Annotated in this window: 53 protein-coding genes (1 of these 53 only partly in view); 32 read left to right on the top strand and 21 right to left on the bottom strand. The window is 72.3% G+C overall.

Translation table 11 applies throughout. The features are described from left to right. The 5 genes in view from rfbD to ssb are tightly spaced (at most 56 nt apart) and all read right to left on the bottom strand, a layout consistent with a single transcriptional unit that may run on beyond the window. Nucleotides 1-639 carry the 5' portion of a dTDP-4-dehydrorhamnose reductase gene (rfbD, locus tag H9645_RS13270; RefSeq protein WP_191730165.1) on the bottom strand. The gene continues 261 nt to the left of window position 1, outside the view, so 639 of the gene's 900 nt are visible here — the first part of the coding sequence; its start codon is at nucleotides 637-639; the stop codon falls past the left edge of the window. Further along, nucleotides 636-1,193, bottom strand: a complete 558-nt coding sequence (gene rfbC, locus H9645_RS13265) for a dTDP-4-dehydrorhamnose 3,5-epimerase (protein ID WP_191730164.1) — start codon at nucleotides 1,191-1,193, stop codon at nucleotides 636-638. The genes rfbD and rfbC overlap by 4 nt, the downstream gene beginning before the upstream one ends. Continuing rightward, nucleotides 1,190-2,077 (bottom strand): glucose-1-phosphate thymidylyltransferase RfbA, encoded by an 888-nt coding sequence (gene rfbA, locus H9645_RS13260; RefSeq protein WP_191730163.1) that lies wholly within the window; start codon nucleotides 2,075-2,077, stop codon nucleotides 1,190-1,192. Before rfbA ends, rfbC begins: the two co-directional genes overlap by 4 nt. Further along, nucleotides 2,074-3,129 carry a dTDP-glucose 4,6-dehydratase gene (gene rfbB, locus H9645_RS13255; RefSeq protein WP_191730162.1) on the bottom strand — a complete coding sequence of 352 codons (1,056 nt, stop codon included), beginning with the start codon at nucleotides 3,127-3,129 and terminating at the stop codon, nucleotides 2,074-2,076. The genes rfbA and rfbB overlap by 4 nt, the downstream gene beginning before the upstream one ends. Before the next feature lie 56 nt (nucleotides 3,130-3,185). Then, a complete protein-coding gene (gene ssb / locus H9645_RS13250; RefSeq protein ID WP_191730161.1) occupies nucleotides 3,186-3,713 on the bottom strand; it encodes a single-stranded DNA-binding protein in 528 nt (175 codons plus the stop codon). Between the two features lie 171 nt (nucleotides 3,714-3,884). Here ssb and H9645_RS13245 point away from each other — a divergent pair, with 171 nt between their 5' ends. Then, nucleotides 3,885-4,892 (top strand): polyprenyl synthetase family protein, encoded by a 1,008-nt coding sequence (locus H9645_RS13245; protein WP_191730160.1) that lies wholly within the window; start codon nucleotides 3,885-3,887, stop codon nucleotides 4,890-4,892. A 211-nt stretch (nucleotides 4,893-5,103) separates the two neighbouring features. Here the strand turns inward: H9645_RS13245 and murD are convergent, their stop codons facing one another. From murD to H9645_RS13230, 3 genes are read right to left on the bottom strand one after another with little or no spacing between them, the layout of a single operon-like run. Next, nucleotides 5,104-6,561: a UDP-N-acetylmuramoyl-L-alanine--D-glutamate ligase gene (murD, locus tag H9645_RS13240; protein WP_191730159.1), complete on the bottom strand. Its 1,458-nt coding sequence runs from the start codon at nucleotides 6,559-6,561 to the stop codon at nucleotides 5,104-5,106. After that, nucleotides 6,542-7,909 carry a UDP-N-acetyl-alpha-D-muramoyl-L-alanyl-L-glutamate epimerase gene (murL, locus tag H9645_RS13235; RefSeq protein WP_191730158.1) on the bottom strand — a complete coding sequence of 456 codons (1,368 nt, stop codon included), beginning with the start codon at nucleotides 7,907-7,909 and terminating at the stop codon, nucleotides 6,542-6,544. Before murL ends, murD begins: the two co-directional genes overlap by 20 nt. After that, on the bottom strand, nucleotides 7,906-10,506 hold the full coding sequence (locus H9645_RS13230; RefSeq protein WP_191730157.1) for a bifunctional aspartate kinase/diaminopimelate decarboxylase: 2,601 nt from the start codon (nucleotides 10,504-10,506) through the stop codon (nucleotides 7,906-7,908). Before H9645_RS13230 ends, murL begins: the two co-directional genes overlap by 4 nt. A 111-nt stretch (nucleotides 10,507-10,617) precedes the next feature. Here H9645_RS13230 and H9645_RS13225 point away from each other — a divergent pair, with 111 nt between their 5' ends. Further along, nucleotides 10,618-11,493, top strand: coding sequence for a PhzF family phenazine biosynthesis protein (locus tag H9645_RS13225; protein ID WP_191730156.1), 876 nt, complete (start codon nucleotides 10,618-10,620; stop codon nucleotides 11,491-11,493). A gap of 135 nt (nucleotides 11,494-11,628) precedes the next feature. Here H9645_RS13225 and H9645_RS13220 read toward each other — a convergent pair whose 3' ends face one another. The 3 genes from H9645_RS13220 to H9645_RS13210 form a co-directional block, all read right to left on the bottom strand. Then, nucleotides 11,629-13,272, bottom strand: a complete 1,644-nt coding sequence (locus H9645_RS13220; RefSeq protein ID WP_318240550.1) for an amidohydrolase — start codon at nucleotides 13,270-13,272, stop codon at nucleotides 11,629-11,631. Nucleotides 13,273-13,392: 120 nt separating this feature from the next. Continuing rightward, entirely contained in the window at nucleotides 13,393-14,067 is a 675-nt protein-coding gene (locus tag H9645_RS13215; RefSeq protein ID WP_191730154.1) for a glycine zipper 2TM domain-containing protein, read from the bottom strand. A gap of 131 nt (nucleotides 14,068-14,198) precedes the next feature. Continuing rightward, entirely contained in the window at nucleotides 14,199-14,633 is a 435-nt protein-coding gene (locus tag H9645_RS13210; protein WP_191730153.1) for an OsmC family protein, read from the bottom strand. Between the two features lie 223 nt (nucleotides 14,634-14,856). Here H9645_RS13210 and fusA point away from each other — a divergent pair, with 223 nt between their 5' ends. The 6 genes from fusA (at nucleotide 14,857) to H9645_RS13180 (ending at nucleotide 20,200) form a co-directional block, all read left to right on the top strand. Next, nucleotides 14,857-16,920, top strand: coding sequence for an elongation factor G (fusA, locus tag H9645_RS13205; RefSeq protein ID WP_191730152.1), 2,064 nt, complete (start codon nucleotides 14,857-14,859; stop codon nucleotides 16,918-16,920). Nucleotides 16,921-17,062: 142 nt separating this feature from the next. Then, nucleotides 17,063-17,458, top strand: coding sequence for an HU family DNA-binding protein (locus H9645_RS13200; RefSeq protein WP_189496963.1), 396 nt, complete (start codon nucleotides 17,063-17,065; stop codon nucleotides 17,456-17,458). 146 nt (nucleotides 17,459-17,604) lie between these two features. After that, on the top strand, nucleotides 17,605-18,252 hold the full coding sequence (locus H9645_RS13195) for a tellurite resistance TerB family protein (RefSeq protein ID WP_191730151.1): 648 nt from the start codon (nucleotides 17,605-17,607) through the stop codon (nucleotides 18,250-18,252). A gap of 2 nt (nucleotides 18,253-18,254) precedes the next feature. Then, nucleotides 18,255-18,830, top strand: coding sequence for a M23 family metallopeptidase (locus H9645_RS13190; RefSeq protein ID WP_191730150.1), 576 nt, complete (start codon nucleotides 18,255-18,257; stop codon nucleotides 18,828-18,830). A gap of 64 nt (nucleotides 18,831-18,894) precedes the next feature. Further along, entirely contained in the window at nucleotides 18,895-19,326 is a 432-nt protein-coding gene (locus H9645_RS13185) for a hypothetical protein (protein ID WP_191730149.1), read from the top strand. A gap of 70 nt (nucleotides 19,327-19,396) precedes the next feature. Continuing rightward, nucleotides 19,397-20,200, top strand: coding sequence for a hypothetical protein (locus H9645_RS13180; RefSeq protein WP_191730148.1), 804 nt, complete (start codon nucleotides 19,397-19,399; stop codon nucleotides 20,198-20,200). Between the two features lie 6 nt (nucleotides 20,201-20,206). On the opposite strand, the gene H9645_RS13175 is transcribed toward H9645_RS13180, so the two are convergent. Both H9645_RS13175 and H9645_RS13170 read right to left on the bottom strand, forming a co-directional pair. Further along, on the bottom strand, nucleotides 20,207-22,447 hold the full coding sequence (locus H9645_RS13175) for a DUF5916 domain-containing protein (RefSeq protein ID WP_191730147.1): 2,241 nt from the start codon (nucleotides 22,445-22,447) through the stop codon (nucleotides 20,207-20,209). Between the two features lie 130 nt (nucleotides 22,448-22,577). Continuing rightward, nucleotides 22,578-23,090 (bottom strand): SET domain-containing protein, encoded by a 513-nt coding sequence (locus H9645_RS13170; RefSeq protein WP_191730146.1) that lies wholly within the window; start codon nucleotides 23,088-23,090, stop codon nucleotides 22,578-22,580. A gap of 178 nt (nucleotides 23,091-23,268) precedes the next feature. On the opposite strand from H9645_RS13170, the gene H9645_RS13165 reads away from it, so the two are divergent. The 13 genes from H9645_RS13165 (at nucleotide 23,269) to H9645_RS13105 (ending at nucleotide 36,990) form a co-directional block, all read left to right on the top strand. Next, nucleotides 23,269-23,733, top strand: a complete 465-nt coding sequence (locus H9645_RS13165; protein ID WP_191730145.1) for an SUF system Fe-S cluster assembly regulator — start codon at nucleotides 23,269-23,271, stop codon at nucleotides 23,731-23,733. Nucleotides 23,734-23,750: 17 nt separating this feature from the next. Further along, a complete protein-coding gene (sufB, locus tag H9645_RS13160) occupies nucleotides 23,751-25,223 on the top strand; it encodes a Fe-S cluster assembly protein SufB (protein WP_191730144.1) in 1,473 nt (490 codons plus the stop codon). 113 nt (nucleotides 25,224-25,336) lie between these two features. Next, complete coding sequence (gene sufC / locus H9645_RS13155; protein WP_191730143.1) at nucleotides 25,337-26,104, top strand: Fe-S cluster assembly ATPase SufC; 768 nt, start codon at nucleotides 25,337-25,339, stop codon at nucleotides 26,102-26,104. Beyond that, nucleotides 26,104-27,375, top strand: coding sequence for a Fe-S cluster assembly protein SufD (sufD, locus tag H9645_RS13150; protein ID WP_191730142.1), 1,272 nt, complete (start codon nucleotides 26,104-26,106; stop codon nucleotides 27,373-27,375). Before sufC ends, sufD begins: the two co-directional genes overlap by 1 nt. Nucleotides 27,376-27,446: 71 nt before the next feature. Next, nucleotides 27,447-28,661, top strand: a complete 1,215-nt coding sequence (locus H9645_RS13145; protein WP_318240549.1) for a cysteine desulfurase — start codon at nucleotides 27,447-27,449, stop codon at nucleotides 28,659-28,661. Between the two features lie 28 nt (nucleotides 28,662-28,689). Then, on the top strand, nucleotides 28,690-29,214 hold the full coding sequence (locus tag H9645_RS13140; RefSeq protein WP_191730140.1) for a GNAT family N-acetyltransferase: 525 nt from the start codon (nucleotides 28,690-28,692) through the stop codon (nucleotides 29,212-29,214). After that, complete coding sequence (locus H9645_RS13135) at nucleotides 29,211-29,543, top strand: non-heme iron oxygenase ferredoxin subunit (RefSeq protein ID WP_191730139.1); 333 nt, start codon at nucleotides 29,211-29,213, stop codon at nucleotides 29,541-29,543. The genes H9645_RS13140 and H9645_RS13135 overlap by 4 nt, the downstream gene beginning before the upstream one ends. A 198-nt stretch (nucleotides 29,544-29,741) precedes the next feature. After that, the gene (locus tag H9645_RS13130; RefSeq protein WP_191730138.1) at nucleotides 29,742-32,120 is read left to right on the top strand and encodes a TonB-dependent receptor domain-containing protein; all 2,379 of its coding nucleotides are present in this window, start codon (nucleotides 29,742-29,744) and stop codon (nucleotides 32,118-32,120) included. Nucleotides 32,121-32,139: 19 nt separating this feature from the next. Further along, a complete protein-coding gene (locus H9645_RS13125; RefSeq protein WP_191730137.1) occupies nucleotides 32,140-32,781 on the top strand; it encodes a PepSY-associated TM helix domain-containing protein in 642 nt (213 codons plus the stop codon). Between the two features lie 25 nt (nucleotides 32,782-32,806). Then, the gene (locus H9645_RS13120; RefSeq protein WP_191730136.1) at nucleotides 32,807-33,322 is read left to right on the top strand and encodes a DUF2271 domain-containing protein; all 516 of its coding nucleotides are present in this window, start codon (nucleotides 32,807-32,809) and stop codon (nucleotides 33,320-33,322) included. Between the two features lie 73 nt (nucleotides 33,323-33,395). Continuing rightward, entirely contained in the window at nucleotides 33,396-34,262 is an 867-nt protein-coding gene (locus H9645_RS13115; protein ID WP_191730135.1) for a DUF4198 domain-containing protein, read from the top strand. Next, a complete protein-coding gene (locus H9645_RS13110) occupies nucleotides 34,262-35,299 on the top strand; it encodes an FAD:protein FMN transferase (RefSeq protein WP_191730134.1) in 1,038 nt (345 codons plus the stop codon). The genes H9645_RS13115 and H9645_RS13110 overlap by 1 nt, the downstream gene beginning before the upstream one ends. Next, entirely contained in the window at nucleotides 35,296-36,990 is a 1,695-nt protein-coding gene (locus tag H9645_RS13105) for a sulfite reductase subunit alpha (RefSeq protein ID WP_191730133.1), read from the top strand. The genes H9645_RS13110 and H9645_RS13105 overlap by 4 nt, the downstream gene beginning before the upstream one ends. Before the next feature lie 21 nt (nucleotides 36,991-37,011). Here the strand turns inward: H9645_RS13105 and H9645_RS13100 are convergent, their stop codons facing one another. After that, on the bottom strand, nucleotides 37,012-37,644 hold the full coding sequence (locus H9645_RS13100; RefSeq protein ID WP_191730132.1) for a HutD/Ves family protein: 633 nt from the start codon (nucleotides 37,642-37,644) through the stop codon (nucleotides 37,012-37,014). A gap of 140 nt (nucleotides 37,645-37,784) precedes the next feature. Further along, nucleotides 37,785-38,132, bottom strand: a complete 348-nt coding sequence (locus H9645_RS13095) for a ComEA family DNA-binding protein (protein WP_191730131.1) — start codon at nucleotides 38,130-38,132, stop codon at nucleotides 37,785-37,787. A gap of 201 nt (nucleotides 38,133-38,333) precedes the next feature. Here H9645_RS13095 and H9645_RS13090 point away from each other — a divergent pair, with 201 nt between their 5' ends. Together H9645_RS13090 and H9645_RS13085 are read left to right on the top strand one after the other, a co-directional pair. Next, on the top strand, nucleotides 38,334-39,842 hold the full coding sequence (locus H9645_RS13090; protein WP_191730130.1) for a M20 family metallopeptidase: 1,509 nt from the start codon (nucleotides 38,334-38,336) through the stop codon (nucleotides 39,840-39,842). 81 nt (nucleotides 39,843-39,923) lie between these two features. After that, nucleotides 39,924-40,202, top strand: a complete 279-nt coding sequence (locus H9645_RS13085; protein WP_191730129.1) for a GlsB/YeaQ/YmgE family stress response membrane protein — start codon at nucleotides 39,924-39,926, stop codon at nucleotides 40,200-40,202. An 88-nt stretch (nucleotides 40,203-40,290) separates the two neighbouring features. Here H9645_RS13085 and cysC read toward each other — a convergent pair whose 3' ends face one another. From cysC to H9645_RS13070, 3 genes are read right to left on the bottom strand one after another with little or no spacing between them, the layout of a single operon-like run. Then, nucleotides 40,291-42,123 (bottom strand): adenylyl-sulfate kinase, encoded by a 1,833-nt coding sequence (gene cysC / locus H9645_RS13080; protein ID WP_191730128.1) that lies wholly within the window; start codon nucleotides 42,121-42,123, stop codon nucleotides 40,291-40,293. Beyond that, nucleotides 42,123-43,037, bottom strand: coding sequence for a sulfate adenylyltransferase subunit CysD (cysD, locus tag H9645_RS13075; RefSeq protein ID WP_229823257.1), 915 nt, complete (start codon nucleotides 43,035-43,037; stop codon nucleotides 42,123-42,125). The genes cysC and cysD overlap by 1 nt, the downstream gene beginning before the upstream one ends. After that, nucleotides 43,034-44,461, bottom strand: coding sequence for a mannose-1-phosphate guanylyltransferase/mannose-6-phosphate isomerase (locus H9645_RS13070; RefSeq protein WP_191730127.1), 1,428 nt, complete (start codon nucleotides 44,459-44,461; stop codon nucleotides 43,034-43,036). The genes cysD and H9645_RS13070 overlap by 4 nt, the downstream gene beginning before the upstream one ends. An 81-nt stretch (nucleotides 44,462-44,542) precedes the next feature. On the opposite strand from H9645_RS13070, the gene H9645_RS13065 reads away from it, so the two are divergent. The 5 genes from H9645_RS13065 (at nucleotide 44,543) to aqpZ (ending at nucleotide 48,300) form a co-directional block, all read left to right on the top strand. Further along, complete coding sequence (locus H9645_RS13065) at nucleotides 44,543-45,571, top strand: aminoglycoside phosphotransferase family protein (RefSeq protein ID WP_191730126.1); 1,029 nt, start codon at nucleotides 44,543-44,545, stop codon at nucleotides 45,569-45,571. Then, nucleotides 45,568-46,287: an N-acetylmuramate alpha-1-phosphate uridylyltransferase MurU gene (gene murU, locus H9645_RS13060; protein WP_191730125.1), complete on the top strand. Its 720-nt coding sequence runs from the start codon at nucleotides 45,568-45,570 to the stop codon at nucleotides 46,285-46,287. Before H9645_RS13065 ends, murU begins: the two co-directional genes overlap by 4 nt. A gap of 23 nt (nucleotides 46,288-46,310) precedes the next feature. Then, nucleotides 46,311-46,847: a SixA phosphatase family protein gene (locus tag H9645_RS13055; protein ID WP_191730124.1), complete on the top strand. Its 537-nt coding sequence runs from the start codon at nucleotides 46,311-46,313 to the stop codon at nucleotides 46,845-46,847. 171 nt (nucleotides 46,848-47,018) lie between these two features. Next, the gene (locus tag H9645_RS13050) at nucleotides 47,019-47,465 is read left to right on the top strand and encodes a hypothetical protein (RefSeq protein ID WP_189497016.1); all 447 of its coding nucleotides are present in this window, start codon (nucleotides 47,019-47,021) and stop codon (nucleotides 47,463-47,465) included. A gap of 109 nt (nucleotides 47,466-47,574) precedes the next feature. Beyond that, nucleotides 47,575-48,300, top strand: a complete 726-nt coding sequence (gene aqpZ, locus H9645_RS13045; protein ID WP_191730123.1) for an aquaporin Z — start codon at nucleotides 47,575-47,577, stop codon at nucleotides 48,298-48,300. A gap of 10 nt (nucleotides 48,301-48,310) precedes the next feature. Here the strand turns inward: aqpZ and H9645_RS13040 are convergent, their stop codons facing one another. The 3 genes from H9645_RS13040 to H9645_RS13030 form a co-directional block, all read right to left on the bottom strand. Beyond that, complete coding sequence (locus tag H9645_RS13040) at nucleotides 48,311-49,183, bottom strand: pirin family protein (RefSeq protein WP_191730122.1); 873 nt, start codon at nucleotides 49,181-49,183, stop codon at nucleotides 48,311-48,313. Between the two features lie 121 nt (nucleotides 49,184-49,304). Next, nucleotides 49,305-51,464: a bifunctional 23S rRNA (guanine(2069)-N(7))-methyltransferase RlmK/23S rRNA (guanine(2445)-N(2))-methyltransferase RlmL gene (gene rlmKL, locus H9645_RS13035; protein ID WP_191730121.1), complete on the bottom strand. Its 2,160-nt coding sequence runs from the start codon at nucleotides 51,462-51,464 to the stop codon at nucleotides 49,305-49,307. Next, the gene (locus tag H9645_RS13030) at nucleotides 51,461-51,997 is read right to left on the bottom strand and encodes an alpha/beta family hydrolase (protein ID WP_191730120.1); all 537 of its coding nucleotides are present in this window, start codon (nucleotides 51,995-51,997) and stop codon (nucleotides 51,461-51,463) included. The genes rlmKL and H9645_RS13030 overlap by 4 nt, the downstream gene beginning before the upstream one ends. A 103-nt stretch (nucleotides 51,998-52,100) precedes the next feature. Between H9645_RS13030 and H9645_RS13025 the strand changes: the two genes are divergently transcribed. From H9645_RS13025 to H9645_RS13010, 4 genes are all read left to right on the top strand, one after another. After that, nucleotides 52,101-52,613: an N-acetylmuramoyl-L-alanine amidase gene (locus tag H9645_RS13025; RefSeq protein WP_191730222.1), complete on the top strand. Its 513-nt coding sequence runs from the start codon at nucleotides 52,101-52,103 to the stop codon at nucleotides 52,611-52,613. Nucleotides 52,614-52,650: 37 nt separating this feature from the next. After that, a complete protein-coding gene (tesB, locus tag H9645_RS13020; protein WP_191730119.1) occupies nucleotides 52,651-53,553 on the top strand; it encodes an acyl-CoA thioesterase II in 903 nt (300 codons plus the stop codon). A gap of 4 nt (nucleotides 53,554-53,557) precedes the next feature. Continuing rightward, on the top strand, nucleotides 53,558-54,388 hold the full coding sequence (locus tag H9645_RS13015; RefSeq protein ID WP_191730118.1) for a putative signal transducing protein: 831 nt from the start codon (nucleotides 53,558-53,560) through the stop codon (nucleotides 54,386-54,388). A gap of 152 nt (nucleotides 54,389-54,540) precedes the next feature. Continuing rightward, entirely contained in the window at nucleotides 54,541-55,674 is a 1,134-nt protein-coding gene (locus tag H9645_RS13010; protein ID WP_191730117.1) for an RNA polymerase sigma factor, read from the top strand. The last annotated feature ends 216 nt before the right edge of the window (nucleotides 55,675-55,890 follow it).

The following is a 55,890-nucleotide window of genomic DNA, read 5'->3' as shown; positions in this document are numbered from 1 at the left end:
CGATGGCTGGTCCGTCTGCGCCAGCACGGCGGCAGTGACCGAGGCGATCAGCCTGGCCGCGGTCGGCGTGCCGTGCTGGTCGTCGACCACGCGCAGCTCGTCGCGCTCGGCCGCCAGGCGCAGCATCGTGCGCATGAAGTTGTGGCCGTGGGCCCCGTAGACCCACGCCGTGCGGAAGATCATGTGGCGTGCGCCGCTGGCCCGGATCGCCTCTTCGCCCGCGAGCTTGCTCGCGCCGTAGACGCCCAGCGGCGCGGTGGCGTCGTCCTCCCGCCACGGACGGCTGCCGTTGCCGTCGAAGACATAGTCGGTCGAGTAGTGGACCAGCAGCGCGCCGCGGCGTGCGCAGGCCTCCGCCAGTGCCGCGGGCGCATCGGCGTTGGCGCGGAACGCGGCATCCCGCTCCTGCTCCGCCCGGTCGACCGCGGTGTACGCGGCGGCATTGACCACCACGTCCGGCGCGACGCGGTCGACCAGCGCCGCCAGGGTGCCCGGCTGGTCGAAGTCGGCGCGCCCGCAATCCCCGCCGTCGGGCAGCGTGCCGCTGCGCGTCGTGCAGACTACTTCGCCAAGGCGGGCAAGCTCCGGGCGCAGCGCATGCCCGACCTGCCCGTTCGCACCCAGCAGCAGCAGCCTCACGGCAGGTAGACCGGCAGGCGCTCTTCGGAGACGTCGGCGAGGAACGGCGCGCGTGCGTCCTTGTCCGACAGCACCGGATCGGCCACCGGCCAGTCGACGGCCAGCGCCGCGTCGTTCCAGCGGATGCCGGCATCCGCCTCGCGGTCGTAGGTGGCGGTGCAGAGGTAGGTGAACACGGCGCGCTCGCTGAGGGTCACGAAGCCGTGCGCGAAGCCTTCCGGGATCCAGAAGTGGCGCCTGTTCTCCGCGCTCAGGACCACCGCGGCCCACTTGCCGAAGGTGGGCGAGTCGCGGCGGATGTCGACGGCGACGTCCCAGACCTCGCCTTCCACCACGGACACATACTTGCCCTGCGGCTTCGGCCACTGGTAGTGCAGGCCACGCAGCACGCCGCACGAGGACGAGGACACGTTGCCCTGCACGAACGCCGGCGTGAGCCCGTGCTGCGCCAGCCTGTCGGCGTTGAAGGATTCGAAGAAGAAGCCGCGGTCGTCACCGAACACCTGCGGCTCGATCACCACGCAGCCCGGCAGGCCGGTCTCCACCACCTTCACCGCACCACCCCGCGCTTGGCCAGCGACAGCAGGTACTGGCCGTAGCCGTTCCTGGCCAGCGGCGCGGCCAGGCGTTCGAGGTCCTCGTCGCCGATCCAGCCATTGGTCCAGGCGATCTCCTCCGGGCAGCACACGCGCAGGCCCTGGCGCGCCTCGACCGTCTCGATGAAGTTCGAGGCCTCGATCAGCGACTGGTGGGTGCCGGTGTCGAGCCAGGCATAGCCGCGACCGAGCTGCTCGAGGTGCAGGCTGCCCTCCTCGAGATAGCAGCGGTTGAGGTCGGTGATCTCCAGCTCGCCGCGCGGCGAGGGCTTGAGCTGGGCGGCAAAGTCGCTCGCGCGACCGTCGTAGAAGTACAGACCGGTGACCGCGTAGTTCGAGCGCGGATTGACCGGCTTTTCCTCGAGCCCGACGACCGTGCCGTCGGCGTCGAACTCGGCCACGCCGTAGCGCTCGGGATCGCGCACCCAGTAGCCGAACACGGTCGCGCCCTGTTCGCGCGCGCCGGCACGCCCGAGGATCCCGGTGAAGCCGTGGCCGTGGAAGATGTTGTCGCCCAGCACCAGGCAGCTCGGCTTGCCGTCGACGAAGTCGCGGCCGATCAGGTAGGCCTGCGCCAGCCCGTCCGGGCTTGGCTGCACCGCGTAGCGGATGTCCATGCCCCACTGCGAGCCGTCGCCCAGCAGCTGCCGGAACAGCGCCTGCTCGTGCGGGGTGTTGATGATCAGCACCTCGCGGATCCCGGCAAGCATCAGCGTGCTCAGCGGGTAGTAGATCATCGGCTTGTCATACACCGGCAGCAGCTGCTTGCTGATCGCCTGGGTGATCGGATACAGCCGGGTGCCGGAACCGCCGGCCAGGATGATGCCGCGGCGCGCGGTCATGCCGCACCTCCGATGCGCTCGAGCCGGTAGCTGCCGTCGAGCACGCGCTGCACCCAGGGCTGGTTGGCGAGGTACCAGTCGACGGTCTCGGCGATGCCGCGCTCGAAGCTGTACGCAGGCGTCCAGCCCAGTTCGTCGCGCAGCTTGGAGGCGTCGATCGCGTAGCGCCGGTCATGACCCGGGCGGTCGGCGACGAAGGCGATCTGCGACTCGCGCGGCTGGCCGTCCTCGCGCGGACGGCGCTGGTCGAGCAGCGCGCAGATGGTCTTCACCACCTCGATGTTCTGCTTCTCGGCATTGCCGCCGACGTTGTAGGTCTCGCCGACCCGGCCCTTCGCCAGCACGGTGCGGATCGCCTCGCAGTGGTCGGTCACGAACAGCCAGTCGCGCACCTGCTTGCCGTCGCCATACACCGGCAGCGGGTCGCCGGCCAGGGCCTTGGCGATCACCAGCGGGATGAGCTTCTCGGGGAAGTGGTAGGGGCCGTAGTTGTTCGAGCAGTTGGTGGTCAGCACCGGCAGCCCGTAGGTGTGGTGGAAGGCACGCACGAGGTGGTCGCTGGCCGCCTTCGACGCCGAGTACGGCGAGTTCGGGGCATAGGGCGTGGTCTCGGTGAACAGCCCGGTCTCGCCCAGCGTCCCGTAGACCTCGTCGGTGGACACGTGCAGGAAGCGGAACGCGTCCCTGGCCCCGCCTTCCAGCGCCTTCCAGTAGTCGCGCACGGCTTCGAGCAGGGCCAGCGTGCCGACCACGTTCGTCTGCACGAACGCCGCCGGGCCATCGATCGAACGGTCGACGTGGCTCTCGGCGGCGAAGTTCACCACCGCGTCGGGGCGGTGTTCGGCCAGCAGGCGCTCGACCAGCGCCCGGTCACCGATATCCCCGTGGACGAAGACGTGGTCCGGGTTGCCCTCGAGCGAGGACAGCGTGTCGAGGTTGCCGGCATAGGTGAGCGCGTCGAGGTTGACGACGCGCACACCCGCGGCAACGGCTTCGAGTACGAAATTGCCGCCGATGAAACCGGCTCCGCCGGTGACCAGCCAGGTGGGCATGCGGATGGATCCTCTGAAAACGGAGCGGCCCTGCAGGCTCGGAACGGCCTGCAGGCTCAGAACGGGATGTCGTCGTCGTTGAAACCGTCGTCCATCGGCGGCGGGGGCGGCGCTGCGCCGCGGCCCTGGCCGGAAGACTCGCGCGGACCGCGCTGGTAGTCGCCGCCGCCACGCTCGCCGCCACCGCGCTGGTAATCGCCGCCACCGCCACGCTGGAAGTCGCCGCCGCCACGCTGGCCACCCTCGCCGCCACCGCCCAGCATCTGCATCTCGCTGGCGATGATGTCGGTGGTATAGCGCTCGACGCCGTCCTTGCCGGTGTACTTGTCGGTGCGCAGCGAGCCCTCGATGTAGACCTGGCGACCCTTCTTCAGGTACTCGCCGGCGATCTCCGCCAGGCGGCCGAAGAACTTCACCCGGTGCCACTCGGTGCGTTCCTGCTGCTGGCCGGTCTGCTTGTCCTTCCAGGCCTCGGTGGTGGCGACGCTGATCGTGGTGATGGCGCTGCCGCCCTGGCTGTACTTCACGTCGGGGTCGTTGCCGAGGTTGCCGACGAGGATGACCTTGTTGATTCCACGGGCCATGGGTATGGGTTCCTTGCGCTCTCCGCCGGGATTGGCAGGAGTAAAAGGGTGAGTATACCCGCCGCTCCCCGGCCATCCGGTCGTGCCCCGCGCACGCGTGGGACAACGCCGCCCGGGGCCCTGGGACGGCCCGGCGACCTATACTGGCGGCCCCCCGACGCCCGCCGACGCATGCATCCCCACTCCCAGGCCGCCCAGGCCAGAACCGCCCTGCCGCTGCCCGAGATCCAGGCCCATGCCGCCGCCGACATGGCCGCGGTCGACGCCCTGATCCGCCGCCGGCTGGCCTCCGACGTGGTCCTGGTCAACCAGGTGGCCGAGCACATCGTCGCCGGCGGCGGCAAGCGCCTGCGCCCGATGCTGCTGCTGCTCGCGGCCCGCGCGCTCGGCCACCAGGGCCCGGACGCGCACCAGCTGGCGGCCGTGGTCGAGTTCATCCACACCTCCACCCTGCTCCACGACGACGTGGTCGACGAATCCGACCTGCGCCGCGGCCGCAGCACCGCCAATGCCGTCTTCGGCAACGCCGCCAGCGTGCTGGTCGGTGACTTCCTGTACTCGCGCAGCTTCCAGCTGATGGTCGAGCTGGGCTCGATGCCGATCCAGGAGATCCTCGCCGGCACCACCAACCGCATCGCCGAGGGCGAGGTGCTGCAGCTGCTGCACGTGCGCAACCCGGACGTGGACGAGGCCGCCTACCTGCGCGTGATCGAGCGCAAGACGGCGATCCTGTTCGCCGCCGCGACCCGCCTGGGCGCGCTGCTGGCCGGCGCCGACGAGGCCACGCAGCAGCGCCTGCACGACTACGGCCTGAACCTCGGCATCGCCTTCCAGATCGCCGACGACGTGCTCGACTACAGCGCCGACGAGGCCGCGCTGGGCAAGCACCTGGGCGACGATCTCGCCGAAGGCAAGATGACCCTGCCGCTGATCCATGCCATGGCCCACGCCGACGGCGCACTGCGCACGCGCCTGCGCACGATCGTCGAGGAGGGCGACGTGGATGCGCTGGACGAGGCGATCGCCGCGATCCACGCCAGCGGCGGGCTGGAGTACAGCATCGCCCGTGCCCGCGAGTACGCCGCGCTGGCCGAGGCCGCGCTCGATGGACTGGACGAGGGCGAGTCGGTGGCCGCGCTGCGCGGCCTGGTGCGCCACGCCGTCGACCGCGGCGCCTGATCCCGGCCCCCTGCCAGCAGGCCGCTCTGCTGTAGGAGCAGCTACAGCTGCGACCGGCTTCGCCCTGGAGGCCTCGGCCCCGAGTGCTTCGCCCCAAGAGCGAATCGCAGCTATAGCTGCTCCTACAGCGAAACGGGTGGCGGCGCAGCGGCGGGCGACACAGGTGGCAGCGCAGCGGGTGGCGACGCAGCGGGGGGCGGCGTAGCGGGGCCTACGCAGCGGGTGGCGCTGCGGAGTGGTTCGAGGCCGCGATGCCGAGCCCCGGGATCGCCGAGATCGCCTCCGGATCGAAGCCGCCCAGCCGGGCGAAGTCGCGGCCGCGCTCCACGTAGTCGCGGTAGGGGCCGAAGCTTGGCGCGCCCGGCGACAGCAGGATGACGTCGCCGGTGGCCGGGCGCGGGCTGGCAGCTAGCGCCTCGCGCGCCGCGGCCACCGCGCCGGCAAGGTCCGTCGCCGCGCGCAGGTCGAAGCCGCCCTCGCCCGCCACATCCTCCAGCAGCGCGTGGATGCGCGGGCCGTTGCCGCCCATCGTGACCACGATCGCGGGCGCCTGCGTGCGCATCCGCGAGGCGAAGTCCGACCAGTCCAGGCCGCGGTCATGCCCGCCCACCAGCAGCGCCACCCGCCGGTCGCGATGGACCTCGAGCGCGGCCAGGCTGGCGTGCGGCGTGGTGCTGATCGAATCGTTCACCCAGGCGATGCCCGCGCGTTCGCCCAGGCGCTGCAGGCGGTGCGGCAGCGGGCGGAAGCCGCGCGCGGCCGGCGCCAGCGCCGCGGCATCGTGGCCCAGCGCCTCGATCGCGGCCAGCGCGGCACAGAGATTGCCGCGGTTGTGCCGGCCCGGCAGCGGCACGTCCCGGGTGTCGAACAGGGCCGCGTCGCCGCGGTGCAGGACATCGCCGCGCAGGTGCCAGCCGTCCTCGCGACCGTACCAGCGGACCTCCGTGGCCGGATCCAGCTGCGCACCCAGCGCGACCAGCCGCGCGTCGGCGGCGTTCAGCACTGCCACGCGCGGCTTCGCCCGCGTCACCAGCGCCAGCTTGTCCTCGACATAGCGGTCCTCGCTGCCGTGCCAGTCCAGGTGCTCCGGGAACAGGTTGGTGACCACGGCCACGTCCGGGCGCACGCCGCCGGCGGCAACATCGCCGGTCTGGTAGCTCGACAGCTCCACCGCCCAGGCCTCGGCCTGGCCGTCGAGGACTTCCAGCAGCGGCAGGCCGATGTTGCCGGCCAGCGCCGTGCGCACGCCGCCGGCGCGCAGCAGGTGCGCGAGCAGCGCGGTGGTGGTGCTCTTGCCCTTGGTGCCGGTGACGCAGGCCACGCCGCGCGCGACATCGCCCTCGCCTGCGCGCTCGCCGAACCACAGCGCGGTGCCGCCGACGAAAGCGGTGCCGGCACGCGCGGCGACCAGCGCCTCGGGCCGGTACGGGCTGATGCCCGGCGACTTCACCACGACCTCGAAGGCCGCCAGCCGGGCTGCACTGGCCTCCGTCTCGACCGCCAGCAGGCCGTCACCCAGCGCATCGGCCGCGGCGGCCTCCTCCGCGCTGCAGAACAGCGTCAGCGGCTGCGACGGCAGGCGCGCGCGCAGCGCGGCGTAGGCGGCTCGGCCCTCGCGCCCCCAGCCCCAGAGCGCGACGCGCCGGCCCTCAAGCTGCGAAATACGCATGCAGGCGGCTCCAGACCGCGTCGGGGATGCCGTGCTCGGGATCGGGGACCAGCAGTGGCGCGATCGCCAGGTCTTCGCCGGCGAGCTGCGGCAGCACGACGTCGCGGAAGCGCGCCACCACCGTGTCCTCGCGCCACTCCGGACGCGTGGCCAGCGCCGCCATCGCCGCGCGCGACTCGCGCGCCTCGCCCACGCATTCGAAGGGCTTGTGGTCGCGGAATTCCATCAGCGCGTCGTAGCCCGGCACCTGGGCCGCGTCGTCGAGCAGGTTGCGGCCGAAGATGCCGACCAGGCGCGGCTTGGGCATGAACGGCGCCAGCGCCAGGAACACGAAGTGGCACTTCGGGCAGACGCCGCACCAGCGGCTGGTCGGGCGCTCGCCCATCAGGTGGAAGTTGCGGTTGCAGCTGGAGAACCAGGCGTCGTAGCGGTCGATCTTCGCGAACTGCCGCGCCACCGCCAGCTCCGACAGCGGCCGCAGCAGCGAGTAGTAGCGCAGGTCGGATGCGACCTCGCGCTGGAGGTAGCCCGCCAGCGCCTGCTCGAACGCCCAGCCCTTGGACCACTGGTGGTTCACCTCGCCGGTGCCCTCGATCAGGCTGCCGTAGCTGGCCGAGCGCTCGTTGGAGAACACCACCTGGTCGGCGTCCAGCACCACGGCGGCGAACGCCAGGATCGCGGAGTTGATCGCGGTCACCGGGATGTGGCCGTTCCATGCGCCCTGGCGGTTGTACTCGAACAGTTCCGGCGCCAGCTGGCGCTGCACGTTGAGCGTCGGCAGGCCGGTGCGCGCGGCGCACGCCGCGATCAGCTGCGAGCCGCCGACCCAGGCCACGGTCTGGTCGATGCCGGCGGCGCGCAGGGCCTCGATCGAGACCAGCGAATCCTTGCCGCCGCCGATGGCGACCAGGGCGTGGCGGCGGAGGCCGAGGGCGTCCGCCGGCGCGTCCCGCTCCGCAGCCGCGGCGTCACGCGGGAACCGGATCCGCCCGTGCAGGTCCAGCCCGTTGCGATAGGCGAATTCACCGAGGCCGTGCAGGTACACGTCGTCCAGCAGCGTCGCGGTCGCGTCGTCGATGGCGGAGCCGTCGATGCGGATGTCGCCGGGCACCGCGGCCTTGTAGTAACTCACGCCGGCGACCAGGTGCAGCAGGCGCAGCGCCTTCGCGGCCGCCTGCGCGCGCGCGCCCTCGAGCGCGAACGGCGCCCCGGGCAGGGTCACGGTCTCGACCAGCTCCGGGCCATCGTCGAAGGCATACGCCAGGCGCGCGACGCCGGTGGCGGCGTCGAAGCCGCAGTCCACGAAGCGGAAGGTCCGGACCGCCTCGCGATCGAACGCGTTGTTCATTCCTTGGTCTCCACGAGCACGCTCTCGGCCGGCAGCGCGCGCAGGTTGTAGGTGTTGGCCATGGCCATGCCGTAGGCGCCGGCGTCGGCGACCAGCAGCACGTCGCCAGGGGCGGTGTCGGCGGGCAGCGGGCGCTGCAGGCCGAAGACGTCGCCGGATTCGCAGATCGGCCCGACCACGTCGAAGGCCGCGGGCTCGCCGCCGTCTCCGCGCGAGAGGTTGTGGATGTCGTGCCAGGCGTCGTACAGCGTCGGCCGCATCAGCGCGTTCATGCCGCCGTCGGCGCCGACGCGGCGGATGCCGCCCTTCTCCACCACCTGGGTGGCGGTGAGCAGGAGCACGCCGCATTCGGCCACCAGGAAGCGGCCGGGCTCGATCGCCAGCCGGACGCCGGGATAGGCCGCCTTGACCTCGGCCAGGCCCGCCGCCCAGCCGTCGAGGTCGAAGGGCTCGTCGTCCTCGCGGTAGGGGATCGGCAGGCCGCCGCCGATGTCGATGGTGTCGATGCTGCCGATGCGCGCGGCGATGCCGCCCAGCTCGTCGCAGACCTCGCGCCAGTGGTCGGGCGTGTCGACGCCGCTGCCCAGGTGCGCGTGCAGGCCGGTGACGCGCACGTCGAGCGCGCGCGCGGCGGCGAGGAAGGCCTCCACCCGATCGACCTGCAGGCCGAACTTCGAGGCCAGGCCGCCGGTGACCACCTTGGCGTGGTGGCCGTCGCCGCGGCCGAGGTCGACGCGCAGCCACAGCGCGCGGCCGCGGAACACCTCCGGCCAGCGTTCGAGCGCCTCGACGTTGTCGAGGGTGACGTTGACGCCGCGCGCGAACGCGTCGGCGTACTCGCCGATCGGCGCGAAGCTGGGCGTGAACAGCACGCGCGAGGGCTCCAGCCCGGGCAGCACCGAGGACACGTGCGCCAGTTCGCCGGCCGACACGCACTCCAGCCCGAAGCCTTCCTCCGCCAGCACGCGCAGGATGTCCGGATGCGGATTGGCCTTGATCGCGAAGAAGCGCCGGTCGACGGCCTGCACGGCCTTCAGCTGGCGCGCGCGGGCGCGGACGATGTCCAGGTCGTAGGCGTAGCGCGGCGTGCCCTGGGCGGCCAGCGCCAGCAGCGCGTCGCGGCGGCCCTGCCACCAGCGCGCGGGCCGGCGGCGTACGCGCCCCTCGATCTCGCGCCAGCGCGGGCCGAAGACGTCGCCGTCGCGCACCGGCATGGCGCCGCTGGCGATCAGGCCGTCGTGGATCTCCTGCAGCAGGCCGTCGGCGTCGGCCTCGTCGATCACGAAGGTCAGGTTGAGGTCGTTCGACGACTGCGAGATCAGGTGCACGCGCTCGCGGTCGAAGGTCGCCCAGACGTCGGACAGGTGGTGCAGCAGCGAGCGCATGCCGCGGCCGACGAGCGTGATCGCGCTGCAGGGCGCGATCACCTTCAGCCGGCAGCTGCGCGCGAGGTCCTCGGACAGGCGCGCGAGCACGTCGGTGCTGACCAGGTTCTCGCTCGGGTCCAGCGACACGGTGACGTTGGTTTCCGAGGAGCCGATCAGGTCGACGGACAGCCCGTGGCGCCGGAAGCACTCGAAGATGTCGGCCAGGAAGCCGACCTGCTGCCACATGCCCATGGTTTCCATCGACACCAGCACCACGCCGTCGCGGCGGCTGATCGCCTTGACGCCCGGCACGGTGTCCGGGCCGCCATCGATGCGCGTGCCCGGCAGCTCCGGGCGCGCCGTGTCCAGGATCGCGATCGGCACGCCGGCCTCGCGGCAGGGCTTGATCGCGCGCGGGTGCAGCACCCTGGCGCCGGTGGTGCAGATCTCCTGCGCCTCGGCGTAGTCCAGGCGCGTCAGCAGGCGCGCGTCCGGCACCTCGCGCGGATTGGCGCTGAACATGCCGGGGACGTCGGTCCAGATCTCGACGCACTCGGCGCCGAGCAGCGCGCCGAAGTACGCGGCCGAGGTGTCCGAGCCGCCGCGGCCGAGGATCGCGCTGCCGCCGTCCTCGTGGCGGGCGATGAAGCCCTGGGTGAGCAGCATCGCCGCCGGCTGCGCCGCGAAGCGGGCCCGCCAGCGCGCGTCGACATCGCGACGGCAGGCCACCGACAGCCGGCGCGCCCAGTCGTTCTGGTTGGGCAGCGCGACCGCCTGCAGCCAGTCGCGGGCGTCGCACCAGCCGAAGTCCAGGCCCTGCGCGCGCAGGTGGGCCGCGCCGAGCGTCGACGACAGCAGCTCGCCCTGTGCCAGCACCTCGGCCTGCCAGTCCAGCGGACGGCGCGCGGCGCGTGGCTCGGACACCAGCGTGCGCAGCACGTCCAGGCGCTCGCCGACGACGGCCGGGTCCAGTCCCAGCTCGCGCGCGAGCGCCACGTGGCGGTCGGCCAGGGCTTCCACCCGCGCCGCCGCATCGGTGGCGCCTTCGCTGATGGCGGTGAGGGCGTTGGTGACGCCCGCCAGCGCGGACACCACCACCAGCACGCGCCGGCCTTCCGCGGCGCGCTCGCCGGCCAGCCGGCCGATGGTGTCCCAGCGCTCGCGCTGCGAGACCGAGGTGCCGCCGAACTTGAGCACGATCCAGCGGTCGGGTTCGGGAATGGAATGCATGGGAATCCGCGTGGCCCGGGGATCGGGCAAGGCCTGCGATTCTAGCGCCGTGCGCACGGCCCGCCAGCGCGGTCGCGGCTACACTGGCGCGCCCCGCGATGGTCCCCCGACATGCCCGCTTGTCCCTACGTCCAGCTCGACGTCTTCGGCGACCGCCCCGGCGCCGGCAATCCGCTCGCCGTGGTGCCAGACGCCCGCGGCCTCAACGACGCCGACATGCAGGCGATCGCGCGCTGGACGCGGCTGCCGGAAACCACCTTCGTCTTCCCCTCGCCCAGCGCGACCGCCGACTACGCCGTGCGCATCTTCAGCCCGCGCCGCGAGGTGCCCTTCGCCGGGCATCCCAGCGTCGGCACCGCCCACGTGCTGCTCGACCGCGGCCTGGTGGCGCCGCGCGACGGCGTGCTGGTGCAGTCCTGTGCCGTCGGCGAGCTGCCGTTGCGCGTGGAGGGCGAAGGCCGCAAGCGCACCGTGGCCGTGCGCACGCCGCGGGCCAGCGTGGTCGAGGTGGCCGATGCCGCCGACCCGCGCCTGCGCGACGCACTGTCGGGCCTGGCCACCGGCGCATTGCCGCCGGTGCTGATGGACGGCGGCCGCCGCTGGTGGCTGGCCGAACTGCGCGACGAGGCCGAGCTTCGCTCGGCCGTGCCCGACTGGGCCGCGATCGCCGCGCTGGCCGAAGCCAGCGGCACGATGGGCCTGTGCGTGTTCGCGCGCAGCGCGGATCCGGTCTACTACCTGGCCGTGCGCGCCTGGGTCGGTTCCACCGGCACCTTCGAGGACGTCGCCTCCGGCGCCGCCAACGCCACCCTGGCCGCCTGGCTGGCCGAGCGCGACGCCCTGCCCGGCGACGGCGGCTTCTACCGCATCAGCCAGGGCCGCGAGGTCGGTCACGACGCGATCATCGAGCTGCGCGTGGACGGGTCCGGCGACGTCTGGTCCGGCGGCCGCGCCCGCAGCGTGGTGACCGGCACGCTGGACTGGTAGCCGGAACGCCGTCCGCCATTCCTGCACGCCGCCCTCTCTCATGCACACCGCCCTTCTCTTCTGTAGGAGCGGCTATAGCCGCGACCGGTTCCATGCACGATCGGGTCGCGGCTATAGCCGCTCCTACAGGCGGAGCTAGTTCGCTTCGTAGACAGGCTTGCCGTCGACCCAGGTCGAGCGCACGACGATGTCGTCGAGCTCGCCACCGGGCACCGCCAGCGGATCGCGGTCGAGCACCACGAAGTCCGCGCGCAGCCCGGGCGCCAGCCGGCCGACACGCTCCTCGTCGAATGCCGACCACGCCGCGCCCGCGGTGAAGCCGTGCAGCGCCTCGGCCGCCGTCAGCACCTGTGCCGGCAGCCAGCCGCCCGGCGGCTGGCCATGCACGTCCTGGCGCGTGACCGCCGCCAGCAGGCCAAGCCGCGGATCGGGGAACTCCACCGGGAAGTCCGACCCCAGCGCCAGCGGCACGCCGGCCTCGACGAAGCTGCGCCAGGCGTAGGCCCCGGCCAGCCGCGCCTCGCCGAGGCGGTCGCCGGCCCAGCCCATGTCGGAGGTCGCGTGGGTGGGCTGCATCGAGGCCACCAACTTCAGGCCGGCAAAGCGCGCGATGTCACCCGGCGCGATCACCTGCGCATGTTCGATGCGCCAGCGATGGTCGCCGGAAGCGCCATCGCCCAGCACGCGCGCGTAGGTGTCGAGCACGATGCGGTTGCCGCGGTCGCCGATCGCGTGCGTCGCCACCTGCAGGCCGCACTCGCGGGCGCGGCGCACGGCGGCCTCGAGGCCGGCCTCGTCCTGCACCAGCAGGCCGCGGTTGCCCGGATCATCGCTGTAGTCCTCGATCAGCGCGGCGCCGCGGCTGCCCAGCGCACCGTCGATCATCAGCTTGACGCCGCGCATGTCCAGGCGCCCGGACGGATGCCGGTACGCACCGTCGCGGCACATCGCCTCGATCGCGCCCGCGCCGCGGCTGGCATAGGCCTGCACGCGCACGCTGAGCGCGCCGCGGTCGGCGAAGCGCTGCATCAGCGCGAAGCCGCCGTCATCGGTGCCCATGTCGTGCACGCCGGTCAGGCCCAGGCTGGCCACGTGCTCCAGCGCGCGCGCGAAGGCCTGTTCCTGCCAGACGGCGTCGGGCGCGGGCGCGGCCGCGTAGACCAGGCTCGAGGCCATGTCGACGAACACGCCCGTGGGCTGGCCGTCCTCGCGCACCACCAGGCCGCCGTCGGGCTGCCAGTCTCCCGCAAGGTCGCGCCCGATCGCGCGCATCGCGGCGCTGTTGGCCCAGGTGGCATGGCCGTCGATGCGCTCGAGCACCACGGGCCGGTCGGGGAAGGCGGCGTCGAGCACGGCCGCGGTCGGGAACGCGGTATCGGGCCACAGGTTCTGGTCCCAGCCGCGGCCCATCAGCCAAGCGCCCGCCGGCAGGTCGCGCGCGAAGGCCTGCAGCCGCTCGACGACCTCGTCCGTGCTGCGCGCGCCGACCAGGTCGGCCTGCATCAGCGCATGCCCCAGCCCGACCAGGTGCGCGTGCGCATCGATCAGGCCGGGCACCACCGTGGCGTCACCGGCATCGATGCGCTCGGCATCCGGATGTCGCGCGGCAAGCTCGGCCGCCTCGCCCACCGCCAGGATGCGGCCGTCCGCATCCCAGACCACGGCCGTGGCCACGGGCATGCCCGCGTCGGAGGTGTGGATGCGGGCCGCGGTGAGCAGGCGTTCGCCGTCGCCGGCGGCCGCGCTGGCGGACAACGCAAGGAGGAGGCCCGCTGACACGGGCGCGAAGGATGCGGAAACGATGCGGCGCATGCGGCGGACTCTCTCTGGACGATCCGCCGACTATGTCCACGAACGCGGCGCGGGGCAACGTCGCCCGCGCGCCGACCGGGCCGCCGCCTATTCCGGACGCACGTCCACGCGTACGCGGATGGTGTCGCCGGGGTGGTAACCGGTGCGCGTGGTGTAGTGGCGGCCACCGTACTCGTAGGTGACGTCGTAGGCGCTGACCCCGCCATGGCGGTCGGAGACGGGATAGCCGGACGGCAGCGGATCGCAGACGGTCACCTGGCCGCGGCGCTCCTGGCGGTCGCGACGCGTGGCGTCGTAGATCTCGCGCCCCGCCATGCCGCCGACCATGGTGCCGATCGCGGACGTGGCGTAGCGGCCCGAGCCGCCACCGACCTTGCTGCCGAGTACCGCGCCGACCACGCCGCCGACCACGGTGGCGACCATGCGCCCGTTCTCCGTACTCCGGTCGGAACGGTAGCGGTCGTCGCCATAGGGGTCCCGCCCATAGGGTTCGTAACCGTCGTAGCCGCCGTAGCCGCCGTAGCCGCCGTCCACGTAGCTGTCCTCGCGCGTGTAGCAGCGCTGGCCCGACGCACGCTGGTCGTGGCCGTCGAAAACCGGATCGACGCGCACCACGCGCGCCACGTCATAGCCGGCGTCGCGCTCCTGGCCGAGGCGGTCGTGGACGGGATAGCCGGCGTCGTAGCCGATCGACTGCGCGGTGGCGGCGCCGGTGGCGGCGACCAGGGCGATGGCAAGGACGGAGGCGACGACGGTACGCATGGCAGGCTCCCCGCGCCGGGATCGGCGCACGGGCCCAACGCTAGGGCGCACGGCTTGACGCGCCGCTGAACCGGACCGGCGGGGCGCGACGCACCTTGCCGGCGGTTCAGCAGGGCGCCGCCGGGCCCTGCTCAGGACAGGAGTTCGGCGTCCAGCGTGATCGGCACCGCCGACAGCGCCTTCGACACCGGGCAGTTCGTCTTGGCGTCGTCGGCGACGGCCCGGAACTTCGCCTCGTCGATCCCCGGCACCTTCGCCTTCGTGAAGAGGCGGATCGCGCTCATCGTCGGCCCGCCTTCCAGCGACAGGTCGACCTCCGCGCGCGAGTCCAGCGATTCCGCCGGGTGTCCCGCTTCGGCCAGGGCGTTGGCCAGCGCCATGGTGAAGCAGCCCGCGTGCGCGGCGGCGATCAGCTCTTCCGGGTTGGTGCCCTTTTCGTCGCCGAAGCGGCTGTTGAAGCCGTAGCGGGTGTCCTGCATCAGCCCGCTGGCCGGCGTGCTGATCGTGCCGCGGCCGGACTTCAGATCGCCTTCCCAGTGCGCGGTGGCCTTGCGCGAGATGCCCATGTGCCTGTTCTCCGTGGATGCGTTCGGGCCTGCCATCCTGGCGGCGCGTCCGTTACGCGGATGTCTGCCGGCGCGGATGCTGCGACGCAACGCGACGCCCCCGAGCCGCCCGCGCTACTGTGGCTTTCCGCCATGACCGCCCGCCGCTCGCAGGCCCGGTCGCAGCATGCGACGGACAGCCATGACGTCCTTTCCATCCCAACACCACGGGAGAAACGGACCCATGTCCCACGCCACCGAACAGATCCGCAACGTGGCCCTCGCGGGCCACCCTGGCGCCGGCAAGACCATGCTCTTCGAAGCCCTGCTGCATGCCGGCGGCACGATCCAGGCGGCAGGCAGCATCGAGCGCGGCAGCACCACCTCCGACTTCGACCCCCAGGAGCGCGCCCGCGGCCATTCCATCGACGCCGCCATCGCCGCCATCGACCACCGCACGGCCGATGGCGGGCGGGTCCACGTCAACCTGGTCGACACCCCCGGCTATCCGGACTTCCGCGGCGCGGCGCTGTCGGCGCTGTCGGCGGTGGACACCGTCGCCGTGGTCGTCGACGCCACCACCGGCATCGGCCACGGCACGCGCCGGATCATGGACCACGCGGCGCGCCGCGGGCTGTGCCGCGCGATCGTGGTCAATCGCATCGACGCGGACGGTGCCGACTGCGCGAGCCTGCTCGACGAGCTGCGGGAGGAATTCGGCGCGTCCGTGCTGCCGGTCAACCTGCCCGCCGACGGCGGCACGCGGGTGGTGGACTGCTTCGCCGGCGACGGCGGCGACAGCGACCTCGGCCCGGTGGCGGACTGGCACCGCCGCATCCTCGACCAGGTGGTCGAGGTCGACGAGGCGGTGATGGAGCACTACCTCGAGGCCGGCGAGGGTTCGCTGGGCCGCCAGGAGCTGCATGACGCCTTCGAGCAGTGCCTGCGCGAGGGCCACCTGGTGCCGGTGTGCTTCGCGTCGGCGCGCAGCGGCACCGGCGTGCGCGAGCTGCTCGACGCCATCGCCGGACTGTTCCCGCACCCGGGCGAGGCCAATCCGCCGCCGTTCCGGCGCGGCGAAGGCGACGCCGCGGAACCGGTGCCGTCGCGCCCCGACCCGTCCGCGCACGTGATCGCCGACGTCTTCAAGATCGTCAACGACCCCTTCGTCGGCAAGCTGGGCATCTTCCGCGTGCACCAGGGCACGGTGCGGCGCGACCAGCAGCTTTTCGTCGACGACGGCCGCAAGCCGTTCAAGGTCGCGCACCTGTACCGCATCCAGGGCCGCGACCACGTCGAGGTCGACCAGGCCGTGCCCGGCGACATCGCGGCGGTGGCCAAGGTCGAGGACCTGCACTTCGACGCGGTGCTGCACGACAGCCACGACGAGGACCACATCCACCTGGCGCCGATGGAATACCCGCGGCCGATGTTCGGGCTCGCGGTCGAGGCCGGCAGCCGCGGCCAGGAGCAGAAGCTCGCGACCGCGCTGCACAAGCTGTCGGAAGAGGATCCCTGCTTCGTGGTCGAGCAGGACCCCGACACCCACGAGACCGTCGTGCGCGGCCTGTCCGAGCTGCACCTGCGCATCCAGCTCGAACGCCTGCGCGAGCGCCACGGCGTCGAGGTGCAGTCGCGGCCACCCCGCATCGCCTACCGCGAGACCGTCGGCGCCGCGGCCGAAGGCCACCACCGGCACAAGAAGCAGACCGGAGGCGCGGGCCAGTTCGGCGAGGTCATGCTGCGCGTCGAGCCGCTGCCGCGCGGCGCCGGCTTCGAGTTCGTCGACGCGGTCAAGGGCGGCACCATCCCCGGCCAGTTCATCCCCGCCGTGGAGAAAGGCGTGCGCCAGGCGCTGGCCACCGGCGCGGTGGCCGGCCATCCGATCCAGGACGTGCGGGTGATCGTGCACGACGGCAAGCACCACCCGGTCGACAGCAAGGAAGTCGCGTTCGCGACCGCGGGCCGCAAGGCTTTCCTGGACGCGGTGGCGAAGGCCTCGCCCAGGGTGCTCGAACCGATCGTCGACCTGGTGGTGACCGCGCCCGAGGCGCACATGGGCGACATCAGCGGCGGGCTGGCCGGGCGTCGCGCGCGCATCCTCGGCACCGATGCCGCACGAGGCGGCGACATCGTGGTCAAGGCCCAGGTGCCGCTGTCGGAGCTCGACGGCTACCCCGCCGAGCTGCAGTCGGTGACCGCTGGCCGCGGGCGTTATTCGCTGGATTTCAGCCATTACGAACCCGTGCCGGCACCGCTGCAGCAGAAGCTCGCGGATGCCTGGCATCCCGGCCAGGAGGACGATTGAGCGCCCGATGCAGCACCGCCGCCCGGGAAACCCGAGGTTTTCTGCGCTTTCCCACTTGGCGCGGCCCCGGGCATGCCCTACATTGCGATTGCCGACGGGGTCGGCCGACATCCCATCTACCGATAAACGGAATCACACTCACATGGCGAAGAAAGCAACCAAGGCGGTGAAGAAGGCCGCCCCGAAGAAGGCCGCCGCCGCTGCCAAGCCGGCCGCCGCTCCGAAGGCGATCAAGGAAGCCCTGACCAAGTCGGGCCTGGTGTCCCACATCGCCGAGTCCACGGGCGTCGCCGCCAAGGACGTCCGCGCGGTGCTGGCCTCGCTGGAAGGCGCGGTGCACGGCTCGATCAGCAAGAAGGGCGTCGGCAGCTTCACCCTGCCCGGCCTGCTGAAGATCACCTCGGTCAAGGTGCCTGCCAAGCCGAAGCGCAAGGGCATCAACCCCTTCACCAAGGAAGAGCAGTGGTTCGCCGCCAAGCCGGCTTCGGTCAAGGTGAAGGTGCGTCCGCTGAAGAAGCTCAAGGACGCCGCCGCCTGATCGCGACGCGCCACCGCTTCGACCTGCTCGGGACGGCATTGCCGTCCCGAGTCGTTTCAGGACCCGCAACGCGCCCGCGACGCCGCCTCGTGCATGCTGGGATCCCGGCCTCGCGCCGGCCCCTCCACGCACGAGCTGGAACACGCATGAACCTGCAAGGCTTCCTCGACCACCTCCTCAAGTCCCAGTCCCAGTCCGCCTCTCCGGGCACCGGCGGATCGCCCGGCGGCGGCCTGCTCAACGCCGACTTCGGCAAGGGCGCGATCACCGGCGGCGCCCTCGGCCTGCTGTTGGGCAAGAACAAGACCACGCGCAAGCTTGCCACCTACGGCGGACTGGCCGCGATCGGCGTGATGGCCTACAAGGCCTACGGCGACTACAAGGCGCAGCAGGGCGGCCAGGCCGTGCAGCCGCAGACCGTCGACCGCCTGCCACCGCCGCAGGCGGCGCTGCACAGCGAGGCGATCCTGCGCGCGCTGGTTGGTGCGGCAAAGGCCGACGGCCACATCGACGACCGCGAGCGCAGCGTCATCGAGGGCGAGTTCGCCCGCCTCAATCCCGACCGCGAAGTGCAGCAGTGGCTGCACGCCGAGCTCGCCAAGCCGCTGGATCCCGCCGAGGTCGCACGCGCGGCGACCACGCCGGAGATCGCGTCGGAGATGTACCTCGCCAGCCTGCTGGCGGCCGACGAGCAAAGCTTCATGGAGCGCGCCTACCTCGACGAGCTCGCGCGCCAGCTCAGGCTCGACGACGACCTGCGCCAGCGCCTCGAACGCGAACTCCAGCGCGGCTGAGCATGCGTGCGCTGCTGCGCCTGCTGGCCTGGCTGCTGGTGCTGGCGGCAGTCGCGGTCGTCGCCGACTGGGCGTGGCGCCAGCCCTTCATGGCCCGGCCGCGCACGCTGTGGGAACTGTCGCGGATGCCGCCGCCGGACGCCGTCGCGATGCCGGTGGCCGGCGTCCGCGCGCGGCAGGTGGCCGACACCTTCGGTACGCCGCGTGGTCGCGACCGCACGCACCAGGGCGTGGACATCTTCGCCACCCGTGGTACCGACGTGGTGAGCGCGACCCGCGGGGTGGTGTCCTCGGTGCGCGAGGGCGGTCTGGGCGGGCGCCAGGTGTGGGTCCTCGGGCCCGCCGGCCAACGCCACTACTACGCCCACCTCGACGACTGGGCGCCGGGACTGGCGGCAGGCGACGTGGTGGAGGAAGGCCGCGTGCTGGGCAGCGTCGGCGACACCGGCAACGCACGCGGCACGCCCCCGCACCTGCACTACGGCATCTACGGCGACGACGGCGCCATCGATCCGCTGCCGCTGCTGCGGGCCGCGGCCAGCGGCGGCGACGCCGCATCGGACGCGCCGGCCAGGTGATCGACGCCGCAACCCCTTGGCGCTAGGCTGCGAACGGTCGCGAACGCACGCAGGGGGAGAGTCGATGGACAAGCGCTTCTGGATCTGCGGCATCGTGGTGGGCGCGGCCGCGCTGATCCTCGGCATGCTCGTCCACGGCGTGCTGCTGCGCGCGGACTACCAGGCCATGGCCGCCCTCTACCGCACGCAGGCGCAGGCGAACGCGCACGCGGCGTGGATCCTGCCGGCCTACCTGCTGCTCGGCCTCGCGATGACCTGGCTGTACCGGCGCATGCCGGCAAGCGACGGCGTCGAGCTTGCGCGCGGCGCACGCTTCGGGCTCGCGATCGCGCTGGTCTCGTTCGTGCCCTGGCACATGCTGGCCTTCGTCGCGCAGCCGCTGCCGCTGTCGCTGATGCTGCGCCAGGTGGCGCTGGACCTGCTGGCCATGGAGCTGCTCGGGATGCTGCTGGCGTGGCTGCAGCCGCACCGCCGCGCGCTGCTGCCGCCGCCCTGAGCCGGCGCTGACGATGCGTTCATCGCGCGCGCGTATGGTTCGACGCTGCACCCGCTCCGCGATCGACGCCATGCCTCCTGCCAGCCGCTTCGTTTCCGTCCTGCTGTGCCTCGCGCTCGTCGCCTGCGGCGGCGATGACCAGGTCGCGCCCGCCGCCGCCACCGACGGCGGGCAGGTCGAGGCCCTGCCCGCTCCGGGCCAGGCCACGGGATCCGTCACCGGCATGCCGGATGGCCCGGGCCCCGGCGACGTGCCGCTCGGCGGCGCGGCACCGGCGTCGGCCAGCGTCGATGGCGTTGCGATGGTGGTGCCGATTCCCGGCGTCGCCTCCACGGACGGACTGCCGCCGCTGGAAGACGAACCGGAAGCCGGCCTGGCCAGCGGCGAGCCGCCGGTGATCCTGGTGGGCGAAGCGCCGCTCCCCGTCGCCGACGCGGCCATCGATCCCTCCGCGCCGATGGCGCCGGGGCCAGCGGCGACCTCGCCAGCCGCGCCTGCCGAACCCACCGCGGCAGACGCCGTCGCGGTCATCCGCGCGTACTACGCCGCGATCTCCGCGGGCCGTCACGCCCAGGCCTATGCGCTGTGGTCGGACGGCGGCCGCAGCAGCGGCCAGACGCCGCAGCAGTTCGCGGCGGGCTTTGCCGACACGCGCACGGTCACGGTGCAGCCGGGGGAAGCGGGCCGCGTCGAAGCCGCCGCCGGTTCGCGCTACGTCGAAATCCCGGTGTCGGTCACCATGACCCGCGCCGACGGCAGCGAACAGCGCTACGTCGGTGCCTATGTCCTGAGGCGCGCAATGGCCGATGGCGCCGGCGCCGACCAGCGCGCGTGGCGCATCGCGTCCGCGGAGCTGCGCGAATACCAGCCCTGAGCGGGCCTACAGCTCGAAGCGGTAGCTCAACTTGACCATCAGCTGCTCGTCGTCGCGCAGGTCGAAGCTGTCGCGCAGTCCGTCGAACGGCTCGATCGTCCAGGGGTCCTCGCGGTAGCCGCCGCGCGCGTAGACCACGTACAGATACGACAGCGGCGCCAGCTCGTATCGGTAACGGACCTGGAAGCCAAGCGTACGCACGCTGAAGTCGTCCACCGGATCGTCGACCGCCACGGCTGCGCCGGACGGGTCCACGCGCCAGGCCTGGCGCAGCCGCGCGTCGATCGCGAGCGCCTGCAGCTTCACCCGCAGCTCCTGGCGTTCGCCGATGGCCCAGTCCAGCCCGGCATTGAACGCCAGTTCCCGCCCGTCGAACCCGCCCACCAGGTTGCCGCCCTGCCACAGCAGCCAGTCCGGCCGATGCACGGTGGAAAGGCCGGCGTGCACCCGCAGGGCATCGCTGGCGAACCAGGCCGGCTCGATCTCCAGCGCGTGGCCAAGCCGGTCGTTGCCGGCCAGGCCGTGGCTGAAGACCTCGGCCTCGACGTCCCAGGCCCAGCGCCCCTTGCGCGGGCGCCCGTACTCGAAGTACGCGCTGAAGTTCGACGGCAGCCGCAGCACGCCGTGGCCGCGGGTCAGCCGGTCGTCCACGCCCGCGCTGTTGACGTTGACCTGCGCGTACTCGTAGCTGCCGTCGCGCAGCTGGCTGTCGCGGCTCACCCGGAACTGGTGGTTGAGGCGCTCGCCATGGTCGTTGAAGGTGGAGCTCGCGCGCCAGCGCCAGTCCTTGGACGCGTAGCGCGACGCCTCCGGCAGCGACGCGAAGCGCCGCGACACCTGCCAGTGGCCGTAATTCAGGTTGTTGCGCGCCAGGTAGCCCATGTCGTTGAGCTCGAGCGCGTCGCCGAAGTGCATCGCGATCCACTGCTGGCGCCAGCCGTGCTCCATCTCGTAGTCGGCCCAGACGGTGGCGCCGAGGTCCTGGCCGTCGCCGTCCTCCCCCGGCTGACGGACATGGCTGCCGAACACCCGGCTGCGCACGTTCCAGCGCGCGCCCGGCCGCCAGTTGTGGTCGACGCCGAACACCGTGGCCTCGCGGTCCAGCCATGCCCGCTCGACGTGGGTGAGCATCATGCCCACGTCCTGCCGGCTGAAATCGCGCACCAGGCGCAGCGCGGCGAAGCTGCGCCCGGCCTCGCCCGATTCCTCGGCCGCGAACAGGCCGTACTTCGCGGCGCCGACGCTGCCGTTGAGCTTCAGCGCGGCGTCGATGTCGCCCGAGCCCAGGCCGTCGTCGGCGGGGCCGCCGATGCGGCGCGTGTACAGCAGCTGGCTGTCGTCGGACGGCGTGGTGTATTCGAACAGGCCCTGGTTCTCGGTGAAGAACGGCCGCTTGTCGCTGATGAAGGTCTCGGTGGCGCTGAAGTTGACCACCAGGTCGTCGCTTTCCACCTGCCCGAAGTCGGGATTGATCGTGGCGGTCAGCTGGAACTGTCCGCTCGGCTTCCAGAACACGTCGACGCCGGCGTTGGCATCGCCGCGCCCGCCGACGTTGTCGTACAGGCCGGAGGCATAGGGCGTGACCGCCAGCAGCGACTGGCTGTACAGCGGCACCTCCATCGCCGCGAAGTCGGACAGGAAGCGGGCGCGCTGGTAGCTGGCCGCGGGCCAGGCCACGCGCTCGCCGGTGGAGCCGACGACGCGGTCGAGGTACACCCGGAGCGTGCGCGTGCCGCCGTCCCCGCCGCGCATGGGCGCGATGTACCAGGGAATCAGCATCTCCGCCGACCAGCCTTCCCCGTCCTCCGACACGGCGTGGCGCCAGTGGCCGTCCCAGTCGTCGTTGAACTGGTTCTGGCTGGTGATCACGGCGTCGCCGACCCCGCCGGTCGAGGCGACCACGAAGTTGTAGCCGGTGCGTCCGTCGCCGTCGAAGTCGACCATCAGGTTGACCCGGTCGACCTGCTCGTCGAAGTCGCGCTGGACGCGCTGGCGGGTGCGCGGCACCGACGCCGGCTGCCGGTTGCGGAAGGCCACCGCCAGGCCCTCGGGGGTCGCCAGCACCCAGGCCTCGGTCTGCAGCGATGCCGGCTCGCCGGAGAGCGGCTGGACCTTGCGGAAGTCGACGACGTGGCGCGCCCCGGCCCACTCCGTCGGATCGATGCGGCCGTCGACCTCGATCGCCGCCGCGGGGACGGCGAGCACGGCCAGGAGGAAGGACAGCGGGGCGAAGCGGCGCGGCGTCATGCTGGCGACCGGATGGAATGCGAACCGCGTTGTACGCCCGCCGGCACCGGCCCGCGAGCGGCAAGAGTCATGCGAACCCTTGGGCCCGCCGGCGCATCGCGCGTTACCGCGAAGCGCCGGCCCGGCCGGCTCAGCGCTTGGGCTGGAGCATCGTCCCGGTGCAGTCCGGCGCGCCGCAGCGGCAGCCCCAGAGCTTCTTCAGCTTGGGCGTGTAGCGCTCCTCGAGCACGATGCCGTAGTTGTAGGTCAGCTCCTCGCCGGGCTCGATCCGGCGCAGGGCCTCGATGAAGACCTTGTCCTTGTGCCGGCGGTCGCGGTCGTCCTCCTCCACCACCGCCTCGCAGTTGGGCGCGCAGCTGTGGTTGATCCAGCGCGCGACGTTGCCGTCGATGTTGCCGTCGATGACGTAGTCGTCGTTGAGCGTGAACAGGAAGGTATGGCCGTTCTCGTCGACGTCGCCGTAGGCCTCGTCGACCTCGTCGTGGCTGCGCAGCAGGCCCTTGTAGCGGATGATGCGCTCGCCGGCCTCGATCACGTCGGTGGCGAAGACGCCGTTGCCGTGGATCTCCGAGCGGCGGGCCTCGATCTTCTTCCTCTTCTTCTTGTCCGACCTGTTCTTGTCCGACTTGTCCTTGCTGGCCATCGGCGACGTTGTCTCGCAGGGGAAAGGGGCATTGTGGCCGCGACACCCCGGACGCGCCACCGCGCCCGCGCCGCCTGCCGGCGGCGAGCGACCGGAACGCAGCGTCCAGCGGTGGGCTTGGACCCGCACGGCGCAAAAGCATACAATTTCGGTCCTGATTGAAGGACCCCACCCCGGCATGCTCCGCGTCACCCGCCTCACCGACTACGCCACCGTCGTGCTCACCGTGCTCGCGGTCGAGCCCGATCGCGTGCTCAGCGCGGCCGAGCTGGCCGAGCGCGCGGGCCTGGAGCCGCCGACGGTCAGCAAGGTGCTCCGGCCACTGGCGCAGGCCGGCCTGCTCGAGGCCTTCCGCGGCGCCCACGGCGGCTACCGCCTGTCGCGCCCTCCGGAAGACATCAGCCTGATCGCCATCGTCGAGGCCATGGAAGGTCCGCTGGCGATGACCGAATGCAGCCTCGACGACACCAGCTGCGGCATCGCCAGCCAGTGCGGCGCCCGCGCCAACTGGCGGCGCATCAACGACATCGTCGCCGACGCCCTGCGCGGCGTCAGCCTGGCGCAGATGCTGGACGCGCCGCCCCACCCCGATCCCGAGGCCGGCGGAACGCGCCGCATCCCCGCCCGCCTCGCCACCGTTTGAATACCAGGCAGCCCGCAATGGCCACCCAGATCGACACCCCCATCGAAGAACCGGTCGCGAACCGGGAGATCCACGAACAGCTCGGCCGCAAGTACGAGGCCGGCTTCGTCACCGACATCGAGTCCGACTCGCTGCCGCCCGGCCTGGACGAGGACGTGATCCGCGCGCTCTCGGCCAAGAAGGAGGAGCCGGAGTGGATGACCGAATGGCGCCTCGAAGCCTACCGCCACTGGCTGACCATGCCGGTGCCGCACTGGGCGAAGCTTTCGATCGCGCCGATCGACTTCCAGGCGCTGAGCTACTACTCCGCGCCCAAGGGTCCGAAGTACAAGTCGCTCGACGAGGTCCCGCAGGAGCTGCTCGACACCTACGACAAGCTCGGCGTGCCGCTGCACGAGCGCGCGAAGCTCGCCGGCGTGGCCGTGGACGCGGTGTTCGACTCGGTCTCGGTCGGCACCACGTTCCAGAAGGAGCTGCAGGAGAAGGGCGTGATCTTCTGCTCCATGTCCGAGGCCATCAGGAGCCATCCGGAGCTGGTGAAGAAGTACCTGGGCACCGTAGTGCCGGTGGGCGACAACTACTTCGCGGCGCTGAACTCGGCGGTGTTCTCGGACGGCTCGTTCGTGTTCATCCCGAAGGGCGTGCGCTGCCCGATGGAGCTTTCCACCTACTTCCGCATCAACGCCGGCCACACCGGCCAGTTCGAGCGCACCCTGATCATCTGCGAGGACAGGGGCCACGTCTCCTACCTCGAAGGCTGCACCGCGCCGATGCGCGACGAGAACCAGCTGCACGCCGCGGTGGTCGAGCTGGTGGCGCTGGAAGACGCGGAGATCAAGTACTCCACCGTGCAGAACTGGTACCCCGGCGACGAGAACGGCGTCGGCGGCATCTACAACTTCGTGACCAAGCGCGCCGAGTGCCGCGGCGACCGCAGCAAGGTGATCTGGACCCAGGTCGAGACCGGCTCGGCGATCACCTGGAAGTACCCGAGCTGCGTGCTGCTGGGCGACGACTCGTCGGGCGAGTTCCACTCGGTGGCGCTGACCCACCACCGCCAGCAGGCCGACACCGGCACCAAGATGATCCACCTGGGCAAGCGCACCAAGTCGAAGATCATCAGCAAGGGCATCAGCGCCGGGCGCGGCCAGAACACCTACCGCGGCCTGGTCAAGGTCGGCTCCAAGGCCGAGGGCGCGCGCAACTACACCCAGTGCGATTCCCTGCTGATCGGCAAGGAGTGCGGCGCGCACACCTTCCCCTACATCGAGGTGAAGCACCCGACGGCCACCGTCGAGCACGAGGCCACGACCTCGAAGATCAGCGACGACCAGATGTTCTATTGCCGCAGCCGCGGGCTGGGCGAGGAGGACGCCGTCAGCCTGATCGTCGACGGCTTCTGCAAGCAGGTGTTCCGCGAGCTGCCGATGGAGTTCGCGGTGGAGGCGAAGAAGCTGCTGGAAGTGAGCCTCGAGGGCTCGGTGGGCTGAGACCGGGCGGTCGCGGGTGCGGCTGCCGCGAGGGCGGGTCGCAGCTGTAGCTGCTCCTACAGGAATCGGGAGGTCGGTCGGTTGGCCGGTCGTCCCAGACACGAGAGAACGAAATGCTGAAGATCGACAACCTGCACGCCACCGTCGGCGGCGACCGCGAAATCCTCAAGGGCCTCTCGCTGGAGGTGAAGCCCGGCGAGGTGCACGCCATCATGGGCCCCAACGGCGCCGGCAAGTCCACGCTGGGCAACATCATTTCCGGGCGTGACGGCTACGAGGTCACCGACGGCAGCGTCGCCTTCGAGGGCGCCGACCTGCTGGCGCTGGAGCCCGAGGAGCGCGCCGCCGCCGGCGTCTTCCTCGCCTTCCAGTACCCGGTCGAGATCCCGGGCGTCAACAACACCTACTTCCTGCGCAGCGCGCTCAACGCGCAGCGCAAGGCGCGCGGCCAGGACGAGCTGGACTCGATGCAGTTCCTGAAGGTGGTGCGCGAGAAGCTCGGCGTGCTGCACCTCGACGACAAGCTGCTGCACCGCGGCGTCAACGAAGGCTTCAGCGGCGGCGAGAAGAAGCGCAACGAGATCTTCCAGATGGCGGTGCTGGAGCCGAAGCTGGCGATCCTGGACGAGACCGACTCCGGACTCGACATCGACGCCCTGCGCCAGGTCGCCGACGGCGTCAACGCGCTGCGCTCGCCCGAGCGCGCCTTCCTGGTGATCACCCACTACCAGCGCCTGCTCGAGTACATCAAGCCGGACTTCGTGCATGTGCTGGCCGACGGCCGCATCGTCGAGTCCGGCGGCCCGGAGCTGGCCCTGCAGCTGGAAGCCCAGGGCTACGAATGGCTGCGCGAGCGCAAGGTACCGGAGGCGGTGGCGTAATGGCGACCCTGCTCGATTCGCTGGCCGCGGGCTTCAGCGGTGGTGGCGCACGCCGCGCCGCGATGGAGGCCGCGCTGCGCGACGGCCTGCCGCATGCGCGCAGCGAGGCCTGGAAGTACACCTCGCTGCGCCAGCTCGAGCGCCGCGGCTTCTCGCCGGTACCGCTACCCCACGCCGGCGTCGACCCGGCGCTGATCGCCGACATCCCGGCGCCGCGCCTGGTGTTCGTCAACGGTCGCCATGATGCGGCGCTGTCCGATCTGTCCGGCCTGCCCGAGGGCGCGCGCCTGCTGACCATGGCCCAGGCGCTTGCCGATCCCGACCCGCGCGAAAGCAACGTGCTCGCACGCAGCTATGAGCGCGCGGACGAAGTCTTCGCCCGCCTCAACGCCGCGCTCGCCGACGACGGCGCGGTGCTGCGCATCGCCGAGGGCGTGGCGGTGGAGGCGCCGGTGCACCTGGTCTTCATCGGCCTGCCCGCCGAAGGCGACCTCGCCTGGCACGCGCGCCACCTGGTCGAGCTGCGCCGCGGCGCGTCGGCCACGGTGATCGAGCACCACGTCGCCGGCGGCGGGCATGCCCACCTCGGCAACGCCATCGCCCACGTGCACCTGGCCGCGAACGCCTCGCTGCGCCACGCCCGCGTGCAGGACGAGTCGGACCGCGCGACGCTGTTCACCCGCACCGACGCCGTGCTCGCGCGCGAGTCCAGCTACCGCCGCCTCGATCTCGAACTGGGCGGCGCGCTGTCGCGCCACGAGCTCAACGTGCGCCTGGAAGGCGAGAATGCCGAACTGGTCGCCAACGGCGTGCTGCTGGCCTCGGGCCGGCGCCACCTCGACACCCGCCTGGGCATCGACCACATCGCCCGCGACACCCGCTGCGAGCTGGGCTGGCGCGGCATGGCCGCCGGCCGCGGCCGCGCGGTCTTCCACGGCGGCATCGAGATCCGCGAGGGCGCCGACGGCACCGATGCGAAGCTGTCGAACAAGAACCTGCTGCTGTCCGACACCGCCGAGATCGACACCCAGCCGGTGCTGGTGATCCACGCCGACGAGGTGACCGCCGCGCACGGCGCGACCGTCGGCCAGCTGGATGAGAACGCCATGTTCTACCTGCGCTCGCGCGGCCTGCCCGAGGACGAGGCGCGGGCGCTGCTGACCGCGGCCTTCGTGCGCGAGCCGCTGGTGTCGGTGGTGGAGACGCCGGCGATCCGCGAGCGGCTGGAGGCCTGGCTGGACCGGGCGATCGCGGCGCAGGCGCTGGCATGAGCGTGCCCGGCGAGGCGCGCCCCCATCCCGGCCTTCCCCCGCAGTCGGGGAACGGGGCGTCGGGGTCCGGGGTGGACTGGAACAGGGTCCGCGGGGATTTCCCGCTGCTTGCGCGCGAGGTCCACGGCAAGCCGCTGGTCTACCTCGACTCGGCCAACACCGGGCAGAAGCCGGCGGCGGTGATCGAGGCCGTCGACACCTTCTACCGCCGCCACAACGCCAACGTCAGCCGCGCCGTGCACCAGCTCGGCAGCGAGGCCACCGAGGCCTACGAGGGCGCGCGGGCGAAGCTGGCGCGCTTCCTCAACGTGCGCGCCGACGACCTGGTGCTCACCAGCGGCACCACCTTCGCGATCAACCTGGTGGCGTACTCCTGGGCGCTGCCGCGGCTGGAGGCCGGCGACGTCATCCTGCTCACGCGCATGGAGCACCACGCCAACATCGTGCCCTGGCAGCTGGTGGCGCAGCGCACCGGCGCGCGCATCGACGTGGTCGAGCTGCTGCCCGATGGCCGCCTCGACCTGGACATGCTGCGCGCGAAGATGACCGGCGCTGTGAAGCTGCTCGCGGTCGGCCACGTCAGCAACGTGCTCGGCACCGTCAATCCGGTCGCCGACATCTGTCGGGAGGCACGCAAGCGCGGCATCGTCACCGTGGTCGACGGCTCGCAGGCGCTGCCGCACCGTCCGGTCGACGTCGCTGCCATCGGCTGCGACTTCTATGCGCTCACCGGCCACAAGATGTGCGCGCCGACCGGCACCGGCGCGCTGTGGGCGCGGCGCGAGCACCTGGAGGCCATGCCGCCCTTCATCGGTGGCGGCGAGATGATCAGGGAAGTGCGGCTGGACGGCGGCACCGTGTTCAACGACCCGCCGCGCAAGTTCGAGGCCGGCACGCCCAACATCGCCGGCTTCGTCGGCCTGGGCGCGGCGGTCGACTATCTGTCGACCCTGGGCATGGAGCACGTGGAAGCACGCGAACAGGCGCTCCTGGCGCACCTGGACGAGGAGTTCGCCAAGGTCGACGGCCTGCGCGTGTTCGGCACCGCGCCCGGCAAGGCGGCGGTGGTGTCGTTCGCGATCGACGGCGTGCATTCGCACGACCTCGCCACCCTGCTCGACCTGGAAGGCGTGGCGGTACGCTCCGGCCAGCACTGCGCGCATCCGCTGCTGGAGTGGCTGGGGGTCACCGCGACCTGCCGCGCGTCGCTGGCCTTCTACAACACCCACGACGAGATCGACGCCTTCATCGCCGCCCTGCACAAGGTGCGCCGGCTGCTGGCGTGAGGCCGCCGGGGGCCGGCACAATCGCGGCATGACCGACCTGCACTTCCGCGCCGCCACCGACGCCGACATCGACGCCATCGTGCAGCTGGTGACCCGCGCCTACCGCGGCGACGCCAGCCGCGCCGGCTGGACCACCGAGGCCGACCTGCTCGACGGCGAGCGCATCGACGCCGACGTGCTGCGCGCGGACATCGGCCGCCCCGGCAGCCGCGTGGTGCTGGGCCTGCGCGGTTCCGAGCTGCTGGCCTGCGCCCACGTCGCGGACCTCGGCGAGCGCGGCTACTTCGGCATGTTCGCGGTCGAGCCGGCCTGCCAGGGCGGCGGCATCGGCCGTGCGACGCTGGCCGAGTGCGAGCGCATCGCCCGCGACGAGTGGCGACTGCCGAAGATGCAGATGACCGTGATCGACCTGCGCGACGAGCTGATCGCGTGGTACCAGCGGCTGGGCTACCGGCGCACCGGCGTCCACCACCCCTTCCCCTATGGCGACATCCGCTTCGGCATCCCGAAGCGCGGCGACCTGCGCTTCGAGGTCCTGGAGAAAACCCTGTGAGCGACGTCTGGACCTTCGTTTGCGCCAGCGCCGAGCTGCTGCCCGGCGAGATGCGCGGCGCCTTCGACGAGGTCACCGGTACCCCGATCCTGGTGCTCAACCTCGACGGCGAACTCTATGCGCTCGAGGACGTCTGCAGCCACGAGGACTTCGAGCTGTCGGCCGGCGCCTTCGACCCCGCCAGCGGCACCATCGAATGCGTGCTGCACGGTGCGAAGTTCGACGTCCGCGACGGCCGTGCGCTCTGCGCCCCGGCCTACGAGCCGGTGGCGAAGTTCCCGGTGAAACGGGAACACGACGGCATCTGGACCCGCGACGACCGGGGCTGACCGCCGCCACCCGTCCGGCGGCGCCCCCGGCGCCCGGATGGAATCAAGAATCCGTTGCACATGCTAATGGTTCTCATTAAGATGCAGGCCATTCATGGAGCCGCCCGGCCGCCTGCAGACCCGGCGACCCTCCACGCGTCCAGCCGCCGCCAGTGACGCGGGCCCGCCAAGAACCCCGCTTCGGAGCATCCCCGTCCCATGTCCAACCACGCCGCCCGCCCTGCGCGACGTGCGCCCGCGCGCACCCTGCTGTCCACCTCGATCGCCCTGCTGCTGCCGCTGTCACAGGCCATGGCGCAGGACGCCATGCCCGACGGTGGCGCCGATGCCACCGACTTCGACACCATCGTGGTCACGGCTGCCGGGTTCGAGCAGAAGATCACCGACGCGCCCGCCAGCATCAGCGTCATCACCCGCGAGGACCTGTCCACGCGCCCCTACGTGACCCTGACCGACGCCGTGCGCGACCTCGAGGGCATCGACGTCGGCGAGACCTCGGACAAGACCGGGCAGAAGACCGTCAGCATGCGCGGCATGGGGCCTGACTACACGTTGATCCTCATCGACGGCAAGCGCCAGAACAACCACGGCGACATCTATCCCAACAACTTCGGCGGCAACCAGTTCAACCACGTGCCGCCGCTGGACATGATCGAGCGCATCGAAGTGATCCGCGGCCCGGCGTCGACGCTGTATGGGGCGGACGCGCTGGGCGGCGTGATCAACATCATCACGCGCAAGGTCGGCCATCGCTGGATGGGCTCGGCCACCGCTTCGCACAACCTGCAGGAAAACGACGACTTCGGCAGCGACAGCACCTTCGATTTCGCGGTGATGGGGCCGCTGGTCGAGGACACGCTGGGCCTGGCCGTGCGCGGCTCCTGGTACGACCGCAATTCGTCCACTCCCGAGTACGAAGTGATCACCGCGCCCGACGGCACGGAGTTCGAGCGCTCGCTGGGCTTCGGCGGCGGCGGCAAGACGGTCGACAACACCAATAAGAGCGCCGGCGTGACCCTGAGCTGGACGCCCGGCGAGTTCCAGAGCGTGGTGTTCGAGTACGACCGCTCCGAGCAGGTGTACGACAACACGCCCTACCTCAACAACCTCGGCACCGAGACCTACCCGCTGGGGACCGTGGACGGGCTGGGGGGCATCTGGCGGTCGCCACCGCGCGTGGGCTACGCCGCCGACCAGGAGTTCACCCGCGACCAGTGGTCGCTGACCCACCAGGGGCAGTGGGAGTTCGGCAACAGCTTCCTGTCGCTGTCGCACATCGAGACCGCCAACCACGGCCGCACCCTGCCCTTCACCGTGGCCGAGCGCCTGCTGCACGACGACATCTACTGTGGCAATGCCATCGTCTGCGACACCGGCCCGTACGCCGGCCTCGGGCGCGACGAGCGCCAGCAGCTGGCCATCCACACCTTCCTGCCGCGCCCAAAGCGCACCATGGAGAGCCGCCAGTACACGCTGGACGGCAAGCTCGACTTCGCGCTGGGCGCGAACCACCATGTGATCGTCGGCGGCCAGGTCATCGACGGCGAGCTGGAGGACGGCGTGTTCGGCATGGAGGGTGGCGGCGACGGCGCCGGCACCGTCCAGGAGCACCGGATGTGGTCGGTGTTCGCGGAGGACAACTGGACCCCGGTCGACGCACTCACCATCACCCTGGGCGTGCGCCACGACGACCACAACATGTTCGGCAGCCACCTGAGCCCGCGCGCGTACGCGGTGTGGGACCTGGCCGAGGACTGGACCCTGAAGGGCGGCGTCAGCACGGGCTACAAGACGCCCAAGACCACCGACCTGTACGACGGCATCATCGGCTTCGGCGGCCAGGGCACCTCGCCCTTCGTCGGCAACCCCGACCTCGAGCCGGAGACCAGCGTCAACACCGAGGTCGCGCTGTACTGGACCGCGCCCGACGGCGAACACAACTTCAACATCACCGTCTTCCGCAACGACTTCGACGACAAGATCGCCCGCGGCGAGACCAGCCTGAGCTGCGAGCAGACCGGCGGCGTGCGCCCCTGCGCCAACCTCGGCGACTTCGCGCTGCTCGGCTACACGACCTATGCGCAGAACATCAACATCGACGAGGTGCGCGTGCAGGGCGCCGAAGTCGCCGGCCGCTGGGGCATCAGCGAGGCCTGGTCGCTGCGCGCCAACTACACCTTCACCGACAGCGAGCAGCTGAGCGGCGAGCAGGAGGGCCTGCCGCTGACCAACACCGCGAAGCACATGGTCAACGCCAGCATCAACTGGCAGGCCACCGATGACTTCAGCCTGCAGCTGTCGTCGGAGACCCGCTCCAAGCGCTACCGCGACGTGATCGACGGCGTCCGCCACGACTACGAGGACTACACCGTCCTCCACCTCGGCGCGCAGTACCGCTTCAGCGACAATGTCCGCCTCAACGCGCGCATCAACAACCTGCTCGACGAGGACTTCACCAGCTTCCGCACCGTGTGGACGCAGGACGCGAACGGCGCCTACACGCCCACCTATTTCGACGACTACAACAACAAGGACAAGTCGCGGAACCTGTGGCTCAGCCTGAACGTGCAGTTCTGACCCGCGACGCCGGCCCTCGATGACCCGACCCTCCGTACCTTCCGGCAATGCCGCGGCCCAGCGCCGCGGCTTCTGGCTGCGCACCCTGCACCAGTGGCACTGGATCAGCTCGGCGGTGTGCCTGGTCGGCATGCTGCTGTTCGCGGTCACCGGGATCACGCTCAACCACGCCGCGAAGATCGAGGGCAGCCCGGAGGTCGACAACCGCCAGCTCGAGCTGCCCGCGGAGCTCCTGCCCCATCTCGACGCCCACGCCGAAGGCAACGCACCGCTGCCGCGCGAGCTCGAGCGCTGGCTGCGCGACGAGCTGGGCGCACCCACCGGCGGCCGCGAAGCCGAGTGGTCGGAGGACGAGGTCTACCTGTCGATGCCCGGCCCCGGCCGCGACGCCTGGCTGGCGATCGACAAGGCCGGCGGCACGGTGGAGTACGAACGCACCGACCGCGGCTGGATCTCCTACCTCAACGACCTGCATAAGGGCCGCAATTCGGGGCCGGCCTGGGGCTGGTTCATCGACGTCTTCGCCATCGCCTGCATCGTGTTCACGCTGACCGGGCTGTTCCTGCTGCAGATGCACGCCCGGCAGCGGCCCGGCACCTGGCCCTGGGTGGGCCTGGGACTGGTGGTCCCCGTGCTGCTGGCGCTGCTGTTCATCCATTGACCCACATCAACCCAGGAACCCGCACATGCGCATTCCCCTGACCATCGTCCTCAGCGGCCTGCTGGCCACGCCGGCCTACGCGGCGGAGCTGACCGTCGAGGTCGAGGTGCCGTCGATGTCCGTCGCCGAGTACCACCGGCCCTACGTCGCGGTCTATGTCGAAGGCGCCGACGGCAAGGCCGCGGCCGACCTGTCGGTCTGGTACATGATGAAGGACACCGCCGAAGGCCACGGCACCAAGTGGCTGCCCGACCTGCGCCAGTGGTGGCGCAAGTCGGGGCGCACGCAGCAGATGCCGGTGGACGGCGTCAGCGGGCCGACCCGGCCCGCGGGCCGCCACGCGCTGAAGTTCAACGCCCGCGATCCGCGGCTGTCCGGCCTCGCGCCCGGGCGCTACAGCGTGGTGGTCGAGGCCGTGCGCGAAGTCGGCGGCCGCGAGCTGCTGAAGATTCCCTTCGACTGGCCGGCCACGACCGCGCAGTCGGGCAAGGCCCAGGGCAAGACCGAACTCGGCGCGGTGAGCCTCGCCATCCGGCCCTGACGCCCGCCCGCACGACGCGCCGGCCGCACGCCGCGCCGGCGACTCCACCGCATTCCCTTCCGGAGACATGATGATGAAGAAGACCCTCGCACTCGCGCTCGCCCTGGCCGCCGCGCTGCCCATGGCCGCCTCGGCGCACAAGCAGTGGATCATCCCCTCGCAGGCCGTCGTCGCCGGCGGCGACGTCTGGGTGACCTTCGACGCCGCGGTGTCCAACCAGCTGTTCTTCCCCGACCACGTGCCGATGCGCCTGGACGGCATCACCGTGACCACGCCCGACGGCAGCCGCGCGGAGCTGGCCAACGGCGCCACCGGCAAGTTCCGCAGCACCTTCGACGTGCAGCTCGCGCAGCAGGGCACCTACCGCATCGCCAATGCCGGCAGCGGCATGTCGGCGCGTTGGGACACGGCCGAGAGCCTGGCCGCGAAGGCGAAGGCCGAGGCCGACGGCACGCCGCCCGGCCCGGCCGCGCGCGGCGGCTTCCTGCGCAGTGCCACCGCCGAGGACCTGGCCACCAAGGTGCCGAAGGACGCCCGCAACCTCGAAGTCACCGAGACCGTCCGCCGCGTCGAAACCTTCGTCACCAATGGCGCGCCGAACACCACCGCGCTGGCCCCGACCGGCCAGGGCATCGAGCTGGAGCCGGTGACCCATCCCAACGATCTGTTCGCGGGCGAGGAGGCGACCTTCCGCATCCTGGTCGACGGCAAGCCGGCGGCAGGCCTCGAGTTCGAGATCGTCCGCGGCGGCACCCGCTACCGCAACGCCCAGGACGACATCGCCGCGACCACCGACGCCGAGGGCCTGCTGCGCGTGACCTGGCCGGAAGCCGGCATCTACTGGCTGGAGACCGGCCTGCAGGACGACCAGGCCAGCCTGCCGCAGGCCACCGGCCGCCGCCTCGGCTACGTCGCCACCCTGGAAGTGCTGCCGCAGTAATGGGCCCGCACGGCGCCGTCGATGCGCGCCGCGCCCTCGCGGTGCACGCGCTGGGCGGCGCCACCATGGGCACGCGCTGGCACGCCTCGGTCGCGGCTGCGCCGGGCGCGGACCTGCATCCGCTACACGACGGCGTCCAGGCCTGCCTGGACCGCGTGGTCGCGCAGATGAGCACCTGGGAGCGCGACTCCGACATCAGCCTCTACAACCGTGCACCCGCCGGCAGCTGGCAGGCGCTGCCGCAGCAGTTCTTCGACGTGCTGCGCGAGGCGCTGGCGATCGCCGCCGCCAGCGAGGGCGCGTTCGACCCGAGCGTGGGTCCGCTGGTCGAGGCCTGGGGCTTCGGCCCCGGCGGCGACGGCGGGCGCGTGCCGGACGAAGAGGCGCTGGCGCAGGCGCGCGCGCGCACGGGCTGGCAGCGGATCGCGCTCGATCCGGTGGGCCAGCGGGTGCTGCAGCCCGGCGGCACCGCCCTCGACCTGTCCGGCATCGCCAAGGGCCATGGCGTGGATGCCGTGGTGGACTGGCTGCAGGCCCGGGGCGTGCCCGCCGCGCTGGTCGAGGTCGGCGGCGAGCTGCGTGGCTACGGCCGCAAGCCGGACGGCAGCGCGTGGAAGGTACTGGCCGAGGCCTGGCCGGACGCCGACAGGGACGGCGACGGCGACGGCGGCGATGCCGGGGCCCCCGGCGACGCGCAGCGGGACGCCGCCGCAGCCTGCGTGATCGAGCTCGACGACGCCGCGGTCGCCACCTCGGGCGATCACTGGCACCGCTTCGAACACGGCGGCCGCCTGTATTCGCACACGATCGACCCGCGCAGCGGCGCGCCCGTCGCGCACGCGCCGGCGGCGGTCACCGTGGTCGTCGGCACAGCGCTGGCCGCCGACGCCTGGGCCACCGCGCTGACCGTGCTGGGACCCGACGCGGGCCTGGCGCTGGCACAGGCGCGGGGCCTCGCCGCACGCTGGGTGATGCGCGCGGCCGACGGCCTCCGCGTGCAGGCGACCGACGCCTTCCTGCAGCGGCTGGCCCCGTGACCGGCGCGCGCACCTCCACCGCCGCACGCGCGGCGCAGGCCGGCGTGCTGCTGGCGCTGGGCGCGGCCGCGCTCGCCTTCCTGCCCCTGCACGAAGAGACCTGGTGGCCGGGATACCCGACCGGCGGACGCGGCGTCGCCGCCGCCCTGGTCGCACTGGCCTGGCTGCTGGCCAGCGCCGCCACCGTGCTGCGCGCACGCGGCGCCGCCCGCGCGGACGCCGCGACGGCGGCAGCCGATGCGGGCCTGCCGGCGGCCGGCGAGTGGCTCGTGGTCCACGCCAGCCAGACCGGCCAGGCCGCGGAGATCGCACAGCGCACGGCCACGTCGCTGCAGGCCGCCGGCCTGGAGGCGCGCACCCGCGACATCGCATCGCTGGACGCCAAGACCCTGGCGGCCGTGCGGCAGGTGCTGTTCATCGCAAGCACCACCGGCGAGGGCGATCCGCCCGACGCCGCCGCCGGCTTCATCGGCGCCTGCATGCGCGACGACGCCCGCCTGCCCGGGCTGCGCTACGCCGTGCTGGCGCTCGGCGACCGTGGCTACCGCAACTACTGCGCCTTCGGGCACGCGCTCGACCAGTGGCTGCGCCAGTCCGGGGCAAGCCCGCTGTTCGACCTGGTCGAAGTCGACAATGGCGATCCGGCGGCGCTGCGCCACTGGCAGCATCACCTGGGCGTTGCCGCCGGCGCCCCCGCCCTGCCCGACTGGACGCCGGTGGCCTACCAGGCCTGGACCCTGGCGCAGCGCCGCGAGCTCAATCCGGGCAGCGAGGGCGAACCGGTGTTCGAACTGCGCCTGCTGCCGCCGGACGGATCGGCCGGCGCCTGGCGCGCCGGTGACATCGCCGAGGTCGGCCCCCGCCAGGTACCCGCCGCGGTGGCCGCCCTGCTGGCCGCGGCGGGCCTCGACGCCGCCTCGCCGGTACGCGTCGGCGAGGCCACGCGCACGCTTGGCGCGCAGCTCTCGCGCTCGCAGCTCCCGCCTGCCGACGATCTCCGCGGGCTGGACGCCCAGGCGGTGGCCGACCGGCTGCAGCCCCTGCCCTCGCGCGAGTACTCGATCGCGTCCATCCCCGGCGAAGGCAGCCTGCGCCTGCTGCTGCGGCGCATGCTGCGCCCCGACGGCACGCCCGGCGTCGGCAGCGGCTGGCTGTGCGACCACGTGCAGCCAGGCGGCGACGTCGACCTGCGCATCCGCGCCAACCCCGGCTTCCACGGCCCGCCGGCCACCACGCCAATGCTGCTGGTCGGCAACGGCACCGGCATCGCCGGCCTGCGCGCGCACCTGGCCGAGCGCCAGGCCAGCCGCCAGGCGCGCAGCTGGCTGCTGTTCGGCGAGCGCCACGGCGACCGCGACTTCCACCAGCGCGACGACATCCTGCGCTGGCTCGGCGAGGGCGGACTCGAGCGCCTGGACCTGGCCTTCTCGCGCGGTACCGGGGGCAGCGGCGTTCCCGCCGATGCGCTGTCTTCCGGCCGCGCGACGGTGCACTGCGGCTACGTGCAGGACGCGCTCCGCGCCGAAGCCTCCCGCCTGCGCGACTGGGTCGACGCGGGCGCGGCCATCCTGGTCTGCGGCAGCCTCCAGGGCATGGCCTCGGGCGTCGATGGCGCGCTGCGCGAAATCCTCGGCGACACATGCGTCGACGGCCTGCTGGCCGCCGGCCGCTACCGCCGCGACGTCTACTGAGCGACGTCTATTGAGCGACGTCTATTGAGCGACGCCGGCGCCGGCACCGGAGCCCGCCGCGACCTGCACCAGCAGCAGCTCGCCGCTGCCTTCCAGCATGTGCCGGCTGCGCGCGTGCGAGGCGTCGAGCAGGACGCTGTCACCGCGCTCGAGCAGCGGCGCCGCGCGTCCGCCATCCAGCATCGCCTGGCCGGCCATGACGTGCACCGCCCAGCAGTCCCCGGGTTCGGCGAACAGCAGCATCGACCCCACCAGCGGGCGGTGCCACAGCCGCGGTGCAGCGCGTGCGGGACGCCACATCAGGTTGAACACCTCGGCCCGGCCTGACTGCAGGCGCGCGGTGACCGGGACCTCGCCGCCGAAGCGCTGGCGGCCGTGCGGCGGCAGCAGCGGTCGCAGGTCGCCGTGGCCGAAGTCCAGCACCAGGCCATCGCCCGATAGCAGCACCTGCTCGCGATCGGTGCCGGGGAAGGCCGAGTACGCGGCATCGGCCTCGATCTCGGCGATCGACAGCCGCCAGTCCCAGCCATCCCCGCCCGGACCCTCTGACCCGGCCGCATGGATCTCCCGCGTCCAGCCGAGGCCGTTGCGCCAGCGCAGGCGCCGGTACCCGCACGCGGGGAGATGCCGCACGGAATCGACGTCGCTGCGCATCCGAGAAGTGTAGCCGTGCACGAGGCGCGGGACGCCTCCATGCGTCCCGGACCTCGTCCATGGCCGGGGACACGGCACGCGATGTCGCGCCGCGCCACCGCCCTCCCGGCGCGTCCCTGCGCCGGATGCATTCCCGGGCGTCAGGACTTGCCGGGCGCACCCGTGGCCGCGGACTTCGCCGCGGGCCGGGCTGCGGCCGCCGGCTTGCCCGCCGCGCCGCCACCCACCACGATCCGGTCGCGGTTGCGCTCCACCGTCTTCAGGCCCACGCCCTTGACCTTGACCAGCTCGTCGGCGCTCTTGAAGGCGCCGTTGGCCTTGCGGTAGGCGACGATGGCCTCGGCCTTGGACATGCCGATGTTGACCATGACCCGCTCGATGGTCGCGGCGTCGGCGGTGTTGATGTTGACCTTCTCGCTGGCGAAGGCGCTGCCGGCCATCAGCAGCGACAGCAGCACGGGGGCAAGCACGGATTTCAGGGGCTTCATGGCGCTCTCCTTGCGTTGTGGATTCCGTTGACCGCCGGGGCCTTCCTGGCACCGGCGCGGCCAGTCTCCGACGCGTTCCCGGGGCCGCGGCATCGCCGCAATGCCCGCCGGCCTGCCAGTCGCCGGCGCCACGGGCTGTCCGGAAAGGCCGACGCGGGCGGCGTAGAATCACGGGTCCACCGCACAACCCGGATATCCCCCATGGACACCAGCCTGCTTGACCCGACCCGCGCCGAACGCTTCGTCTCCGCCAAGTGGGACGACGAGATCGTGCCGCAGCTGGTGGAATACATCCGCATCCCCAACAAGTCGCCGATGTTCGACGCCGACTGGGTCGCCAACGGCTACATGGAGGACGCGGTGCGCCTGATGGAAGGCTGGGCGCGCGCACAGGACATCCCCGGCATGCAGCTCGAGGTGATCCGCCTGGAAGGCCGCACGCCGCTGATCTTCATCGACATCCCGGCGGCCAACGGCGGCAACGCCGACGACTGCGTGCTGCTCTACGGCCACCTCGACAAGCAGCCGGAGATGACCGGCTGGGACGAGGACCTTGGCCCCTGGAAGCCGGTGCTGCGCGACGGCAAGCTCTACGGCCGCGGCGGCGCCGACGACGGCTACGCCATCTATGGCTCGCTGGCCGCGATCATGGCGCTGCAGGAGCAGAAGCTGCCGCACGCGCGCTGCGTGGTGCTGATCGAGGCCTGCGAGGAGTCCGGCAGCTACGACCTGCCCGCCTACGTCGACCACCTCGCCGACCGCATCGGCCAGCCGTCGCTGGTGGTGTGCCTGGACTCGGGCTGCGGCAACTACGACCAGCTCTGGTGCACCACCTCGCTGCGCGGCCTGGCCGGCGGCAACTTCACCGTGAAGGTGCTGGAGGAAGGCGTGCATTCGGGCGACGCCTCGGGCGTGGTGCCGTCGAGCTTCCGCCTGCTGCGCCAGCTGCTGTCGCGCATCGAGGACGAGAAGACCGGCCGCATCCTGCTCGAAGGCCTGCACGTCGAGATCCCGGCCGAACGCCTGCAGCAGGCGGAGAAGTGCGCCGAGGTGCTCGACACGGCCGTGTTCGACAAGTTCCCCTTCCTGCCGGGCATGACCCCGATGAGCGACGAGCTCACCGAACTCGTGCTCAACCGCACCTGGCGCCCGGCGCTGTCGGTCACCGGCATCGGCGGCATGCCTGTGCTCGAGTCGGCCGGCAACGTGCTGCGCCCGCATACCGCGGTGAAGCTGTCGCTGCGCCTGCCGCCCACGCTCGACGGCAAGCGCGCCGGCGAGCTGCTGCAGGAAGCGCTGCTGCGCAATCCGCCGAACGGCGCCAAGGTCAGCCTCGAGCTCGAGAAGGCCTCCTCGGGCTGGAACGCCCCGGCGATGGCAACGTGGCTGGAAAGCGCGGTGGACGCCGCCAGCCAGGCCTTCTACGGCCGGCCCGCGATGTACATGGGCGAAGGCGGCTCGATCCCGTTCATGGGCATGCTCGGCGAGAAGTTCCCCGGCGCGCAGTTCATGATCACCGGCGTGCTCGGCCCGCACTCCAACGCACACGGCCCCAACGAATTCCTGCACATCGACATGGGCAAGCGGGTCACCGCCTGCGTGGCCCACGTGATCGCGGCGCACCAGGCGGCGAGCAGCCGCGGCGAAACCACCGGCTCCGCGGTCGCGGCCGACAGCGGCACGCGCCACGGCGACCACGGCTGCTGCTGACCGCGACACGGGGCGGTCGCCCACTGGCGCCGCCCCGGGGCCTGTTAAGCTCCCGACCTCATCGACTCGAAGGGGGCGGCAATGGAAGGTGTGTTCGGCGGCAGCAGCTGGCTCTGGATCATCCTGGTGGGCTTCGTGGTCGGCGTGCTGGCGCGCCTGATCAAGCCCGGCAAGCAGGACATCGGCATCATCCTCACGGTCGTCCTCGGCATCGTCGGCGCGCTCCTGGCCGGCTGGGTCGGGCGCCTGCTGGGCTGGTATGCGGACGGCGAGAAGGTCGGCTTCATCGCGTCGCTGATCGGCGCGATCGTGATCCTGTTCATCGCGGAAACGGTGAACGGCCGGCGGCGCAGGCGCTGACGGCGCTGGCGGAGCGACGGAAAGGCCGGGCATGCCCCGGCCTTTTCAATGGCGTCGCCCTGGTCCGGGCGCAGGCGGCCTGCCGCGCTCAGGCGAGCAGCAGGTCGATGACGCGCCCGGCCAGCGCGTCCGCGCCTTCGGCCATCGTGTCCAGCACCAGCTCCGCCGCCTCCGGCACCTCGTAGGGCGAGTCGATGCCGGTGAAGTTGGGGAGGTCGCCACGGCGGGCCTTGGCGTACAGGCCCTTGACGTCGCGCCGCTCGGCTTCGGCCAGCGGCGTGTCCACGAACACTTCGATGAAGTCGCCGTCGTCGAACAGCGCGCGCGCCGCGGCGCGCTCGGCGCGGAACGGCGAGATGAAGCTCACCAGCACGATCAGGCCGGCATCGGTCATCAGCCGCGCGACGTGGGCGACGCGGCGCACGTTCTCCACGCGATCTTCTTCGGTGAAGCCGAGGTCGCGGTTGAGGCCGTGGCGCACGTTGTCGCCGTCGAGCAGGTAGGTGTGGCAGCCGCGCGCGACCAGGCCGCGCTCCACCAGGTTGGCGATGGTCGACTTGCCGGCGCCCGACAACCCGGTGAACCAGACGCAGCGCGGACGCTGGCCCTTGAGCCCGGCGCGCACCGCGGGCGTGACGTCCAGCGCCTGCCAATGCAGGTTGTCGGCGCGGCGCAGGCCGTGGCGGACCATGCCGGCGCCGACGGTGGCGCGCGTGAGCATGTCGACCAGGATGAAGCTGCCCAGCGCCGGCTCTTCGGCATGGGGCGCATAGGGAATCGGCGCATCCAGCGCCAGCGCGACTTCGCCGATGTCGTTGGCCTCGAGGCGCTTGGCGGCCAGCGGCTGCAGGGTCTCCGGATCCAGCAGGTGCTTGATCTCGCCCACGCGCGCGCCGACGACGCGGGTACCGGCCTGCAGCTGGTAGCGGCGACCGGGCAGCAGCGCGGCCTCGTCGAACCACAGCAGGTCGGCGACGAACTGGTCGGTGGCGGCCAGCGGCGCGGACGCGGCGGCCAGCACGTCGCCGCGCGCGGCGTCGACGTCCTCGGCCAGCCGCACCGAGACCGCTTCGCCCGCGTGGGCTTCCGCGGCGGACTCGCCCGAGCGGCGCAGCGCCGCCACGGTCGCGGCCACGCCGTCGGGCTCGATGCGCATGGCATCGCCCGGGCGCAGCGTGCCGGAGGCCAGGGTCCCGGCCAGCCAGCGGCCGCCGTCGCCGTCGCGCAGCACCAGCTGCACCGGCAGCCGCGCCGGGAGGCCGGCGCCGCGCGGCGTGACCACCACCGATTCGAGGTGTTCCAGCACCGTCGGGCCGGGGTACCAGGGCATGGCGTCGCGCGCGGGCGTGGTGACGTTGGCGCCCGTGGCGGCGGCCAGCGGGATCACCGCGACGTCGGCGATGCCGAGCTTCCCGGCGTGCGCGCGGTAGGCATCGGCGATGGCCTCGAACACCGCCCGGTCGTGGCCGACGCGGTCCATCTTGTTCACCGCCAGCAGCACGTGGCGCACGCCGAACATCGAGGCGATGGCGGTGTGGCGGAAGGTCTGCGGCAGCAGCCCGCGGGTGGCGTCGACCAGCACGATCGCGAGGTCGGCGACCGAGGCGCCGGTGGCCATGTTGCGCGTGTACTGCACGTGCCCGGGGCAGTCGGCGATCAGGAAGCGGCGGCGCGGCGTGTCCAGGTGGCGCCAGGCGACGTCGATGGTGATGCCCTGCTCGCGCTCGGCCTCCAGGCCGTCGAGCAGCAGCGCGTAGTCGATGTCGCCGCCGCGCGTGCCGTGGGTCGCGCTGGCCTTCGCGAGCGCGGCGCGCTCGTCGTCGGGCACGCGCCCGGCCTCGGCGAGCAGGCGGCCGATCAGGGTGCTCTTGCCGTCGTCGACGCTGCCGCAGGCGACGATGCGCAGGAAATCGCGCGCCATCAGAAGTAGCCCTCGCGCTTCTTCTTCTCCATCGAATCGCCCTCGGCGTGGTCGATCAGGCGGCCGGCGCGCTCGGACTGCGTCCCGGCTTCCATCTCGGCGATGATCGCGTCGAGGTCGGCGGCATCGGATTCCACCGCGCCGGTCAGCGGGTAGCAGCCGAGGGTGCGGAAGCGCACGCGGCGCATCGCGGGCGCCTCGCCCTCGCGCAGCCGGAAGCGGTCGTCGTCGACCATCACCAGGGTGCCGTCGCGTTCCACCACCGGGCGCTCGGCGGCGAAATACAGCGGCACTACCGGGATGCCTTCGCGGCGGATGTAGCGCCAGACGTCCAGCTCGGTCCAGTTCGACAGCGGGAACACGCGCGTGCTCTCGCCGGGATTGACCCGCGCGTTGTACAGGTTCCAGAGCTCCGGGCGCTGCCGGCGCGGATCCCAGCGCTGGTTGCCGTCGCGGAAGGAGAACACGCGCTCCTTGGCGCGCGACTTCTCCTCGTCGCGGCGCGCGCCGCCGATCGCGGCGTCGTACGCACCCGCGGCCAGGGCCTGCTTCAGCGCCAGCGTCTTCATCACCTCGGTGTGGCGGCTGGCGCCGTGGCTCTGCGGGCCGATGCCCTCGCGCACGCCGTCGGGATTGATGTGCACGCGCAGGTCCACGCCGGTGTCCGCCGCGCGCTGGTCGCGGAAGGCGATCATCTCGCGGAACTTCCACGTGGTGTCGACGTGCAGCAGCGGGATCGGCGGCTTCGCCGGCGCGAAGGCCTTCAGCAGCAGGTGCAGCAGCACCGAGCTGTCCTTGCCGATCGAATACAGCATCACCGGCCGGCGGCACTGGCCGGCGACCTCGCGCAGGATGTGCAGGCTCTCCGCCTCGAGGCGGTCGAGCTGCCGGTCGATCGCGCCCGCGTCGCTCACGAGCGCCCGTAGACGTCTTCGTAGCGGACGATGTCGTCCTCGCCCAGGTAGTCGCCCGACTGCACCTCGATCAGCTCCAGCACTTCGCTGCCCGGGTTTTCCAGCCGGTGCTTCGCGCCCAGCGGGATGTAGGTCGACTGGTTGGCATGCAGTTCGAAGACATCGTTGTCGCGGGTGACGCGCGCGGTGCCGCGGACCACGATCCAGTGTTCGGCGCGGCACCTGTGGGACTGCAGGGAGAGCCGCCCGCCGGGCTTGACCTTGATGCGCTTGACCTGGAATCCCTCGTCCTGATCGATCGAGTCGTAGCTGCCCCAGGGGCGATGCACCTCGCGGTGGAGCACGGCGTGGCTGCGGTCGTCGGCCTTCAGCCGCGCGACCACGTCCTTGACCTGCTGCACGCGGTCCTTGGCGGCGACCAGCACCGCGTCGTCGGTCTCGACCACCACCAGGTCGTCGACGCCGACCAGGGCCACCATGCGCCGCGACCAGACGTAGCTGCCGTGGCTGTCGACGGCGATGACCTCGCCGTTGTGCGCGTTGCCGTCGGCGTCCTGCTCGCTCACCGCCCACAGCGCCGACCACGAGCCGACGTCGTTCCAGCCGATGTCCACCGGCAGCACCATCGCGCGGTCGGTCTTCTCCATCACCGCGTAGTCGATAGAATCCGAGGGCGCGGCGGCGAAGGCGTCCTTGCCCAGGCGCACGAAGTCGCCGTCGCGCGCGGCGCCGTCGAACGCAGCGCGCACCGCATCGAGCATGTCCGGGCGGAAGAGGCCGAGCTCCTCGAGGTAGCGCGAGGCCCGGAACAGGAACATGCCGCTGTTCCAGTAGTAGCCGCCGTCGTCGACATAGGCCTGCGCGGTGGCGGCGTCGGGCTTCTCGACGAAGCGCAGCACCTCGCGCACGCCTTCGCCCGCCTGGCCCGCCCCCGCCTGGCCCGCCCCCGCCTGGATGTAGCCGAAGCCGGTCTCGGCCGCCTCGGGCACGATGCCGAAGGTCACCAGCGCACCGGACTCCGCTGCCGGCATCGCCTCGCGCACGGCCGCCTGGAAGGCAGGAGCGTCGCGCACGACGTGGTCGGACGGCAGCACCAGCAGCAGCGGATCGGCGCCGCCGGCCATGGCCTGCAGCGCGGCCGCGGCGATCGCCGGCGCCGTGTTGCGGCCGACCGGCTCGAGCACGATCGCCGCGCCGTCCACGCCGGCCTGGCGCAGCTGTTCGCCGGCCAGGAACCGGTGCTCTTCGTTCGCGACCACGATCGGCGCCAGCGTCGCCAGCGGCGCCACCCGCAGCCAGGTGTCCTGCAGCATGGTGCGGTCGCCCGACAGCGCCAGGAACTGCTTCGGATAGGCCTCGCGCGAGAGCGGCCAGAGCCGCGTGCCGGAGCCTCCGGACAGGAGCACGGGTTGCAGCTGGGTCATGGTGCGGCGGACCTGTGGTGTTGTACGGGAAGCCCGCAGTTTACCCTGTGCGCGACGCCGCCCCGCCGGCCCGGAGACCGCATGAGCACCGCCACCGAAGACCCCCGCGCCGGCGAGCGCGACGACTGGGCCCGCGCCGCCACCGGGCAGCCGGAGCTGGCGCTTGCGCGTGCCTCGGCCGATGCCGGGTTCCGCAGCTACTGGCGCGCCACCGCCCCGGGCCACGACAGCCTGGTGGTGATGGATTCGCCACCGGCGCTGGAGGACGTGCGCCCCTGGCTGCGCATGCACGAGCTCTTCGAGCGCGGCGGCGTGCGGGTGCCGCGGGTGCTCGCGCGCGACGTCGAGCGCGGCTTCCTGCTGCTCGAGGACCTCGGCGTGGACACCCTTCTGCACGTGATCGACGCCGGCAACGCCGATGCGCACTTCGACGCCGCCATCGACCAGCTCCTGCGCATCCAGGCCATCCCCGCGCCCGACGACCTGCCGCGCTACGACGAGGCCCTGCTCGGCCGCGAACTGCGCCTGTTCGACGACTGGTTCCTGGGACGCCATCTCGGCGCCACGCTGGACTGCGGCGACCTCGAGGCGCTCGACCTCGCCTACCGCGTGCTCGTCGATGCCGCCCTTGCGCAGCCGCGGGTGCTGGTGCATCGCGACTACATGCCGCGCAACCTGATGCCGGCGGCCGATGGGCTGGCCGTGCTCGATTTCCAGGACGCCGTGGCGGGGCCGGTGGCCTACGACGCGACCAGCCTGTTCAAGGACGCGTTCCTGAGCTGGCCGCCCGCACGCGTGGACGCATGGCTGCTGCGCTACCACGCCCGTGCCCGCGACGCCGGCGTGCCGGTCCCGGCGGCGCCCGAACGCTTCCTGCGCGATGCCCGCCTGATCGGCATCCAGCGCCACCTGAAGGTGCTCGGCATCTTCGCTCGGCTGAAGCACCGCGACGGAAAACCGAAATACATCGCCGATGCGCCGCGCTTCCTCGCCTATCTCGACGAAGCGCTGCCGCGGCACCCGGAGCTCGCGCCGCTCGCCGGAGTGCTCGATCGCCACGTGCGTCCGGCCCTGGCCGTCGCCGGCGAGCGGCCAGGCGCGGCGACGTGAAGGCGCTGGTCCTTGCGGCCGGGCTCGGCGAGCGCATGCGTCCGCTGACCGACACCACGCCCAAGCCGCTGCTGGCCGTGGGCGGCAAGCCGCTGCTCGCCTGGCACCTCGAGAAGCTGGCGGCGATCGGCGTGCGCGACGTCGTGGTCAATACGTCGTGGCTGGCCGACCGCTTCCCGCTGGCATTGGGCGACGGCGCGCGCTGGGGCCTGCGCATCGACTACTCCTACGAAGGGCCGACGCCGCTGGAGACCGGCGGCGGCATGTGGCAGGCGCTGAGCCTGCTCGGCGACGCCCCCTTCATCGCGGTCAACGGCGATGTCTGGGCCGACTTCGACTTCGCGCGACTGCCGGCGTCGCCGCGCGGCGCCGCGCCCCTGGTGCTGGTCGACAGCCCGGAGCACAACCGCGGCGGCGACTTCGCGCTCGACGCAGGCGGCACCGTCTCCAGCGAGGGCGCCGAACGGCTCACCTTCGCCGGCATCGGCGTGTACCGGCCGTCGTTGTTCGACCGCTGGCGCGACGTGATCGGCGACGCAACCGGCGCCGGCGACACCCCGCCGCGCTTCAAGCTCGCGCCGCTGCTGCGCGCGGCCATGGCGCGGTCACGGGTGACGGGCGAACACCACCGCGGCCGCTGGACCGACGTCGGCACGCCCGCGCGGCTGGCGGCGCTGGACGCGGAGCTGCGCGGGACCGGGCACGGCGGGGCATGAATCGCGGCGTATGCTGTAGCCCCATGCGCAGCGCCCTCCTCGCCACCCTGGCCTTCGTCGCGGCCGCATCGCCGGCCTCCTTCGCCACCGGGCCCGTGGGCATCGTCGGACCCCCGCCTACGCCGTTGACCATCGTGGTCGTGCGCCACGCCGAGAAGGCCAGCGATACCGCGCGCGATCCGGAGCTGTCCGATGCCGGCCACGCACGCGCCCGCGCGTTGGCCGCGGCGCTGCGCGACGAGCCGCTGGTCGCGGCCTGGTCCAGCGACTTCCGGCGCACCCGCCAGACCGCGGCACCTGCGGCGCAGGCTCACGGACTGGACGTGCGGACCTATGACGCCGCGCTCCCCGCAGAAGAATTCGCCAGGCAGCTGCGCCGCGCCAACGACAGCGGCTTCGTGCTGGTGGTCGGCCACAGCAACACCGTGCCCGGCATCGTCGCCGCCCTGTGCGGCTGCGAGGTCGACCCGATCGACGAAAGCGTCTACGGCGGCCGCTACGACGTGCGCTTCGACGCGGATGGCCGCGCCACGCTCACCGTCAGCCACTTCCCTGCGTGACCCGCGCACGGTCCGCCGCTGGCATCACGCCGGCGGCCGTCGGGGCCTGGATCCGCGGGAAACCTCGCATTCGGTCCGCAAAGCGTGAACTCCATCACGGATTTTGACGCGCCGCACCAGACACTCTCCAGAAGACGGGGCGCATGTTCAGGCGCTGCCCAGGGGGACATCATGAAAGCGAAGACTCTGCTGGCCACGGCCATCCTGCTTTTGGCGGGCACTGCCCATGCCCAGTCGTCGAGCAGTTGCCCGACGCTGCCGGCCAACAGCGGCACGGCATGGGAACGGCTCGACGGCGACGGCTACACCTTCTGCAAGGCCATCCGCGAGAGCGACGGGCACCAGGTGCTGGCGGTGATGATCACCGACGACGCGCCGTTCAAGCCGCGACGCGCCAACCGCATCCAGGAAGCCCGGATCGACGGCGACCCGAACTGGTGGTACCGCAGCGAGCTCTCCGGCAGCGTCGGCATCGAGGTGCGCGAGACCCTGGTCGAACTCGATTCCAGGCACGTCGCCCACATCTCGGCGCGCGCGACCAACGAGCAGGACATGTCGCAGGCGATGTCCCTGGCTGAAACGCTGCGCTTCGACGACGTCCGCCTCTCGATCAACTGATCCGGCCGGCGCCGGCTTAACGCGGCGCGAACATCTCCGGGCCTGCCCGGAGTTAGCGTTTCCCCCGGGGAGGGCGGCCAGCCCGGCCGCCCGATATCGAGGGGGCAACATGATCAGGAAACTCGCGGCCGAGTTCATCGGCACGTTCTGGCTGGTCCTTGGCGGTTGCGGCAGCGCCGTGCTCGCCGCGCACTTCGGCGGCGACGGCAATCCGCTGGGGATCGGTTTCCACGGCGTCGCGCTGGCCTTCGGCCTGACGGTGCTGACCGGCGCCTATGCCTTCGGCCACATTTCCGGCGCGCACTTCAATCCGGCGGTCAGCGTGGGCCTGTGGGCCGGCGGCCGCTTCCCGGTGTCGGCGCTCGTGCCCTACATCATCGCCCAGGTGGCCGGTGGCGCCTTCGCAGGCTGGATCCTGTACCTCATCGCCAGCGGCAACCCGGGGTTCTCGATCGACCCCGCGGCCGCGGGCGCCTTCGCGAGCAACGGCTACGGCGCGCTGTCGCCGGGCGGCTATCCGCTGGTCGCCGCCGCGCTGTGCGAAGTGGTGCTCACCGCGATGTTCGTGGTCGTGATCATGGGCGCGACCCACGGCCACGCACCCGCGGCGCTGGCCCCGGTGGCCATTGGCCTGGCGCTCACCCTGATCCACCTGATCAGCATCCCGGTCACCAACACTTCGGTGAACCCGGCGCGCTCGACCGCGGTGGCGTTGTTCGCAGGCTCCGGGGCGATGGGCCAGCTGTGGCTGTTCTGGGTGGCGCCGCTGCTGGGCGCAGTGGTCGGCGGCGGTATCTACGGCTGGCTGGGCCGCGAGCCGGCGGCGGTGGACTGACCCGCAGCGATCAGAAGCGGCCTTCCTGGAAGTCGACGAAGGCCTGCATGAGTTCCTGCCGCGTGTTCATCACGAACGGCCCGTGACGCGCCACCGGTTCGCGCAGCGGCCGCCCGGCGATGAGCAGCACGCGCGCACCCGCGGTGCCGGCCTGGATGCGCAGCAGGTCGCCGCCGCCGAGGATCGCCAGCTCCTGGCTGGCCACGGCACGGGCTTCGTCACCCGAACCGAGCGTGGTCTCGCCCTCGAAGACATAGGCGAAGGCGTTGTGGCCCTCGGGCAGCCGGTGCTCCCAGGCGACGCCGGCCTCCAGCGTGGCGTCGAGGTACAGCGGCGACGTCGCCGGCTGCTCGATCGGACCGCGCACGCGGCCGCCATCGCCCGCGTCCAGTTCGCCGGCGACCACGCGCACCTCCACGCCCGCGGCCGGACGCGCCCGCGGGATGCGCTCGGGCGCGAACTCCTGGTAGCGCGGCTCGGTCATCTTGTCCTTCGCCGGCAGGTTCACCCACAGCTGGAAGCCGCGCATGCGGCCTTCCTCCTGCTCGGGCATCTCCGAGTGCACCAGGCCGCGGCCGGCGGTCATCCACTGCACGCTGCCGGGCACCAGCAGGCCCTCGTTGCCGTGGTTGTCGCGATGGCGCATGCGGCCGTCGAGCATGTAGGTCACGGTCTCGAAACCGCGGTGCGGATGCTCCGGGAAGCCGGCGATGTAGTCCTCGGCGCGGTCGGTGCCGAACTCGTCCAGCAGCAGGAACGGGTCGAGGTCGGGCAGCCCGGGGCCGCCGATGACGCGCGTGAGTTTGACGCCGGCGCCGTCGGACGCGGCGCTGCCGCGCACCTTGCGCACCACGCGGGTGGAATCGAAGCGGGTCGTGGCCATGGCGGACTCCTCCTGGGGCTCCCTCCATCATGGTGCCGCGGCTCCGGCGCGGAAGTCCCGCCCCTGCAACGCTGCGGTGCCGGCGGTCGCGACCGCCCGGCGGCGGCCCCCGCAGGCGCCCTCAGCGCCGCTGCAGGCGCCAGGCGCGGTGGATCCGCGGGTTGCGCGCGAAATCGGGCGGCACCGTCCCGGCGGTGATGTCCTCGCAGGCCGCGAACGCCGCCACCGCCTCCTCGTCCAGCCGGAAGCGCCGGTAATTGTTGGAGAAGTACAGCACGCCGTGCGGCGACAGCCGCGCCACCGCGGCCTGGAGCAGGCGCACGTGCTGGCGCTGCATGTCGAAGTCGTCGGCGCGCGCGGAGTTCGAGAACGTCGGCGGATCGCAGAACACGAGGTCGTAGTCGCCGTCGTCGGCCTCCAGCCAGGCGACCGCGTCGGCCTGCACCATCCGGTGCGCCTGGCCGCCGAGCGGGCGGCCGTCGACGCGGTTGCCGCGCAGGTTGTCCGCGGCCCACTGCAGGTAGGTCGCCGACAGGTCGACGCTGGTGGTGCTGGCGGCGCCGCCCACGGCGGCGTGCACGGTGGCCGCGCCGGTGTAGCAGAACAGGTTGAGGAAGCGCTTGCCGCGCGCCTCGCGCTGCAGCCGCGCGCGCAGCGGGCGGTGGTCGAGGAACAGGCCGGTGTCGAGGTAGTCGAACAGGTTCACGCGCAGGCGCGCGGCGCCTTCGCGCACGGTGATGTACTCGCCGCGACGCTCGGGGCCGCCGGCGCCTGCGTACTTGCTGCCGCCCTTGCCGCGCGCGCGGACCTTGGTGGCGATGCGCTCGCGCGGCACGCCGAACACCTCGCGCGCGGCGGCCAGCACCTCGCCGAAGCGGCGGCGCACGTCGGCCTCGGGGATGTCGGCGGGCGCGGCGTATTCCTGCACGTGCAGCCAGGTCGCGTCGGGATCGTCGGCCTCGGTATAGACGTCGATCGCGACCGCGTACTCCGGCAGGTCGGCGTCGTAGGCGCGATAGCAGGACACGTCCTCACGCACCCGCCAGGCCTTCGACGCGCGCAGGTTCTTGCGCAGCCGGTTGGCCAGCATCTGCGCGCCGGGACCCAGCGGCCGCGGTGCGCTGTCCTCGCGCAGCGGCGGCTGCACCGGGTCGGCGACCAGCAGCGCGCACTCGAGCGCGCCGTTGAAGACCTGGTAGACCTTCTGTGGGCGCAGGCCGGTGGCGCGCGCGAGCTCGGGGCTGCCACACAGCAGGCTCGCGCGCCAGTACGGCGCGATGCGCCTGAGCGCGTCGCCGAGGCCGCGGTAGAGCTGGGCATCGGCCGCCAGGCGCGCATCGTAGGGCGGGTTGCTGGCCACCAGGCCGCGCACCTGCGGCATCGGCCGCAGCGCGGCGACCTGGCGCTCGTCGAACTGCATGGCGTCGGCGAAGCCGGCCGCTTCGGCGTTCGCGCGCGCGGCGCGCAGGGCGGCGGGATCGACGTCGCTGCCGAAGAACACCGGGCGCAGGGCCTCGCGGCCGGCGCGCTCGCGCTGCAGCGCCTCGGCGCGCAGCGCGTCCCAGGCGGCGAGGTCGAAGCCGCTCCAGCGCGAGGGCACCGTGCCGCCGTGGCGCAGGAGCCCCGGCGCGACGTCCGCGGCCATCGCCGCGCCTTCCAGCAGCAGGGTGCCGCTGCCGCACATCGGGTCGAGCAGGGCGCCGCCCTCGGCGTGCACCTGAGGCCAGTGGCCGCGCAGCAGCACCGCCGCGGCCAGGGTTTCCTTCAGCGGCGCATCGCCCTGCGAGCGGCGCCAGCCGCGGCGATGCAGCGCGCCGCCGCCGAGGTCGACCGACAGCACGGCGCGGCCCTTGCGCACGACCAGGTTGAGCAGCAGGTCCGGCGATTCCAGGTCGACGTCCGGCCGTTCGCCGGTCTCGGCGCGCAGGCTGTCGACCACCGCGTCCTTGACGCGCTGCGCTGCGTAGCGCGCGTGGGTGATGGCATCGCCGGACACGCGGGCGTCCACCGCCAGCGTGCGCCCGGGCGCCAGATGGTCGACCCAGGGCAGCGCAGAGACGTTGCGGTAGAGCACGTCCTCGCTGTCGCAGTAGAACTCGGCCAGCGGCCACAGCACCCGGCTGGCCAGGCGCGACCACATCACCGCGCGCTGCGCGTCGGGCAGTTCGCCCTCGACGTTGACGCCGGCCACGGTGGCGGTGGCGCGTTCGCAGCCGAGCGCGACCAGCTCGTCGGCCAGCAGGTATTCGAGGCCCTTGCCGCAGCTCGCGAAGAACTTCACGGCGCCAGCGACCCGAGCAGGTCGGCGAACAGCGCGGCGGACGCTTCGACGTGGCCGGACAGCCGGTGGCCGTCGTCGACCAGCAGCAGGCGGTCGCCGCGCGGCGCCGCCCAGGCGACCACGTCGGTCGCCGGGATGAGCTCGTCCCGCCAGCCATGGATGATGGCGGTCGGAACGGGAGCCGCCTGCAGCGGATGCTTCGCCGCGAGGTTCACCGGCGGCGCCATCAGGAACAGCGCGCGCACCGGCAGCTGCAGCGAGACCGCGCCCGACACCCAGGCGCCGAGGCTCGATCCGGCCAGCACCACGGGGCCTTCCGCGGCACGCGCGGACGCCAGCGCCTGCAGGTGCGCCAGGCGAGCGGCGACGTCGCCATGCCGGCCCAGCTCGAGCTTCGCGTCGAACGCGGTGTAGTCGGGGCGCTCGTGGCTCCAGCCGAGGCGCTGCGCCACCTCGGCCAGCGCGGTGACCTTGGTCGCGTCGGGGCCGCTCTCGAAGCCATGGGACAGGATGCAGTGGCCGCGAAGGCTCATGGTGTCGCCGGTGCCGGGGGAACATGAATGCTAGCATCGCGCCGTCTCCCGCCCGGGCCGCGACGTGCGCATCGACCCCCTGCCCTACGAACGCCTGCTGGACATGCGGCCGCCGTCGCAGGTGGACCTGGTGGTCATCCACTGCACCGAACTGCCCGATCTCGCCACCGCGCGCGAGTACGGCGAGCGCGTGCTGTATCCGGCCAGCGGCACCGGCAACAGCGGCCACTGGTACATCGACCGCGACGGCGCGGTGGAGCGCTGGGTCGACCCTGCCCGCATCGCCCACCACGTGCGCGGCTTCAATCCGCGCTCGGTGGGCATCGAGCTGGTGAACACCGGCCGCTTTCCGCACTGGCTGGATTCGCGCCACCAGGCGATGGACGAGTCCTATCCCGATACGCAGCTCGAGGCGCTGGCGGTCCTGCTGCGCGCGCTGTGCGCGGAGCTGCCGGCGCTGCGCTGGATCGCCGGCCACGACGACCTCGACACGGAGTCCGTCCCCGCGAGCGACGACCCTGCCCTCCGGGTGCGCCGCAAGCGCGACCCCGGCCCGCAGTTCCCCTGGGACCGCATCCCCGCCGACCTGCCCCTGCAGCGCCTGCCGCGCCAGTGAGCGGCGTCGGCGGGACCCTGGCGCCTATAATCGCCCGATGCCCAATGCCACCCCCGCCCCGGCCTCCGAACTCCTCGAACTGCTCACCCTCGAGCGCCTCGAGGACAACCTGTTCCGCGGCCAGAGCCGCGACATCGGCACGAAGTACGTCTTCGGCGGCCAGGTGCTGGGCCAGGCGCTGTCGGCCGCGCAGGCCACGCTGACCCAGCCGCGCGGCGCGCACTCGCTGCACGCCTACTTCCTGCGCGCCGGCGACATCGAGCATCCGATCGTCTACGACGTCGACCGCACCCGCGACGGCGGCAGCTTCTCGGTGCGCCGGGTCACCGCGATCCAGCACGGCAAGGTGATCTTCTTCTGCGCGGCCTCGTTCCAGGACGCCGAGGACAGCGCCGAGCACCAGCTGTCGATGCCCGAGGTGCCGCGGCCGGAGGACATCGAGCCCGCGCACGCGATCCCGGAACAGGTGCTGGCGACGCTGCCGACCAAGGTGCAGCGCTGGCTCGACCGCAGCGGCCCCTTCGAGTTCCGCCACGTCTATCCGCGCGACGAGCTCAACCCGCCCAAGCGCCCGCCCTACCAGCAGGTGTGGTTCCGCCTGGCCGAGAAGGTCGGCGACGCGCCCGAGCTGCACCGCGCGCTGCTGGCCTACGCCTCCGACTTCCACCTGCTCGGCACCGCCACGTTCCCGCACGGCATCAGCTACTACACGCCCAACGTGCAGATGGCCTCGCTCGACCACGCGCTGTGGTTCCACCGCCCGTTCCGCGCCGACGACTGGCTGCTGTACTCGATCGACAGCCCGAGCGCGCAGGGTTCGCGCGGACTGGCGCGCGGCCTGATCTACGACCGCCACGGCCGCCTGGTCGCGAGCACCGCCCAGGAAGGCATGATCCGCGTCGTTGGCGGGGCCGCCGCGCCGGCGTCGACCGGGAGCTGACGCCGTGCGCCAGGTGTTCTCCAGCCCCCGCATCGAGAACGTCGAAGCGGTCGCCCGGATGCTCGAGGACGCGGGCATCGAGGTCCGCGTCAACAACGGCCGCTCCTACCGCGGCGCCATCCGCGGCAACTTCAGCTACCGCGAGGAAGGCGGCGGCGGGCCGCGACCGTCGGTGTGGGTGATCCGCTCGGACCAGCAGCCCGAGGCGCGACGCATCCTGCGCGAAGCCGGCCTGCTGCAGTCGCCGGTGCGCGGCGACAGCTTCCTGCCCGGCGCGCCCGCGTCGTCGACGCAGGCGGCGGCGCAGCCCGCGCGCGGCGCCGGCCGCTTCCGCTACGGCCTGCTGCTGGCCGTGGCGGTGACCGCGGCGCTGGCGCTGCTGGCCTGGCGCGCCGGACGCGACGACGCCGGCGTCCCGGACGCGGCCGCGGGCCATGGCCCGGCCGTCGCGCCGGCTCCGGCCACGCAACAGGACCTGCCCGGCATGCCGGAGGTGGCGTTCCTGCCCGAGGAGGCCTTCACGGTCGCGACGCCGCCTGCCCTCGCGACGACCCTGCTGCGCGCCGAACTGGCCGCGGCCGGCACCACCCGGGGCTGCCTGGCCATCGACGGCGCCGATCCCGGGCCGGAACCGCTGCGGGAACTCGCCGCCGCCGGCCTCGACGTGCTGGCGGACTCGGCCTGCACCGGCGACCGCCTGGCCGTGTCCGTTTCCGGATACAGCACCGACGGCTCCGGCGCCGGCACCGTGCAGGTGGCCGTCGGCGACGGCGATGCACAGACCCTGGCGGTGCGCCGCGAAGGCCGCGACTGGCTGCGCGAGCCCGCACCCTGAGCCACGCCCCCGGGCCCGGCGAAAGCCGGCCCGCCCCGGTCGGCATGGGCCATCGCCGCCCCGCACCGCCGCCACCGGCCATCGGTCACGTTCCGCCCCCCGCCGCGTCTGGCTAGGATGGTGCCCGCCCGGCACCGCCACGCGACCCGCCCATGACCGCCTGCGCCATCGACGCCCTGATCCACCGCGAACTGCCCGCCGCCGCCGGCGGCTGCGAGCAGGCCTATACCCGCATCATCGTCGCCAGCCAGAACACCGTGACCGCGGTCGCCCTGGCGATCACGCGCGACCCCACGGCCAGCGAGGACATCGCCCAGGAGGCCTTCCTCTCGGCCTGGCAGAACCTCCGGCGCCTGCAGAACCCGTCCAGCTTCCTGCCCTGGCTGCGCCAGATCACCCGCAACCTCGCCTTCGACCACCTGCGCCGCCACCGCAACCGGGCCATCGGCGGCGAGGCCGCCGAGATTGCGATCAGCCACGCCGCCGATCCCTCGCTGCTGCCCGAGGAGCAGCTGATCGACGCCGAGCGCGAGCGCATGGCGGCCGAGCTGATCTCCGAGCTGCCCGAGGACAGCCGCGAAGTGCTGCTGCTGTACTACCGCGAGGGCCAGAACTCGCGCCAGGTGGCCGAGCTGCTCGGCCTGTCCGACGCCGCGGTGCGCAAGCGCCTGTCGCGCGCGCGCAAGAGCCTGCGCGGCGACCTGCTGTCGCGCTTCAGCGACTTCGCGCGCGCCACCGCCCCGGGCACCGCGTTCGCGGTCGGCGTCACCGCGATGCTCGGCTTCAGCCGCCCGGCCGCGGCGGCGGGCTTCGCCAAGGTCGGCGGCAGCGTGCTCGGCGGCGTGCTCGGCAAGGGCGTGCTGGGCACGGCCGGCGCACTCGGCGGCGGCCTGCTCGCGGGCCTGGTGACTGCCTGGCTGTGCCGGAAGATGCTCGTCGCCTATGCCGACGACGAGGACGAGCGCGCCGACATCCTGCGCGTCTACCACACCTACATCTGGACCTCGCTGCTGGCGGTGGGCCTGACGCTGGCCGCGGCCTTCGGCTTCGACAGCCTGGTCCCGACCTATGCGCTGGCGCTGGCGGCGATCGCGGTGCTGAACTGGCAGTTGCTCGGCCCGCTGGCGCGCGTGATGAATCCGCTGCTGCGCCGCGACGCCATGCGCAACCCCGAAGGCGCACGCATGCGCCAGCTGCTGTACCGGCTGACCTTCGGCCCGAGCGGCGTCGCGATCAGCAACCTCGCGATCATCGGCGGCCTGGTGCTGCTGTACCTCAAGGGCTGACAAAAAAGTTCTTAGCCCAACCGGGGAGAATGTTCGCGTTGGTGCTGTTCGGGCTGCGCTGACCCGGCGCGGACGCAGGGGCGCTTCGGGAAGCTGCGGGCGGCCCGGCGCGGACGCAGGGGCGCTTCGGGAAGCTGCGGGCGGCCCGGCGCGGACGCAGGGGGGATGCCCAGCCGGAATCTGCGCTGTCCTGCTCCCACTTCCGGCCGCCGGCCA

It is taken from the genome of Luteimonas colneyensis, assembly GCF_014836665.1.
GTDB classification, from domain to species: Bacteria; Pseudomonadota; Gammaproteobacteria; order Xanthomonadales; family Xanthomonadaceae; genus Luteimonas; species Luteimonas colneyensis.
The sequence above is the reverse complement of the archived record's forward strand: the minus strand, read 5'-3'. Positions and strand labels throughout refer to the sequence as shown.

Coding starts and splice junctions, on each gene's coding strand:
- fusA (WP_191730152.1), top strand. CDS start 14,857: ATGTCCCACGCCACCGAACAGATCCGCAACGTGGCCCTCGCGGGCCAC.
- H9645_RS13100 (WP_191730132.1), bottom strand. CDS start 37,644: ATGCGCAGCGACGTCGATTCCGTGCGGCATCTCCCCGCGTGCGGGTAC.
- H9645_RS13055 (WP_191730124.1), top strand. CDS start 46,311: ATGCGCAGCGCCCTCCTCGCCACCCTGGCCTTCGTCGCGGCCGCATCG.
- rfbB (WP_191730162.1), bottom strand. CDS start 3,129: ATGCCCACCTGGCTGGTCACCGGCGGAGCCGGTTTCATCGGCGGCAAT.
- H9645_RS13025 (WP_191730222.1), top strand. CDS start 52,101: ATGCGGCCGCCGTCGCAGGTGGACCTGGTGGTCATCCACTGCACCGAA.
- H9645_RS13085 (WP_191730129.1), top strand. CDS start 39,924: ATGGAAGGTGTGTTCGGCGGCAGCAGCTGGCTCTGGATCATCCTGGTG.
- H9645_RS13175 (WP_191730147.1), bottom strand. CDS start 22,447: ATGACGCCGCGCCGCTTCGCCCCGCTGTCCTTCCTCCTGGCCGTGCTC.
- murL (WP_191730158.1), bottom strand. CDS start 7,909: ATGAACAACGCGTTCGATCGCGAGGCGGTCCGGACCTTCCGCTTCGTG.
- H9645_RS13195 (WP_191730151.1), top strand. CDS start 17,605: ATGAACCTGCAAGGCTTCCTCGACCACCTCCTCAAGTCCCAGTCCCAG.
- H9645_RS13170 (WP_191730146.1), bottom strand. CDS start 23,090: ATGGCCAGCAAGGACAAGTCGGACAAGAACAGGTCGGACAAGAAGAAG.
- H9645_RS13210 (WP_191730153.1), bottom strand. CDS start 14,633: ATGGGCATCTCGCGCAAGGCCACCGCGCACTGGGAAGGCGATCTGAAG.
- H9645_RS13190 (WP_191730150.1), top strand. CDS start 18,255: ATGCGTGCGCTGCTGCGCCTGCTGGCCTGGCTGCTGGTGCTGGCGGCA.
- H9645_RS13185 (WP_191730149.1), top strand. CDS start 18,895: ATGGACAAGCGCTTCTGGATCTGCGGCATCGTGGTGGGCGCGGCCGCG.
- H9645_RS13225 (WP_191730156.1), top strand. CDS start 10,618: ATGCCCGCTTGTCCCTACGTCCAGCTCGACGTCTTCGGCGACCGCCCC.
- H9645_RS13030 (WP_191730120.1), bottom strand. CDS start 51,997: ATGAGCCTTCGCGGCCACTGCATCCTGTCCCATGGCTTCGAGAGCGGC.
- sufB (WP_191730144.1), top strand. CDS start 23,751: ATGGCCACCCAGATCGACACCCCCATCGAAGAACCGGTCGCGAACCGG.
- H9645_RS13215 (WP_191730154.1), bottom strand. CDS start 14,067: ATGCGTACCGTCGTCGCCTCCGTCCTTGCCATCGCCCTGGTCGCCGCC.
- H9645_RS13010 (WP_191730117.1), top strand. CDS start 54,541: ATGACCGCCTGCGCCATCGACGCCCTGATCCACCGCGAACTGCCCGCC.
- tesB (WP_191730119.1), top strand. CDS start 52,651: ATGCCCAATGCCACCCCCGCCCCGGCCTCCGAACTCCTCGAACTGCTC.
- rfbA (WP_191730163.1), bottom strand. CDS start 2,077: ATGACCGCGCGCCGCGGCATCATCCTGGCCGGCGGTTCCGGCACCCGG.
- H9645_RS13065 (WP_191730126.1), top strand. CDS start 44,543: ATGAGCACCGCCACCGAAGACCCCCGCGCCGGCGAGCGCGACGACTGG.
- murD (WP_191730159.1), bottom strand. CDS start 6,561: ATGCGTATTTCGCAGCTTGAGGGCCGGCGCGTCGCGCTCTGGGGCTGG.
- aqpZ (WP_191730123.1), top strand. CDS start 47,575: ATGATCAGGAAACTCGCGGCCGAGTTCATCGGCACGTTCTGGCTGGTC.
- H9645_RS13120 (WP_191730136.1), top strand. CDS start 32,807: ATGCGCATTCCCCTGACCATCGTCCTCAGCGGCCTGCTGGCCACGCCG.
- H9645_RS13140 (WP_191730140.1), top strand. CDS start 28,690: ATGACCGACCTGCACTTCCGCGCCGCCACCGACGCCGACATCGACGCC.
- H9645_RS13180 (WP_191730148.1), top strand. CDS start 19,397: ATGCCTCCTGCCAGCCGCTTCGTTTCCGTCCTGCTGTGCCTCGCGCTC.
- sufD (WP_191730142.1), top strand. CDS start 26,104: ATGGCGACCCTGCTCGATTCGCTGGCCGCGGGCTTCAGCGGTGGTGGC.
- H9645_RS13090 (WP_191730130.1), top strand. CDS start 38,334: ATGGACACCAGCCTGCTTGACCCGACCCGCGCCGAACGCTTCGTCTCC.
- H9645_RS13125 (WP_191730137.1), top strand. CDS start 32,140: ATGACCCGACCCTCCGTACCTTCCGGCAATGCCGCGGCCCAGCGCCGC.
- cysC (WP_191730128.1), bottom strand. CDS start 42,123: ATGGCGCGCGATTTCCTGCGCATCGTCGCCTGCGGCAGCGTCGACGAC.
- H9645_RS13110 (WP_191730134.1), top strand. CDS start 34,262: ATGGGCCCGCACGGCGCCGTCGATGCGCGCCGCGCCCTCGCGGTGCAC.
- H9645_RS13095 (WP_191730131.1), bottom strand. CDS start 38,132: ATGAAGCCCCTGAAATCCGTGCTTGCCCCCGTGCTGCTGTCGCTGCTG.
- H9645_RS13200 (WP_189496963.1), top strand. CDS start 17,063: ATGGCGAAGAAAGCAACCAAGGCGGTGAAGAAGGCCGCCCCGAAGAAG.
- H9645_RS13130 (WP_191730138.1), top strand. CDS start 29,742: ATGTCCAACCACGCCGCCCGCCCTGCGCGACGTGCGCCCGCGCGCACC.
- H9645_RS13230 (WP_191730157.1), bottom strand. CDS start 10,506: ATGCATTCCATTCCCGAACCCGACCGCTGGATCGTGCTCAAGTTCGGC.
- sufC (WP_191730143.1), top strand. CDS start 25,337: ATGCTGAAGATCGACAACCTGCACGCCACCGTCGGCGGCGACCGCGAA.
- H9645_RS13165 (WP_191730145.1), top strand. CDS start 23,269: ATGCTCCGCGTCACCCGCCTCACCGACTACGCCACCGTCGTGCTCACC.
- H9645_RS13050 (WP_189497016.1), top strand. CDS start 47,019: ATGAAAGCGAAGACTCTGCTGGCCACGGCCATCCTGCTTTTGGCGGGC.
- ssb (WP_191730161.1), bottom strand. CDS start 3,713: ATGGCCCGTGGAATCAACAAGGTCATCCTCGTCGGCAACCTCGGCAAC.
- H9645_RS13245 (WP_191730160.1), top strand. CDS start 3,885: ATGCATCCCCACTCCCAGGCCGCCCAGGCCAGAACCGCCCTGCCGCTG.
- H9645_RS13040 (WP_191730122.1), bottom strand. CDS start 49,183: ATGGCCACGACCCGCTTCGATTCCACCCGCGTGGTGCGCAAGGTGCGC.
- H9645_RS13115 (WP_191730135.1), top strand. CDS start 33,396: ATGAAGAAGACCCTCGCACTCGCGCTCGCCCTGGCCGCCGCGCTGCCC.
- H9645_RS13070 (WP_191730127.1), bottom strand. CDS start 44,461: ATGACCCAGCTGCAACCCGTGCTCCTGTCCGGAGGCTCCGGCACGCGG.